This window comes from Sphaerisporangium sp. TRM90804 (genome assembly GCF_029846175.1).
Taxonomy (GTDB): Bacteria; Actinomycetota; Actinomycetes; order Streptosporangiales; family Streptosporangiaceae; genus Sphaerisporangium.
On the sequence record NZ_JARWAC010000014.1, the window covers coordinates 57,672 to 115,342 of the forward strand.

Sequence of the window (57,671 nt, forward strand, 5' to 3'; positions counted from 1 at the left end):
CCGGCCGCACCCAGCCGGTGGTGTGCGCCGCCGACTGGGCCACCTACAAGCCGGTCCTGGAGGTCCGCGGCCCCAAGCCGGTGCTGGCCCTGATCGAGGTGGAGCGGCCGGACGGCGAGGCGACCGGCGAGGGCGCCTCCCCGCTGCTGGGCGAGGTGCTGCGGAGCGTGCCCGAGCGGCGGCTGCCGCTGGTGTCGGGGTACCTGCGCGACCAGCTCGCGCAGATCCTGCGCCTGGACCGCAGCCGGCTGGACGACGGGCTCCACCTGCTCGAACTCGGCATCGACTCGCTGATGGTGATGGAGCTCATCAGCCGCGTCCGCAGGGACCTGGGCGTCGCGTGCCCCACCGCCGAGTTCTTCGCCACCGACGCCGCCGAGTGGGACGGGCTCGTGCTCCGCCAGGTGCTCCAGAGCCACGAACACGGCACAACCGATGATCTCGAAGGGAGCGTCAGCACGTGACCAGGGGAAAGCGCGGGCCGGGAACGGCCGATCGGTACGACGTGGCGATACTCGGAAGCGGCATGGCGGGCTCGATGCTCGCCGCCGTGCTCGCCCGGAACGGGGTCAGCGTCCTGCTGGTGGACCAGGGGACGCACCCCCGGTTCGCCGTCGGGGAGTCGACCATCCCCTACACCTCCGCGATGACGAGGATCATCGCCGACCGGTACCGGGTGCCGGAGATCGCGGCCCTGTCCAGCTTCAAGGGGATCCAGCGGCACGTCTCCCGCAACTCCGGCATCAAGCAGAACTTCGGCTTCGTCTACCACCGCGAGGGCAGGATCCAGAATCCGGAGGAGATCAACCAGCTCAAGATCCCCACCGCGCTGCGCACCGAGTCGCACCTGTACCGGCAGGACACCGACGCCTACCTGTTCGCCGTGGCGGTCAAGCACGGCGCCCACCCGCGGTCCGGCACCCGGGTCGAGGAGATCGACGTCGACCCCGACGCCGGGGTCGAGCTCCGGGTGGCGGGAGGCGAGCGGTTCCGCGCGAGCTACGTGGTCGACGCCGGGGGGTTCCGCTCGCCGCTGGCCGACCGGTTCGACCTCAGGGAGCAGCCGACCCGGGCGCGCCACCACTCGCGAAGCCTGTTCACCCACATGATCGGGGTGCGCCCGTTCGACCAGGCCCCCGCGGCGGCGCTGCACCGCCAGCCCAGCCCGTGGCACAACGGCACGCTGCACCACGTCTTCGACGGCGGCTGGCTGTGGGTCATCCCGTTCGACAACCATCCCGGCTCCACCAACCCGCTGTGCAGCGTGGGGCTCACCCTCGACCCCCGGCGCCACCCCAAGCGGGAGCCGGACGCCCAGCGCGAGTTCGACTCCTTCCTGGAGCGCTTCCCCGAGATCGCCTGGCAGTTCGAGACCGCGGTCGCCACCCGGCCGTGGGTCTCGACCGACCGGCTGCAGTACTCGGCCAAGAGCCTCGTGGGGGACCGCTTCTGCCTGACCTCGCACGCGGCGGGCTTCATCGACGCCCTCTACTCGCGAGGCCTGACCAACACCCTGGACGTCGTCAACGCGCTCGCCTGGCGGCTCATCGAGGCCTCACGCGACGGCGACTGGTCCACGAGCCGGTTCGAGTACGTGGAGACCCTGCAGCAGGGCCTGTTCGACGTGCACGACGACCTGGTGTACAGCTCCTTCGTCGGGTTCCGGGACTACGAGCTGTGGAACGCGGTGTACCGCACCTGGAAGATCGGCACGGTGCTGGGCACGCTGGTGCTGGAGGACGCCTACTTCAAGTACCTGCGCACCCGCGACGACGGCCTGTTCCGCGCCCTGGAGCAGAGCGAGCACCCCGGCTCGCCGTTCCCGGTCAGCGACCAGTTCAACCGGTTCGGCCCGATGACCCGCGACCTGTGCATCGCCGTGGAGAACGGCTCGCTGAGCGCGTCCGCGGCCGCCGCCAAGGTGTTCCACCACATCCAGGACGCCGACTACATCCCGCCGGTGTTCAACCTCGCCGACCCGGCCAACCGCTTCTTCCACGCCACGCCCCCCAAGATGCTGGGCGCCGCCCGGTGGGGCAAGAAGACGGCCCCCCCGCACGTCGGCGCGGTGATCCGCGGCGCCATCGGAGGGGTGGTCCGCAGCCGGCTCGACGTCCGCCACTGACCGTCCACTCAACGAGAAGAGGCAGCAGCAGATGCGAAACAGCAGCATGGAGAAGACCGTCTACGACGTCGTGATCCTGGGATCGGGCATCGCGGGGTCGCTCCTGGGGGCGATCCTCGCCCGGCACGGCGCGAAGGTCCTCCTGGTGGACGCGGCGTCCCACCCGCGGTTCGCGATCGGCGAGTCGACGATCCCGTACACCCTGCTCTACCTGCGGGTACTGGCCGAGCGCTACGACGTGCCGGAGATCAAGAACCTGGCGACCTTCACCCAGACCAGGAAGACGATGGGCGAGCGGTTCGGGGTCAAACGGCACTTCGGCTTCCTGCTGCACCACGAGGGGCAGCCGCAGAACCCGCGCGAGACCAACGAGTTCAACACGCCGAAGAACCTGCTCAACGAGGCCGCCCACTACTTCCGCCAGGACACCGACGCCTACCTGTTCCACGTCGCGATCAAGTACGGCTGCAAGGCGCGGCAGAACTTCCGCGTGGAGGACGTCAGCTTCGACGACTCCGGCGTCACCGTCAGCGGCGCGGACGCCCAGTACCGCGCGCGGTACGTCGTGGACGCGAGCGGGTTCCGCTCGCCGCTGGCCGAGAAGTTCGGCCTGCGCGAGGACCCCTGCCGGCTCAAGCACCACTCGCGCTCGGTGTGGAACCACATGCTCGACGTCACGCCCACCGACGACCTGTTCCGGCACGGCAAGGAGAACCGGCCGCCGTTCCCGTGGTACGAGGGCACGGTCCACCACATGTTCGAACGCGGCTGGGCGTGGGTGATCGCGTTCGACAACAACAAGTGGTCGACCAACCCGCTGTGCAGCGTCGGGATGACGGTGGACCCGAGGACCTACCCCAAGCCCGCCCACCTGACCCCCGAGGAGGACTTCTACGCGCTCGCCGCGCCCTACCCCGACATCGCGCGGCAGTTCGAGGGGGCCAAACCGGTGCGGGAGTGGGTCTCGACGGGGCGGCTGCAGTACTCGTCGAGCCGCTGCGCCGGAGACCGCTGGTTCCTGCTCTCGCACGCGGCGGGCTTCATCGACCCGCTGTTCTCCCGCGGCCTGTCGAACACGGCGGAGTCGGTGCACTCGCTGGCCTCGCGCCTGCTCGCCGCGGTGAAGGACGACGACTTCTCCGCCGAGCGCTTCGAGTTCGTCGAGCGGTTGCAGCAGAAGCTCTTCGACTACAACGACTCGCTGGTGAACGCCGCGTTCATCTCCTGGCGCGACTACCCCCTGTGGACCGCGGTGTTCCGGTTCTGGGCGTGGGGCGCGAACGCCGGGTGCTACCAGATCCAGCGCGCGCTCAGCCGGTTCGCCGAGGACGGGAACGACCGGCACTTCCGTGATCTGGAACAGGCTCCGCACCTGGGCCACTACTGGGGGTTCAACGACGGCTTCGCCAAGGCGTACGACAGCATGGTCGAGCAGGTCGACGCGGTCGAGGCGGGCCGGCTGGCGGCCGGCGACGCGGCGGACGACCTGTACGACCAGATGCGCCTGGCCGACTTCTGGCCCAAGCACTTCGGGTTCGCCGAGCGGGACGTGCGCTTCATCAGCCCCGGGCCCAAGACCCTGGCCAAGATGGCCCGCTGGGCGAGGACCGAGGCCGACCCCGAACTCGGCACGCTGATGATCGAGACGGGGAAGGCGGCCCTGAAGTCCCGCTTCCTCAAGGGACGCAAACTCTTCTGACCGACCGCGCTGGAAGGGACAAGGCCATGACCACAGCAGATCCCGGCGCCCGGTTCGACGTCGCCGTGCTCGGCACCCACCTGGCGGGCAGCCTCCTCGCCGCGGTGCTGGCCAGGCACGGCGTGCGGGTGCTCCTCGTGGACGCCCCGCCCGACCCCGGCGAGTTCGCCGGGGAGACGACCGTCCCCTACACGGCCGAGGTGTTCTTCACCCTGGCCCGCCGCTTCGACATGCCCGAGCTCGCGGCCTTCGGGCTGACCAGCGCCCTGCCCTCCCAGGTGCGGCGTTCCAGCGGCGTCAAACGCAGCCTGGGGTTCGTGTACCACCGCCCCGGCCGTGAGCAGGCGCCCGAGCAGGCCGTCCAGTTCAACGTGCCGGGCGAGCACGCCGAGTGGCACCCGTACCGCCCGCACGTCGACCAGCACGCGTTCACCATCGCCCTGGCGTACGGCGCCAGGGCGGTGCCCCACCGCTCCCCGCTCGCCGACGTCCGGGTCGGGGAGCGGGGGGTGGACGTCCTGGTGGGCGACGGGTCCCTCTACCACGCCGGCTTCGTCGTCGACGGCAGCGGAGCCGGCTCCCCGCTCGTGCGCAGGCTCGAAGCCGAGGACGCCGAGCCGCGGCTGCGCTCCCGCTCGCGGGTCCTGGCCACGCACATGCACGGGGTGACCCCGTTCGAGGACTGCGTACGCCTGGAGGACTACGGGCGGGCCACTCCCTGGTCCAAGGGCACGCTCAGCCACCTGTTCCCCGGCGGATGGCTTCAGGTGGCGCACTTCGACAACGGCGAGGACCCGGTCAACCCACTGGCCAGCGTGGTGCTCAGCGTGGATCCCGCGCGGTTCGCCGACCTGCCCGCCGGCCCCGAGGACGCGTTCCGCGAGGTGATCGGGCGGTTCCCCAGCCTGGCCCGGTCGTTCACCCGCGCCGGCGCGGCGCGGCCGTGGACCTCGGCCCGGTTGTGGCAGCGCACGGCCGGCCAGACGGCGGGCGATCGCTGGTTCCTGTACGACCGTACGGTCAGCCGCAACGACCTGTTCCTGTCACGGGACGTCACCATGGGCGCCGAGATGGTGCACGCCCTGGCCCCGGTGCTGATCGAGGCGGCCAGAGGGGACGACTGGCCGGCGCGGCGGCTGCGGCGGGTGGCCCTGTTCCAGGACCGGCTGGTGGACTTCAACGACCGGCTGCTCCAGGCCGCCCGCACCGCCACCGCGGACTTCCGCCTGTGGAACGCCTACTCCCGCGTGTGGCTGCTGTGGTCGATGCTCTCGGCCCTGTCGCTCAAGAGCGCACGCAACCACTGCCTGGCGACGTCCCGCTGGGACGACGTGGAACGCGACCGTGACGACGCGTTCTGGTTCACGCCGCCCGCCGGGCTGCCCGAGCTGCTGGAGCGGGTGTTCGGCCTGTTCGCCGAGGTGGACGGCGGCACGCGTTCCGCGGGCTCCGCGGCCACGGAGATCTTCGCCCTGCTGCGCCGGGCGCCGTTCGTGCCGCCGGTCTACCGGTTCGCCGACCCCGGGGCCCGCTACTACCACTTCTCCACGGCCCGGCGGCTGCGGATGCTGGTGTGGTCCAAGACCACGGCGCCCGCGGAGTTCCGCACCATGATGACCAAGGAGAACATCACCAACGTCCGCCCTCCCGCCGTGCACTGAGCGCGGGTGCCGGCGGGCCGCGGCCCGCCGGCACCCCCCGGGGGTGGCACCCTCAGCGCAGCACCTCGGCGTAGCCGCCCCGCCAGTACGCCAGCGGGAGGCGGTCGGGGCCGCAGCCGCCGCCGATGAGCCGGCCCATCAGGAGCGTGTGGTCGCCGGCCGGCACCGTCCTCTCCAGTTCGCACTCGGCGTGCGCCACGACGTCGGCCAGCACCGGCATGCCGCTCACCCGTCCGCGTCCCCAGCGCACCCGGTCGAACTTGTCCGGCAACGGGGAGGCGAAGACCTGCGAGACCTGCCTGGCGTTGTGGTCGAGCATGTTCACGGCGAACCGGCCCCGCACCAGCACCGCGGCCAGCGTGCCGCTGCGGTTGCTGACGCCCGCCAGCAGCAGCGGCGGCTCCGCGGACACGCTGCACACCGCCGAGCAGGTGAAGCCGCGGGGGACTCCCGCGCCGTCGGTGGTCGTGACGACGCACACGCCGCTGGCGAAGGACCCCATGACCGTGCGGAAGGTGTGGGAGTCCACCGAGGGCGGCGGCCGGTCGGGACGGTGGTCCACCTCGGTCATGGGGAACATGTCGGGCGCGGTGCACTCGGCGTCCATGGACGTCGCCGGAAACGCCTCCCGCGCGCTCATCGAGCGCCCCCCTGCTCCGCCACCGCCAGCAGGCGTTCGCGGTCGGTCTTGCCGTTGGGCGTCCGCGGCAGCGCGTCGAGCAGCCGCAGGTGGTCCACGATCATGTAGGGCGGCAGCCGCTCCGCGCACCGGCGTTTGAGCTCCAGCAGGGACGGGCGCCGGTTCGGCGCCGCCACCACGAACGCGTACAGGCGCGACCTGACCTCCTCGCCGATCGCCAGGACGGCGATGTCGGCGACGGAGTCCAGCGAGCCCAGGGCCGTCTCGATCTCTCCGAGCTCGACGCGATGGCCGCGCACCTTGGTCAGATGGTCGCGCCGGCCGACGAAGTGCAGCTCACCGCCGGGGCCGAAGCGGCCGAAGTCGCCCGTACGGTAGGGCCCGGTCTGCGGCTCGCGCCCCCAGTAGCCTTTCATCACCGTCGGCCCGCTCACGACGATCTCGCCGACGCCCTCCTCGTCGGGCGACAGCACGTCCACCGTGTCGCCGCTGCACGCGTACCCGATCGGCAACGGCCGATCGCGCGCCAGGTCGTCGTCGGACACCTCGTGGGACGTGCACACGTTGGTCTCCGTGGGCCCGTACCAGTTGAGCAGCCGCACCTCGGGCCAGTGTTCCGCCAGCGCCCGCAGGTGCGGCAGGGCGAACGGCTCTCCGGCGAACACACACGCGCGCAGCCCGGGCGGCGGCTCCCGGTCGAGCAGGCCGCCTTCGCAGATCATGAGGCTCAGCGCCGAGGGGACCGAGTACCACACGGTGATGTCCCGCTCGTACAGGAACGAGGTGAGCTGTTGCGGCAGGTAGGCGGTCTCCTGCGGGATGAGATGCACCGACGCGCCCGTGGAGAAGGCGGCGTAGAGGTCGAACACCGACAGGTCGAAGGTGAACGGCGCGTGGTTGGACAGCCGGTCCTCCGGCCGCACGCCGACCTCCCGCACCGCCCAGTCGACGAACGCCAGCGCGTTGCGGTGGCTCAGGCAGACGCCTTTGGGGGTCCCGGTGGATCCCGAGGTGTAGAGGATGTACGCGGGATCGTCGCCGCCGGCGGGATCGCCGCTGTCCGGGTCGCCGTCCCGCGCCGGGCCGCCCGCCGCGCCGCTCCCGTCCGCGGCCGGTCCCGGCAGGTCCGCGAGCCGGACGACCGGCGTGGCGTGGCCGGCCTCGGCCGCGAGCCGCCGGGCGCCGTCCTGGTCGGCGACGACGAGGGCGGGCGCGGCGTCCCGGACGATCTGGGCCACCCGGGTCACCGGGTTGGTGTCGCTCACCGGCACGTAGACGGCGCCGAGGCGCAGCGCCGCCTGCATCACCGCGATCGCGCCGGCGTGTTTGCCGGTCCAGACGACCACACGGTCGCCCCGGCGTACCCCGCGCTCCCGCAGCGCCCTCATGTGGCGGCCGGACAGCTCGTCCAGCGCCCGGTAGGTCGTCGGGCCGTCGCCGTCGTGCACGGCGACGGCGTCCGGGTGGCGCAGCGCGCTGTCGACGAGCAGTCGGTGCAGTTTCACAGTCCCAGCTCCCTCGCGATGAGTTGTCGTTGGATGTCCGAGGTTCCGGAGAAGATCACCGAGGGCACCGCGTCACGGAGCGCCGCCTCGATGCCGTCCCCGCGCAGGTAGCCGCGGGCGCCGAACAGCCGGACGGCGTCCAGGGCGCTGTGCAGCACCCCCTCGGAGACGGCCAGCTTGGACAGGGCGGTCGCGAGAACGGCCCGCTCGCCCTGGTCGATCAGCCAGCAGGCGCGGTACAGCAGCAGGCGGGCGCTCTCGGTGCGGAGCGCCATGTCGGCGACGCGGTGGGAGACGGCCTGGAACCGGGAGATCGGCTCGCCGGACTGCCGCCTGGCGCGGACGTGCTCGGTGACCTGTTCGAGCACGCGGTCGGCGAGCCCCAGGTACCCGGCGAACAGGCAGGCGCGCTCCCAGCCCATGGAGTGCTGGAAGATCGGCCCGCCCTGCCCCGGGTCGCCCAGCACCCGCCCGTCGGGCACGAAGCAGTCCTCGAACCGGACCGCGGCGGCCAGGCAGTCGTCCAGGCCGAGCTTCGCCAGCGGCGTGCCGACGTGGACGCCGGGCGCGGTGCGGTCGACCACGAAGGCGGTCTGCCCGAAGTAGCCGGCCTCGGGGCGGGTGGTGACGTAGGTGAGGAACACGTCGGCGACGGGGCCGTTGCTGACGAAGCTCTTCTCCCCGGTGAGCACCCAGCCGCCTGCCACCCGCCGTGCCCGTGCGGCCAGCACGGAGACGTCCGACCCGGCCTCCGGCTCGGTCATCGCGTTTCCCGCGACCGCCTCGCCGGCGCACAGCTTCGGCAGCAGCTCCGCGCGCAGGTCCGGACTGCCGAACTCGGCGATCGGCATGGCGCACGCGAACAGATGGGCGGCGGCGCCGAACACCAGCCCGGTGTGCGGGCATCCCCGGCCCAGCGCCTCGAACGACCGGGCCGTGTCGAGCGCGCCGAGCCCCTGCCCGCCGTAGCCGACCGGCACGCAGGAGCCGAGCACCCCCAGCTCGGCGAGGCTCCGCCAGTGCCGCCGCCGCCCGCCCGCCGGCTCCTCGCCGTGCGTCCGCGCGCAGACGTCCCGCACCTCGTCGAGCAGGCGCTCGTACCTGCCGGACTGCTCCTTGCTCCAACTGAAGTCCACCGGATCCTCCTCTGGTCAGCGTGTGGGCAGGACCGACACCGAGGCGACGGCGTCCAGGGGCGGGCCGGCCCCGTCCCGCAGGGAGGGCGCGCGCCGCAGCGTCAGGGACAGCAACGGGGAGGCCATGGCCGTGGTGACCACGGCCATCACGACCATGGCGCTGAAAAGCTGCGTGTTGAGCAGCCCGAGCCCGAGCCCGACGTTGAGGATCACCAGTTCGGTCAGGCCTCTGGTGTTCATCAGCAGCCCCAGCACCAGCGAGCCGTTCGTGCTCATCCCGCTGAGCCTGGCCGGCACCGCCACCCCGCCCAGCTTGCCGAGGCACGCCACCACGATGATCCCCAGCGTGACCAGCAGGGTGACGCCGGTGAGCGTGGTCAGGTCGACCGACAGTCCCGTGACGACGAAGAACACCGGCATCAGAAGCGCGCCGACCCGCTCAAGCGGCCCCTGCACCGCCGAGCGCAACGCCGGCGAGGGCGACCTCGGCATCACCAGGCCGAACATGAAGGCCCCGAAGATGGCGTGGATGCCGATGACCGAGGTGGTGTAGGCCGACAGCAGGACGCCGGCGGTGGTCAGCATGGCCAGCCAGGGGTGCGCCGCCGGGCCCACCCGCCGGAAGGCGGACGCGAGCAGCGGCCGCACCAGCGTGAGCATCACGACGACGTAGACCACCGACCAGACGATCACCATGACGAACCCGCCCGTGCCCGTGGCCGCCACCAGGGCGACGACCACGGCCAGCACCGACCAGGCGAGCACGTCGTCGGCCGCCGCCAGGGCGAGCGCGAGCGTGCCCACGCGGCTGTCCTGCAGCCGGTGCTCGGCGATGATCCTCGCCAGCACCGGGAACGCCGTGACGGACATGGCCACGCTCAGGTAGAGCACGAAGTTCGCCGGCTCGACCTGGCGGCCGTCCACCGTGCCGTAGGCCGGGTACAGCACCCACGCCAGCGCCGCGCCCAGCGCCATGGGGGTGGCCATCGACGACAGCCAGATCAGGCCCGCGCTGCGCCGGTGCTCGCGCATCGCGGCCGGGGCGAACTCCCAGCCGACGATGAACAGGAAGAGCAGCACCCCGACCTGGGCCACCACCGACAGATGCGGCCGGAGTTCGGGGGGGAACAGCAGGTTGGTCAAGTCGCCGGGAAACAGTCCGAGAACGCTGGGGCCCATGACGATGCCCGCCCCGATCTCGCCGATCACCGCCGGCTGGCGCAGCAGCCGGGCGATGAGGACGGCCGCGGTCGCGACCAGCAGGATCAGCCCGATCCCGGCCACCGTCGTCGTGATCTGCCATTCCACATGATGCTCGTGCACCGCTGCTCCTCCCGAAGTCGTCGGCGCGTCGGCGCCTCGGCGCGACTCTCGGCGCTCGCGCTTGAACTCTGGTCAAGCGCGGACGCCGTCACGCGTTCAAGCCAAGTTCCACCGGCGGCGCCTACACGTGGACTCAAGGCGGTCCGCCGCGACGCCGGCCGGCGGACGCGAGAGGGGATGTGAGCCGCATGAGACGGATCCTGGTCGCCACCACTCCGGGTGAGGGCCACGTGAACGGGATGGTGGAGGTGGCCCGCGCCCTGGTTCGCGGCGGGCACGACGTGCGCTGGTACACCGGGCGGGCGTTCCGCCCGAAGGTGGAGGCCACCGGCGCCGTGTTCGCGCCGATGCGCGCGGGGCACGACTGGGGCGGCAAGACGCGTGAGGAGGCGTTCCCGCACCATGCCGGGCTCACCGGCATCGACAGCATGGCCGCGGCCTTCCGGGACATCTTCTTCCGCCCGGCCTACGGGCAGATGCGCGACATCGAGGCGATCCTGGATGAGTTCCCGGCCGACGTCGTCGTCACGGGCGAGACGATCTTCGGCGCCAACTTCGCCGCGGAGCGCCGCCGCATCCCCATCGCCTGGGTGGCCACCTCCGTCTACATCTTCGGCAGCCGCGACACCGCCCCGCTCGGCCTCGGGATGCGCCCCGACGCCAGCCCGGCGGGCCACCTGCGCAACCGGGCGCTCAAGCGGCTCTCGCGCACGCTGGTCAAGCCCATTCGCGAGCTGCGCGCGGAGGCGGACGTGACGCGGTCGCGCGCGGGCTTGACGCCGATCGACGCGGGCCCGTTCGAGAACATCGTGCACCCGCCCGACCTGTACCTGATGGGCACGGTGCCGTCCTTCGAGTACCCCCGCGGCGACATCCTGCCGCAGACGCACTTCGTCGGCCCCTTCGTCGGCCCGCCGCCGCAGGGCTTCGAGCCGCCCGCCTGGTGGGGGGAGCTGAAGGGCGGGCGCCCGGTGGTGCACGTCACCCAGGGCACGGTGGCCAACGACGCCGACAGGCTGCTGGCCCCCGCGCTCGCGGCCCTGGCCGACCTGGACGTGCTCGTGGTGGCGACCACCGGCGTTCCGCCCGAGTCGCTCGACCTGGGCCCGCTGCCGGCCAACGTCCGGCTGGAGCGCTTCCTGCCGCACTACGAGCTGCTGCCCCACGTGGACGTCATGGTGACCAACGGCGGATACGGCGGGGTCAACACCGCCCTGTCGCACGGCGTCCCGCTCGTGGTCGCGCCGGCCACCGAGGAGAAGCACGAGGTGGCGGCGCGGGTCGGCTGGTCGGGGGTCGGCATCGGCCTCAGACGCCGCGCGATGACGGCCGACAGGATCCGCCGGGCCGTGAGCACGGTGCTCGCCGAGCCCTCCTACCGGCGCAAGGCGCGCGCGCTGAGCGAGGAGTACCGCCGGCACGACGGGCCGCGACGCGCGGTCGAACTCATCGAGCGGCTCGCCGGCTCGCGCCGCTCGGCTCCCGTCGGCGAGTGAGTCCCTGGCACGTGGAGGAGAGACAGTGAAGAAGACGACGGCGAGGCTCGCCGACGGACGCGAGCTGATCTACTACGACTCGCGCGACGACGCGGCGCGCGACACCGTGGACCGGCGCCCCGCCGCACCGGCCACGACGGCCGCGGAGATCCGCTACGACCCGCTGCGGGACGAATGGATCCTCATCGCCTCGCACCGTCAGGGGCGCACCCACAATCCGCCCACCGCCGAATGCCCGCTGTGCCCGTCCCGGGAGGGGCACAGCGAGATCACCGCGGACGACTACGAGGTCGTGGTCTTCGAGAACCGCTTCCCCTCGATGGCCGGGCGCGACGGCGACGACGAGGCCCCGGCGCTCATCGCGGACCTGCGTACGCCGGGGGGCTCGTGGCGGAGCGCGCCCAGCGCCGGTCGCTGCGAGGTCGTGTGCTTCAGCCCCGACCACGAAGCGTCGTTCGCCGACCTGTCACCCGAGCAGGTCGCGCTCATCCTGGAGGCGTGGACCGACCGCACCGCGGAGCTGTCCCGCCGGCCGGACGTCGAGCAGGTGTTCCTGTTCGAGGACCGCGGCAAGGAGATGGGGATGAGCCTGGTCCACCCGCACGGCCAGATCTACGCCTACCCGTTCGTCACCCCGCGGACCGAGCGGGTGCTCGCGGCGGTGGGCGCGTACCGCGAGCGCACGGGCGGCAACCTCTTCGACGACATCCTCGCCGCGGAGTCCGCGGACGGCGGACGCCTGGTGGTCGAGGCGGAACACTGGACCGCCTTCGTCCCGCACGCCGCGCACTGGCCCTACGAGGTGCACCTCTACCCCCGCAGGCGCGTGCCCGACCTCACGGCGCTGGACGACGACGCCCGCGCGGAGTTCCCCGCCGTCTACCTGGACGTGCTGCGCCGCTTCGACCGGCTGTTCGGCGAGGACACCGGCCCGGTGCCGTACATCTCCTCGTGGTCGCAGGCGCCGCTCTCGGCGCCCGGCGAGTTCGCCCTGCACCTTGAGCTGTTCACCGTGCGCCGCACGCCGGCCAAGCTCAAGCACCTCGCCGGCTCGGAACTGCTCATGGACGTCTTCGTCAACGAGATCTCCCCGGAGTCGGCCGCGGCCCGGCTTCGCGAGCTGGGCTGAGCCCGGCGGCCGGGGCCCGGCCGCCGCGGCGGGCGTCACCGCCGCGGCGACCGGGCTCGCGCGTGCCGGCCCGGGAAAACGAAGGGACCGTCCCCGGTCGTGGGGACGGTCCCTCGGCGCGCTTCGCGACTCACCCCGTGCCGTCTCCCGGCGTCTCCCGGCCGCTGCCCGCGAGCACCACGTAACCGAACTGGGGGAGGGCGGCGTAGCGCTCGGTCAGGTCGACCATCTGGTCGAGGCGGTCCCCGCCGACGATGGGCCCGAGGCGGTCACGAGCGGCGCGGACGGCCTGGGCGTGCTGCGCCATGGACGGCTGGACGTTGGCGCTGACGTCGCCGATCTCGATCACGTCCAGGCCCGCCTCGGCGAACTCGCGGGCGTAGTCGTCGATCGTGGTCAGCGTCACCAGGTTGCAGGCGACGGCGAACCGGTCCACCAGCTCGCGGTGCCGTTCGGGGACCGGGCCGCGCAGGGCGAAGTCGGCGACGACCACCGACCCTCCGGGACGGACGACCCTGGCGATCTCCCGCAGCGCCTTGGGACGGTCGGGCATGTGGTGCAGCGCCTCCAGGCACAGCACGGCGTCGAACGAGGAGTCGGGGAACGGGAGGTCCATGGCGTCGGCCGTCTGGAATTCGACGTCGGCGGGCAGGGGCACCGCGCGGGCCGAGGCCTTGGCGACGCCGATCTGCTGCTCGCTGATCGAGACGCCCGTGACGTTCACGCCGCGTTCGCGCGCCAGCCGGAGCGCCGGCTTGCCGATGCCGCACCCGACGTCCAGGACACGGTCGCCTGGGGCGACCCGCAGCCTGCCGATCACCTCCCCGGTCAGGCGTTCGGTCGCCTCGACGATCGAGGGATTCGCGGTCGCCGACTCCCAGTAGCCCATATGCAGATTGCCGTCCCAGGCTTCGACATAGGGGTCGGTCACGTTGTCGTAGAACTTTTCGATCTCGTCCACGGTCTGCCGGCTCATCACACCTCGTTTTCGTGGGGGCGAGAAATCTCTGACCCGGTCGCGAGGCGAGCCTAGGAGTGAAAGCTTGAGCGGCGGTGGAGTGGTCTTTCAGTAATCGTCCTGGCATTTCACCTCGCGCATCGGCTCCCATATCGGTATGTCGACCTCACTGACCCGGCCGTCCCCGGCGAAGTGCACATAGCGGGTGAAGTCGGCGGCGAGCCAGCGGTCGTGGGTGGTCGCCACGACGGTTCCGGGAAATCGCCGGAGGCCGCGCTGCAGGGCGTCGGCGCTGGGAGTGTCCAGGCCGCCGGTGGGGTCGTCGAGCAGGAGCAGATCGACGTCCGCCATCTCCAGGAGCACGATTCTCAGCCGGGCCCGCTCGCCGCGGGAAAGCGCGCCGTACTTCCGGTTCCAGGTGCCGGCGATGTCATAGCGGGCGAGCGCGGCGGCTGCCGCCTCCCGGTCGGGGGGCAGGTCGCGCCGCACGATCTCCGAGACCCGCCTGCGGTCGAGATCGGGACGGTCGTCGTCAGCGGTGAGATGCCCCGGCCTGATCCCGGGGCCGAGGTCGACGGTGCCGCCGAACGGCGCCGCGGAGCCCTCCGGGAGGGCGGCGCCGGCCAGCGTTCGCAGGAAGGAGGACTTCCCGGCGTCGTCCGGCCCCAGGAGCGCGACCCGCTCGCCCGGCCGCACCGTCAGGTCGAAGGGCACCGTGAGGCCGGTGAGCCGCAGACGCCGGCAGGTGATCGCCGTGGCGCGCGAGGACGGCGGCCCGGCCTCGGGCCGCCCGTACCCGCCCGGCGGCCGCGAGCCGCGGTCGCGGCGGGCGTCGGCGAAGGTGGTGTACCCGCCCTCGTGCACCCGGACGTCGCGGCCCTCCACCGAGATGATGCGGTTCGCGGCGTTGGCCAGCAACTGGCGGTCGCGGGACACTATCAGGACCGTCTTGGCGCTGGCCCTCAACTGGTCTTCGAGCCACTCCTTGCCGGGCATGTCCAGGTGGTCGTCCGGCTCGTCGAGCAGGAGGACCTGATCCGGTCCGCGCAGGAGCGCCTCCAGGGCGAACCGCCTGCGCCGGCCGCCGGCGAGCGGCGGATGGGGTGATCGGGGCATGAACCCGATGCCGCCACTGCTGACGATCTCCCCCTTGGCCGGCGTGAGACGGCCCGCGATCAGGCGCAGCAGCGTCGACTTGCCCGCCCCGTCCGGCCCCACCACGCCCGCGGTGACGCCTTCGCCGACGCGGAAGGACACCTCGTCCAGCAGTACGCGCCCGCCGGGCAGCACGTAGGTGAGACCGGCCACGTGGACGTGCGCCACTAGGAGACCCCTTCTTCCTGGACGTCCGGCACGGGCACGGGCGCGGCGGGCGGGCGGCGCGTCTTCAGCATGAGCCAGACGACGAGCGCCGTCGCGAGGATGACGGCGAACGCGACCGTGAGCGCGACGGTGAAGCCGTGCACGGCGGCGCGGGTGTACGCGTCCGCGCCGCCCGCGCCGCCGGCCGCGAGGTAGGCGCCGGCGGCCGTGGTGGCGACGGTGTTGAGCAGGGCGGTGCCCACAGAGCCGCCGACCTGCTGCACCACGTTGACCGTCGCCGAGGCGACTCCGGCGTCGCCGGGCCGCACGCCGCCGGTGGCCATGCTGATCGCCGGGGCCACCACGCATCCCAGCCCCAGGCCGATGAGCAGCTCGGCCGGGAGCAGGCGGGTCAGGTACACCCCGGGCCCGCCCGTGTCCAGGCCGATCATGATCAGCATGCCGGCCGCCATCGACAGCAGCGCCGGGACGATGAGCGTGCGGGGGGCCACCCTGGGCGCGAGCGTGGCGGTGATCACGGTGGAGCCGACGCCGATGGCCAGCGACAGGGGAAGGAACGCCAGCCCGGTCTGGAGCGGGCTGTAGTCCAGCACCAGTTGGAAGTAGTAGGTGAGGAAGAGGAAGAAGCCGAACATGGAGACCTGGGGCAGGCCGATCGCCAGGAAGGCCGCGGCCCTGACGCGGTCGCGCACCACGCGCAGCGGCAGCAGCGGGTGGCGGGTCCTGCCCTCCCAGAAGGCGAAGCCGGCCAGCAGCAGGAGGCCGGCGGCGAGCAGCGCCAGGACGACGGGGTCGGCCCAGCCGTGTGTGGCCATCTCCGAGAACGAGAAGACGACCGCCAGCATCCCGAGCAGGCTGAGCGCCATCCCGGGCAGGTCGAGCGGCTCGGCCCGCCCCCGGGCGGCGGCGGGTATGACGGTGACCGCCCGCGCCAGGGTGAGCGCGGCGATCGGGACGTTGATCAGCAGACACCAGTTCCAGGCCAGGTACTCGGTGAGGAGGCCGCCGACCAGGAGCCCCACGGCGGCGCCCACGCCGGTGAGCGCGCCGAACACGCCGAACGCGATGCCTCGTTCGCGGGAGGCGGTGAACGTGGTGGAGATGATCGACAGCGCCGCGGGGGCCAGCACGGCGGCGAAGGCCCCCTGCGCGGCGCGCCCGGCGAACAGCAGCTCGGCGCTGGGCGCCAGGCCGGCCAGCCCGGAGGCGACGGCGAAGCCGAGCAGGCCGATGACGAAGGCGCGTTTCTGGCCGAACCGGTCCGACAGCCGTCCGCCGATCAGCAGCAGGCCGCCGAACGCCAGGGCGTAGGCGGTCACGACCCAGCCGCGCGCCGCGTCGGACATTCCGAGATCGGCCTGCACGGACGGCAGGGCGATGTTGACGACGGTCGAGTCCAGCACCACCATCAGCTGCGCCACGCCGGCCAGGGCGAGGATCCACCACCGCCCCGGCCGCTCGCCGGTCGCCGCCCCGGCCCCTTGATCGAATGCCATCTGCGCCCCTAGAACGTTGGACCACTAATAGAACGTTGGTCTATGCGCAGATCAACGTACTAGGATGGATCGCATGGATGCAAACAGCTCTCCGCCCCGTGCCGGCGGGCGCGGCGGGAGGACGAGCGGCACCGCGGGCGCGGTGTGGCTACGCGGCCCCCGCACCTATCGCGACTCGACGCTCACCTCTGATCGCATCATCGCCGAGGCCATCGTGCTGCTGGACGGCGAGGGAGCCGGCCGGCTCACCATGCGCAGGCTCGCCGAGCATCTCGGCGTCGGCCCCACCACGCTGTACTGGCACGTCAAGACCAAGGACGACGTCATCGACCTGGCGGTGGACGCCATCTTCGACGAGGTCTCCCTGCCCGAGCCGTCCAGCCGGTGGGACGACGACGTGCGCGCGCTCGTGCTGCAGTGGCGGGCGACCATGCTGAGACATCCATGGGCGGCGGGGCTGCTCGGGCGGCCCCTGCTGGGCCCCAACGTGCTGGAGCGCACCGAGTTCCTCCAGGCCACCCTGCGCCGGGCGGGGTTCGAGGGGCCGGTGCTCGCCGCGGCCACGCACGGGCTGGCCAACTACGTCATCGGCTCGGCGGCCACCCAGTCCACCTGGCAGCACCTGGCCACTCCGGAGCTGCAGCAGTCGGCCGACGCGCACGTGCGCGCGCACGCCGACCTGTATCCCACCCTGGCCGTGACCCACCACCTGGGCGAGCACGACTGGGACGACCTGTTCCGCCGCGGCCTGGAGTTCATGCTCGCCGGGCTGGGCTCCCCGGCTTAGGGACGGCCGGTTCTGCCGGTGACAGACGGAGGGATGTGGCGGTACGAACCTCCGGTACATCTCCTTGAAATAGTGCCGCCCGTCAGCCGGGTGCCCGAGGGCGCGACAGGAATGCTTACTCTATGACACGAAACCAATACTAGAGTCAGATGAGGTTGACATACGCGCCGTCGTTTATCTATTGTCGCGTGTGGATCATCGTACCGGCCGGGGAGTGTCTTTCGCGCACGTCGCGTCCCTCTGGTGAGTCTTGATCTGGGGAAGACCAGGTCGAAGATCATGCGAGTCCAGCCTGTCGCGGTGACGGAAAAACCGGTACTTCGGCATTCGATTTCGCCGCCGGCCCGCACGGTAACGCGAGGAGATCACATCATCGGAGGTAATGATAGAAGGCGTTTCCTCTTGAATTCCCGTGTGAGGTTCATAGCTGATCCGATGCTGGGGGAGTTATGTTCAGCGTGATGTTGGCGATGGAACTGCGCATGGTGCGCGGCGCTTTCGCCGTCATGTTAGAAATGGACTCCGACCTCACCGTTGTGGGCGAGGCGGACAAGGCGCAGTCCGTGCTCCGCACCGCACAGCGCTGTCGTCCCGACGTCGTCGTCCTCGACGCCGACATGATCGACGGTTCCGCGATCACCGTCGCCGCCGACCTGCACGCGCACATGCCCACGTGCCGGACCCTCCTGATCGCCGCGCGCAAGTCTCCGGAGCTGCTGCGGCGCGCGATGAAGGCGAACGCCTCCGGCCTGCTGCTCAAGGACTCCCCGGCCGGGGAACTGGTGCGGGGAATCAAGGCGGTCGCCGCGGGTGAGCAGATCGTGGACCAGGAGCTCGCCATCGCCGCGCTCAACGCCCGGCCGAACCCGTTGTCCAAGCGTGAGGTGGACATCCTGGTGCTGGTGGCCGCCGGGGCCGAACCCGCCGAGATCGCCAAGAAGCTCGACCTGAGCATCGGCACCGTGCGCAACTACCTGGCCAGCATCGTCACCAAGCTGGACGCGCGCAACCGCGTGGACGCCATCCGCATCGCCGACGAGTTCGGCTGGCTGCTTCCAGCGGTCGAGCCGGTGCTGCCCGACGCCTCGTGATCGGCGGGGGCGGGGAACGGGCCGCGCGGAGGTGACGCGGACCTCCCGGCGCCCGGGAGGCGGTGCCGCCTGACCGCGAGGGTCAGGGGCCGGGCGGGCGCGTGCGGCGGGTGCGGTCGAGCAGGGTGAGCGCGGCGAGGGACAGGCCGTCGACGAAGCGCCCCTCGGTGATCATCAGGTTGAGATCGTCCTCGCTCACCCAGCGCTGTCGCATGTCGGCCTCGGTCGCCTCCCGCTCCGGCTGCCACTGGGTCAGCCCTTCGGCCAGGAACACGTGACAGCCCTGGTTGGAGTACCCGTGCGCGACGTGGACCCGTCCGAGGTAGGTGAGCGAGTCGGCGACGAGGCCGGTCTCCTCACGCAGTTCGGTGGCCGCGAGCCGTTCCGGGCCGCGCGGGCCGGGCCCGTCCGCCGGCGGCGCGACCTCGGCGGAGGCCGGCCAGGAGCCCTGCGGGAACTCCCAGAAGCGATCGGCGACGGGGTAGCGGAACTGCTCGACGAGGTGGAATCCGCCGTTCTCGCTCGGCAGGACCAGGGCGAGGTCCTGCTTGTCGACGACGCCGTACAGGCCGACCGAACCGTCTGGCAGCTCGACGTCATCCTCTCGCACCGACATCCAGGCGTTGCTGTACACCAGACGTGAGCGGAGCGTGTGCACGCCTACCTCCCTGGTCACCCACCGCGGTTCGCGTCGCGCACAGCCTACTGACCCCCGTGTCGCGCCGGGCGCCGCCCGCCCGGGACGGTGCCGGCGCCGCGCGGTGTCCCGCCTCCGCCTCCGGCTCGGGCGGGAGGCGCCCGCGCCCACCCGGGCGGCCCCGGCCTCGCGGCCGGGTCAGGCCGCCACGTCCTCCCTGCGGTGCCCCATGCTCCGCAGCTCGGCCAGCGCGCCGGCCAGCTCCTCCTCGGTGAGGTCGTCGACGAAACGCGCCTCGCCGAACCCGACGGGAAGCGGAAGCCGCTGGCGGCCGTCGCGATGGCGGACGGTCTCCTGCAGCGCCGTGGTGATCAGGTCGGGGGTGCACACGGGGTGCCAGGAGGGCAGGCGGAGCTCGCGCATCAGCCGGATGACCCGGTCCTGCTGCTCTCGGGTGAGCCACCCGCGGCGGCGCGCGAGCACCGTGCAGAACGCCATGTCCACGCAGACCGCCTCTCCGTGCAGCAGCTCCGGCAGCGCGTGCATCTCTACGGCCGGCGAGAAGGAGTGCCCGTAGTCGACCAGCCGGGTGAGACGGTGCTCCCACAGGTTCGGCTGCAGCTCGGACAGCATTCCCTGGATGGCGCGCCGGATCACCTCCGTGGCGCACGCGCCGCCGTCCAGGCTGCCCGCGCCCTGCATGCGCTCGGCGATCAGCCGCTCCCCGTGCCCCTCCAGCAGATCCAGCAGCGCGGCGTCCTTGACCAGGGCCATCTTCAGGATCTCGGCCAGGCCGTTGGCCATGTGGCGCTCGCTCAGCGTGCGCAGGAAGCTCCTGTCGATGAGGGTGGTGAGCGCCGGGTGGTAGGCCCCGAGCCGGTTCTTGTGATGGCCGAGGTTGACCCCGGTCTTCGCGCCGACGCCCGCGTCGATCATGCCCATCAGCGTGGTGGGCACGCGCACGTGCGGCGTGGACCGCCGGTACAGGCTGGCGGCCAGCCCGACGACGTCGGTCAGCACGCCGCCGCCGAAGGCGATGACCGGCTCGGCCCTGCGCACGATCCCGAACCGGTCCATGGCGGCGACCACGGTCATGACCAGGTCCATCGTCTTCACCTGTTCGTGCGCGCTGATGACCACGGTCTCGTGCTCCACCTTCTGCGCGGTGAAGTAGGCGGAGATCTCGTAGCCGTAGAGCTCGTGCACCGTGCTCTCGACGACGAGAAGCCGTCGCCGCGTGGCCGGACCGCCGAGCGTCCCGGCGTCCGCCAGGGCCGGATCGGCCGGATCGAGCAGATCGGAGTGCAGCCGCACCTCGTAGCTCACCGGCTGCCTGGTGGTGAGCCGCCACGACGGCTCCGCGGCCCCGCCGGAGCTGAACAATCCCTGTTCGGACACCTGGTCGACCTGTGCTGATCCCGGCATGACACTCCCTTGCCAGCCCTCCGCTGGGCTGTCTGCTCGCACGGCTTCCCGGCCTGCCCGGCGTGGGCCCGCAGGCGGATGTCAGATGCGAGCCTCGATCCCCCTCCTCAAATCCAGCTCAACTCCGCCGGGCACGCCCGGTCCACCGCGACTCCAGCGGCCGCTCCTAGCGTCGGGCGAATCCGTCACCTGGGAGGGGAGTCCGACATGTCGCGGCCGATTTCGGTGCTGGACGTTGGAGGCACCCACCTGCGCTGGGCGACGTGGAGCCGCGGCGACGGGCTCGGGCCGGTCGGCCGAGCGCCGACGCCGAGCCTGGCCAACGGACTGCTCTCGCCGGTGGACGAGCTGCGGGCGCGGCTGGTCGCGATGATGGCGCGGGCCGTGCCGGAAGGCGGTGTGGCCGGGGTCTCCTTCGGCGCCGCCCTGGACCATCGCTCGGGGACCGTCTACGCGTCGGCCCCGCTGTGGGGATCCTGCACCCGCCCGTTCGACCTGCTCGGCGCACTGTCGGCCGCCCGGCCGGACGTCCGCTGGCACGTCGTCAACGACGTGACCGCGGCCCTGCTGCACCTGGCGGCCGGCCTGGCCGGCGAGCGGTGCCGCAAGGTGCTGCTCGTCACCGTCAGCACGGGGATCGCCTGCCGGGTGCTCGACCGCCGCAGCGGCGAGATCCCCGTGGACGGCTGCGGCCTGCAGGGGGAGATCGGGCACCTGCCCGGCGGGGTGTCGATGGCCGGACGCCCGGTCGACCTGCGCTGCGAGTGCGGCGAGATGAACCACGTCTCGTCGTTCTCCTCCGGGCCCGGCATCCGGCGGCTCGCCCGGGTCCGGCGCGAGCGAGACCCGGACGGCTGGCGGGGTTGCGGGCTCGACGTCCAGGGGCCGTTCGAGGAGTCCCTGGCGAGCGCGCTCGACGCCGGTGATCCCGTGGCCGAGGACGTCCTCCGGATGGGCACGCGGCCGGTAGCCGACGTCGTGCGCACCGCGATGTGCCTGGACCCCGAGCTGGATCTCGTGGCCTTCACCGGAGGCGTGGTGCACGCGCTGGGCGCCCACTACCGCAGGGAACTGCTCCGCCACCTCAGCGCTCGCGGACTGTACCTGACCAGCACGCTGGCCCCTGACTGGGTGCGGGACCGCGTGCTCGTCTGCGGGCGAGGGCAGGCGGACTGCCTGGTCGGGGCGGGGCTCGCGGCCGAGCTGGCGGCCGGGTCGTGACGGCCGCCCACCGCGCGATCGTCCGGACCGCAGGCACGGTCGCGCTCGGCACCCGGCCCACGGCCGAGCCGGGCCCCGGCGAGCTGAGCCTCGAGGTGGTGGTGGCGGGGCTGTGCGGCACCGACATCCAGATGCTGCGCGGGCTGCGGGACGACGGGGCCGCCGTGATCGGCCACGAAGGGCTGGCGCGGGTCGTGGCCGCGGGCCCCGGCGCGCCGTTCACGCCGGGCACCCCCGTGCTGGTCAACCCGACCCACCCGGCCGACCCCTCGTTCCTGCTCGGCCACAACGTGGACGGGCTGCTCCAGGAACGGGTGATCGTGCCCGCCACCGCCGTCGAGGGCGGCATGGTGCTTCCCCTGGGTGCGCCGGAGACCCCCGAGGACGCGCTCACCGCGCTGCTGGAGCCGCTGGCCGTCGTGCACTACGCGCTGGAGATCCACCGCCGGTTCGCCCCGGCCACGCTGCTGGTCGTCGGGGACGGGACCGTGGGGCACCTCGCCGTCCGCGCCGCGCGTCACCTGCTGGGCCCGGTGCGCGTCGTGCACGCGCACCACACCCCGGCGGGCCTGGCGTGGAGCCGGGGCGGCACGCCCGCGGCGGATCTGACGCTGCTTGCCGAGGACCTCGGCTCACTGCCCCCGGCGGGGGGAACGGTCTGCGTGCTGCTCGCGACGCCCCGTGACGCCACGCTGCCGCTGCTGGAGCGGGTGCTCGGGCTGGGGGAGGACACGCTGGTGGTGGACATGGTGGGCGGCCTGCCGCCCGGCGCGAGGACGCCGCTGCTGCCGGGCGTCGACCTGGCCGCGGTCCGCGCGGCGAACTGCGGCGGGATCCCGGCCGTGCCCGTCGTGGCCGAGGCGACCACCCCCGCGGGGAGCCGCGTCGTGCTCTACGGGCACCGCGGAGTGGCGAACCGGCATCTGAGGGCCGCGGCCAGGGAGTTGACGGCCTTCCCGGGGCGCTACCGCGCGCTGCTGACCCACGAGACCGACCTCGCCGGCGCGGTGGGCGTCCTGCGTGCCCTGGCCGGTTCGTCCGGCCGGGTGATCGAGGGCAGGCGGCTCGTCAAGCTGGCCGTCCGTATCGGCGCGTCTGAGACCTGGAGGAATCGGTGATGGGGGACAACCCGGGAGGGGCGCTGAGTGGGCGCCGGGCTCTGGTCGTGGGAGGGTCGGCCGGGATCGGCCGGGCGGTCGCGCAGGCGTGGGCCGCGGCGGGCGCCGAGGTGGTGGTGTGCAGCCGCACGGAACCGGGCGGGCCGGGAGCGGGCGCCCTGGGCTGGCGGCCGGTCGACCTGACCGACGCCCGGCAGGCCCGCGCCCGCCTGACGGAGCTCGGCTCGCAGCCGCTGAGCATGGTGTGCTTCTCCGCGGTTCACTACGGAGAGCGGCGCACCCGGTTCGCCGGAATCGGCGAGGCGGAGTGGCGCCGTCAGTTCGAGGTCAACGTGGCCGGGCTCTGGCTCACCCTGGCGGCCACCCTGCCGTCGTTGCGCGACGCCGCGCCGGGCCTGCTCCTGGCGGTGTCCTCCGAGGTCGCCTTCAACGCGGGGCCGGGCCGCGCCGGGTACGCCGCCTCGAAGGCGGCGGCCAAGGCGCTGCTGGACTCGGTGGCGCGGGAGGAGGACCCGGCTCGCGTGCGCATCGTGCAGATCCTGCCCGAGGGCATGGTCGACACCCCCGGCATCAGAAGGCGCAGGAGCGACGGCTTCGACTACAGCGCGTACATGCGTCCGGAGGCGTTCGCCCGTGTCGCGGTCCACCTGGCGGGGGCGGCCGGGCATGGCCACCACGGGGACAGCCTGGTGGTGGCCGGCGACGGGAGCTGGTGGCCGGTCGAAGACCGCCTTCCCGGCTCGCAGAGCAGGCCCCTGCCGGCATGAGCGCACGCGGCTGCGTGATCGGGCTGGCCGAGTGGCGGCTGCCGCGATCGGGTGCGGACGCCGTCCGGTACGGGGCCCGGGTCGGCGCCGAAGGGCTGCAGCTCGACTTCGGCGGCCCCGGCCGGGGCGAGTGGGCCGACGCCCCCGGCCGGGCCCGCGCGCTGCGCGAGGCGTCGGCGGCGACGGGGGTGGCGCTGCTGGCGCTGGCGGGCAACGTCCTCAACGACGTCGGCCTGGCGCCGGCGCCGGGCGGCCCGGCCGAGGCCCGGGTGCGGCGGCTGCTGGCCCGCCTGCTCGACACCGCCCGTGAGCTGGCGGTGCCGCTGGCCTTCGTGCCCAGCTTCCGGCGCGGCGCCATCAAGGGACCGGCGGCCTTCGCGCGCACGGCGCGGACGCTGGCGTGGGCGGCGGCCGAGGCCGAGGCCCGCGGCCTCCTGCTGGCCAGTGAGAACGTGCTGCGGGTGGCCGGCGCGCGTGCGCTGGTCGAGGCCGTCGGCTCGCCGGCGTTCCGGCTCGTGCTGGACACCTTCAACCCCGTGCACGCGGGGCTCGACTGCGCGCGGCTGGTCGCCGGGACCGCTCCCTGGCTCGCCGACCAGGTGCACCTCAAGGACGGCCCGCCCCCGGTCGGGGAGACGCCGCCGCTCGGCCGGGGGAGCGGGCGCCTGGAGGCCACGCTGGCCGCGCTGGGCCGGCGCCGCGCCCGCGTCGCCGCGCTCGTCCTGGAGAACGACTACCGCGGCGGCGGGGCGGACCGGATCGCGGCCGACCTCGCCTGGGCCCGCGCCGCGGTGCTGCGGCACGGGCTGGGCCCCGGGAAGGACGCCCGCGCCCGCTGAACGCCCGGCGGTGAAAGCGCGACGGCGCACCGGCGCAATACGCCACAAGACGTACCGGCGGGACTTCGGTCGGTCATCGTTCTTTCGACGCCGTGAAATATTAATATCGGGACCGGTGATCTATCCCGGCGGCCCGGTGACTCCTTCACTGGCTGATTCGGTATGGCTCTGTCAGAATGGGTGTCAAGTGGATAACGGGAGTGCGGCCTTTCCGTGTGGCGAGCAGCGAGGGGCGGCGGCTCCAGTTTCGAAGGCGACGATATCGATGAGAGGAGCTCTTCGAATTGGAGGTCAAAGTTCTTGGACCGCTCACAGCCCGGCAGAATAAAATGGATATTCTCCCCAGCGCCCACAAGCCGCGGCAGATTTTCGCGCTTCTGGCGCTGAACGGGAACAACATCGTGCCCGTTCACATCCTCATCGAGGAGATCTGGGGAGAACGCCCGCCGCGCAGTGCGGGGACCACGCTGCAGACCTACATCCTGCAACTGCGCAAGAAACTCGCGGACGCGCTGGGCGAGGGCGCCTGGCGCGGGCCCAAGGACGTGCTCGTCACACGCAACGGCGGATATCTGCTCAACGTGCCTCCGGGCGCCTGCGACACCGACGACTTCGACAGGTTGTGCCGGCGGGCGAGAAGCGCCTCGGACGCCTTCGACGCCTACCGGTTGTTCAACCAGGCGCTCGCGCTCTGGCGCGGGCCCGCGCTCGTGGACGTGCCGGTCGGGCGGACGCTGGAGCGTGAGGTGGTGCGCCTGGAGGAGACCAAGATGAAGGCGCTGCACGAGCGCAACGAGGTCGGACTGCGCCTGGGCCTGCACATCGAGCTGCTCAGCGAGCTGGCCTCGCTGAGCAGGCACAACCCGATGAACGAGAACCTGCACGCCCAGTGCATCGTGGCGTTCTACCGGGCGGGGCGCACCTTCGACGCCCTGGAGACCTACCAGCGGCTGCGCCGCACCATGGTCGAGGAGCTGGGCCTGGAGCCGTCGGTGCGGCTGCGCAGGCTCCAGCAGGCCGTGCTCACCGCCTCGCCGGAACTGGAGCCCCCCGAGACCAGGATGCCGCCGGCGCGGCACATCAGGCGCGGCGCGTCCCCGAGGTCGAGGTACTCCTAGCCCCCGGCCGCCGGCCCGTCCCGCCGCGGTGGGGCCGGGCCGGCCGGTCAGCGTTCCCGTGCGGCTCTGGCCCGCTGCTGATGGCGGCGGGCCTTCATCCTGTTGCCGCAGGCGGTCATGGAGCACCAGCGGGCGCTGTTGGCCTTGCTGCGGTCGACCAGGAACAACCGGCACTCGTCGTTGGCGCACGGCCTCAGGCGGCCGGGCGCGGTCTCGGCCAGGGCCGACCAGGCGAGGATCGCCCGTACGGAGAGTGCGCGGCCGGCGGGGACCTCCAGCGTCCAGCGGACGCCGTCGCGGGTGACGGCCGGGACGCGCGTGACGTCCCGCAGGGCCGGTTCCAGGGCCTCGGCCGGCTCGTCCCCGCGCACGACGGCCTGAAGGGTCCGCCGGACCGCGAGCAGGGCCTTGAGCTCCTCGTCGGTCCCGTCGCCGCCCACGCCGGCCAGCCAGGCGCGGGCCTGGGCGGGGTCGGCGAACCGGTCGGCGGCGGCGCCGTCGACCACGGGGGTGCTGTTGAGGATCTCCAGCAGGAAGTCCTCGTCGGGTATGTCCGCGGCCATCTTCACTCCTAACCCCTTCAATGCCCTTGACAGGTTACATCAGGCGCTGCTTGGCTGATGCTAACCAGATAAATCAAGCATGGGGGTTAGTGACGTGACCGTCCACCACCGTTACGCCGACGTGCGGGGTCACCGGCTGTTCTACCGGGAGGCCGGAGACCCGGGCGCACCGGCCGTCGTGCTGCTGCACGGCTTCCCGACCAGCTCGTTCATGTTCCGTCATCTCATCCCGGCGCTCGCCGACCGCTACCACGTGATCGCGCCCGACCATCTCGGCTTCGGCCTGTCGGACGCCCCGCCGGTCGGCGAGTTCGACTACGGCTTCGACGCGCTGGCCGACCTCACCGCGGCGCTGCTGGCCCGGCTCGGGGTCGGCGAGTACGCCGTCTACGTCCAGGACTACGGCGCGCCGGTGGGCTGGCGGCTCGCCCTGAACGACCCGGACGCGATCACGGCGATCGTGACCCAGAACGGCAACGGGTACGAGGCCGGGTTCGTCGAGGACTTCTGGGAGCCGGTCTGGGCCTACGGGAAGGACCAGAACCCGCGGACCGAGGCGGCGGTCCGCGCGGCGTTGGGCGTCGAGGCCATCAGGTGGCAGTACCTGCACGGAGTGCCGGACCCGAGCCTGGTCAGCCCCGACACCTGGCACCACGACCACGCGCTCGTCTCCCGGCCCGGCAACGACCTGGTACAGCTCAAGCTGTTCGCCGACTACCCCTCCAACCTCCCGCTCTACCCCCGGCTCCACGAGTACCTGCGCGCGCGCCGGGTGCCGCTGCTGGCCGTCTGGGGTCGCAACGACGAGATCTTCGGCCCGGCCGGAGCCCGCGCGTTCGCCGTCGACCAGCCGGACGCCGAGATCCGGCTGGTCGACGGCGGCCACTTCCTGCTCGAAAGCGCCCTGGACGAGGTCGTGGGCCATACGCGCGCCTTCCTCGGCAGGGTCCTGGCATGACCGCGACCCGGCCGGCGTCACCCGCGGCGCGCGGGCCGACTCGGCAAGCGCCCCCTCAGACGACCGGAGGGGACGTCCGCCGGCGCCGGGTCACCAGCGAGATGACGCCCGCGCCCGCCAGCGCGCCCACGGCGAGCGGGAGCGCGATGGTCAGGGCCGGGGACGGGCCGGCCGCGGCCGCCGGCGTGGCGGCCGGGGAGGGACGGGCGGCGGGCGGCGTGGCCGGTGGCCGCTCGGGCAGCCCGAGCGCGACCAGCGTCGCCTTCAGCAGCGCCGGGGCCGCGTACCAGCCGGAGCGCTCCACGCCCTCCTGCGCGGCCGTGTGGACGGCCAGGCGCGGCGTCGCGTACGGGTAGACGTCCTGGACGACCTCCAGGCCGTCGCCCGTCCAGGGCACGTGCCACGCGATGCGGTACCGGGGGCCCAGGTCGCCCTCGGGGCGCTCCTTCGCGAGCGTGCCGGGGTACTCCTCGAAGAGCGCGAGGTGGATTCCCGAGGCTTCGCGCAGCGGGTCCAGGAACGGCGACCGGCCCTCGCGGTCCGGTCGCACGTCGACGGCTCCCGCCAGCCCGGGCCCGGAGACCGTCGCGCGGTCCGGGCCCTTCGCCCAGGCGGGCCCGCCCATCAGGATCGCGGCGAGCAGGACGGCCAGTACCGTGATCGTTCGGCGCATGCCCCCATTACCGGAGAAGCGCGCAGAAGGTTTCGCGGAACGCGCGGCCCGGACGACGACGCCGGCCGCCGGTGAGACCGAGGTGCTCGGAGGACGGCCGGCTTGGGAGCCGGTCCCCTCGCGACCGCAGGCGGGACGCCTTGACGCGGACGTGGAGGGCCGCCCGGGCGGCTCCGGGCGGGGCGGGCCCGCCCGGAGCGTGGGTGTCAGCCGGTGACGAGGTCGAACTGCTCCCACTGGCCGATCGCCGCGCGGTTCGCGATCAGCGGCTGCGCCCCCGCGCCGTCCGCGCAGACGTACCGCCCGTTCGCCTGGGCGCGCAGGCTGACCGTGCCGTTGGGGTTGGTGACGAGCTGGAACGTCTCCCACGGGCCGACGGAGGCGCGGTCGGCGATGAGCGGCTGCGCCCCGGCGCCCTCCGCGCACACGTACATGTTGTTGACCCGCGCCCGCAGGGCCACGTTGCCGTTGCCCAGGTCGGTGGTCTCGAACCGCTGGGCGGTGCCGGCGGAGGCCCCGTCGGCGACGAGCGGCGCGCCGGAGACGGCGGTGACGAAGCGGCCGTTGGCCCGCGAGCGCAGGGCGATCGCCGCCGAGCTCGGCACCACCGGCGGGGTGGGCCGCACGGGCGTCAGCGCGATCTCCCGCTTGAGCATCCGGCCGCCGTCGCCGGTGAGCCGCAGGTAGTAGTCGGACGAGCAGCGGGTGCCGTCCTCGTCCAGGGCGAGCATCCCGGAGTCGGCGGGGACCGACGCGATGGTCTCGGCCGTCTTGGCGATCTGGTTGCCCTCGTTGAACTCGTCGAACATCGAGATGTAGATGCCCTGGGCGCCCAGCCGGGTCATGTTGTAGAACTGCCGCCACATGAAGTCGCCGTGGGCGCGCTGGCGGCCGGTCACGTCGCCGGGCAGCACGCACGGCTGGTAGTCGATGCCGTGGGCGTCGCAGTCGGCCTGGTCGGGCGTGTTGACGTTGGCGTAGAACCGGTCGGTGTCGGCGATGTTCCCGATGCGCCCGACCATCCACGGCGAGATCATGTCGAAGGCGTGGTACACGTCGAGGAACCCGGGCCGGGAGTCCTCGTTGCCCGACCGCCAGTGGGTCGGCACGCCGCCCATCACGTAGCAGCCCTGGGCCTTGAACCAGTTGACCACGTCGAGGCACGGGCCGGGCGGCCAGGGGCGCTTGGGGTCGTTGAAGCCGAAGCCCCAGATGCCGACGACGGGCTTGCCGTTCTGCATGGCGTACATCGGCGAGGACGTCATGGCCCGCATCTTGGCGGTCCAGTCGGTCTTGATCTCCGACTGCATGTCGGTCCAGTCGGTGACGTCGTACATGATGTAGAACTTGCGCCCGTTCGCCTCGGCCGCGGCGCGCACCTTGGCGGTCATCGCGTCGCGGGTGGGGCCCTCGCCGCCCATCGGGTTGAACCGCTGCAGGGCGGCGGTGTCGATGTCGTTCTCCCGCATCCACCGGAAGTGGGTGTCGACCGTCTGCTGGTCGTAGGAGGAGAACAGGGTGGCCGGCTGCCCGTTGTTGAGGTTGGCGTACGCGGTCGGGTAGGTGTTGGTGAACTCCCGCATGTCGGGCCAGGCCACGATGGTGTTGTTGCTCCGGGACGGCGGCCGGCCCATGTCGGCGCTCCAGTGCCACCAGCCGTTGATCGGCGCGTTGTCGCCCCGGCAGGCGAACCAGCCCTGGTACCCCACCGTGATCTTTCCGACCACGTCGCCGACGGGGCTCCCGGCACTGGCCGCGCTGGTGAGCGCGGACGCCAACTGCGTTCCCGAGACGGCGGCGAAGGCCGACCCCGCCGCCACGGACGTCATGAACCTGCGGCGTGAGACTTCCACGTGCACTCCTTAGGATCGTTGCCTCACCGCGCCACCGGCGCGCCCGGCCGGCGTCGAGAAACGGGGTCTCTTCAACGGGGGACGTCACCGGAGGCATCTCAGCGGGGATGTCATCGCCGCCTGACATCGGACCGCTGCCGCCATCCTGACAGGGTTTGACATCCCAGTGCAACAAGTGGACGGTCTGTCTGAAATATCGACTGACATCGATAAATCACAGCGCAGCCGGATGGCAGGACGATGGAACGGTACACGCTGGGGAGACCCGCGCCGGTCAGCCCGGCGGGTCGATACATCGGATCTATGACCTGCCCGCAGATCCGGAGGTGAGCCGGTCCGACGCCGTCCGGCACGCGCCGGGGAGGCCAGGGTGCGACGCGATCGTGATCTAGGTCGGCCTTGACTGATCGTCATGAGCGCGTTAACACTCACGGAAAGCAGATGTTAGGTCATGGCGATGTTGCCGCTAACAGCGGTTCAGCCACGCCTGCGCCGGCCGCTGAGGGCCGGGAGCCGGTGCGGCGCGGCCGTGCCGTGCGAGGAGGCCCCGTGCTGTCCGCATCCCTCACCCTGGACCCCGCGTCGACCGTGGCCCCCGTGCGGCGGCGGACCTTCGGGACGTTCGTCGAGCACCTCGGCCGCTGTGTGTACACCGGCATCTACGAGCCCGGCCACCCCGCAGCCGACGAGGACGGGTTCCGGCGCGACGTGCTGGCGCTCGCCCGCGAGCTGGGCGTCACCACCGTCCGCTACCCGGGCGGGAACTTCGTCTCCGGATACCGCTGGGAGGACGGCGTCGGCCCGCGTGAGCGGCGCCCCCGGCGGCTCGACCTGGCCTGGCACAGCACCGAGACCAACGAGTTCGGGCTGGACGAGTTCGTCGCCTGGGCCCGCAAGGCCGGGGTGGAGCCCATGATGGCCGTCAACCTCGGCACGCGCGGCATCGCCGAGGCGCTGGACCTGCTGGAGTACTGCAACGTCGAGTCCGGCACCCACCTGTCGGACCTGCGCGCCGCCAACGGGTCCAAGGAGCCGCACGGCATCCGCATGTGGTGCCTGGGCAACGAGATGGACGGCCCGTGGCAGATCGGCCACAAGACCGCCCGCGAGTACGGGCGCCTGGCCGCCGAGACCGGCAGGGCCATGCGCATGGTCGACCCCGGCCTGGAGCTCGTCGCCTGCGGCAGCTCCGGCTCCGGCATGCCCACCTTCGGCGCCTGGGAGGCGACGGTGCTGGAGGAGGCCTACGACGTCGTCGACTTCGTCTCCTGCCACGCCTACTACGAGGAGCACGACGGCGACCTGGCCAGCTTCCTGGCGTCCGCCGCCGACATGGACCACTTCGTCGACGCGGTGACGGCCACCGCCGACGGCGTGGGGGCGCGGCTGAAGAGCAAGAAGCGCATCGACGTCTCCTTCGACGAGTGGAACGTCTGGTACCTGTCGCGCTTCCAGAACGCCGAGCCGCCGCGCGACTGGCCGGTCGCCCCGCGGCTGCTGGAGGACCACTACAACCTGGCCGACGCCGTGACGCTCGGCGGCCTGCTGATCTCCCTGCTGCGCCACAGCGACCGCGTCACCTCCGCGTGCCTGGCCCAGCTCGTGAACGTCATCGCCCCGATCGTGGCCGAGCCGGGCGGGGGAGCCTGGCGGCAGACCACCTTCCACCCCTTCGCCCAGGCCTCCCGGCACGCCGCCGGCGACGTGCTGCGGGTCCAGCTCGACTCGCCGTCGCACGAGACGGCCAGGTACGGGACGGTCACCGCCCTGGACGCCGTCGCCACCCACGACGCGGAGCAGGGCGCCACCACGCTGTTCGCCGTCAACCGCTCGGTCGACCGGCCGCTGCGGCTCACCGCCGGCCTGCGCGCCCTCGGCCCGGTGCGCCTGGCCGAGGCCACGACGCTGTCCGGCCCCGACCCCTACGCCCGCAACACCGCGGACGCCCAGGACACCGTGGCGCCGCGCCCGAACGCCGACGCCCGGCTCGACGGCGCGGCCCTGGAGGTCACGCTGCCGCCGGTGTCGTGGAACGTGATCCGGCTGGCCCGCCCGTAGTACCGTCCGGCCCGTGTCGTGGGGGCGCGGGCCCCGCTCCCCATGGAGGCAGCAGTGGACGACACCCCGCCCACCCCGCTCCCGCTGACCCGAAGAAAGCTGCTGGGCGGCGCGGTCGCCCTCGGCCTGCTGAGCTCGGGATGCGCCATCCCCGAGGGCCTCGGCTCCTCCCAGACCCGCGTCAAGTACTGGCACTTCCTCGGCGCCAGCGACGGGATCATCATGAACCGGATGGTCGGCGCCTTCGCCGGCCGCAACCCCGACCTGTACGTCGAGGAGAACGTGCTCGCCTGGGGCGAGCGGTTCTACACCAAGATCGCGATGGCCGGCGCCGGGGGCCGTTCTCCCGACGTCGCCACCTTCCACCTGGCCCGGCTGCCCGGCATCGGGCCCGGGCAGATCCTCGACCCGGTGAACCTGGACCTGCTGGCCGAGAACGGCCTGCGCGCCGAGGACTTCAGCCCGCCCATCTGGGAGCGGGCGCACGTGGACGGCGTGCTGTACGCGGTGCCGTTCGACGCCCATCCGATGGTGCAGTACTACAACACCGACGTCTGCGACGAAGCCGGGCTGCTGGACGCCGACGGCCGGCTGCGGCCGACCAGCGGCCCGGAGGAGCTGCTGGAGGCGCTGCGCAAGGCCAAGGACGTGCTGGGCGGCAAGCCGCCGCTGGTCTTCGACGCGCTGGGCCTCGGCACGGTGGGGCCGTGGCGCGTGTGGTGGACGCTGTACCGGCAGAGCGGCGGCACGCTGCTGTCGGAGGACGGCACGAGGATCACCATCGACGACGCCAAGGCCCTGAAGACGCTGGCGTTCATGCGCACCCTGGGCACCGAGGGCCTGTGCGACCCGTCGACCGACTACTCCGCCTCGGTCGCCTCCTTCCAGAACGGCATCTCGGCCATCCTGTGGAACGGCGACTGGGAGATCACGACGTTCACCAACGCCAAGATGCCGTTCAGCATGGCGCGCTTCCCGTCGATCTTCGGAAGCGGCGTGGCCCAGGCCGACTGCCACGTCTTCGTCCTGCCCCACCAGCGAGACCGCGACCCCGCGGTGGAGCGGGCCACCTACCGGTTCATCGCCGACCTGGTGCGCAACAGCGCCGACTGGGCCGTGGCCGGGCACGTGCCGGCCTACCTGCCCACGCTGGAGCAGCCTCGCTACCTGGCGCTGCGCCCGCAGTCGGAGTACCGCTCGGTGATCACCGAGGTAGCCCTGGACCCGCAGGTGTGGTTCGCCGGGTCGGCCTCGCGGCTGTGGATCGAGTTCGGCGGCGCCTTCTCCTCGGTGATCGCCGGAACGCGGACCCCCGAGCAGGGCCTGGAGCTGGCCAAGGCCGCCCTGCGCCGGCTCATGGCCGTCCCCGACCCCTTCGCCAAGGAGCGCACATGACGACCACCGTCGCCGCCCCCGCCGCGACCGCCCCGGTCGCGGCGGCCCGGGCCGAACGCCGCTGGACGCAGCACGGCCTGCTGTTCGTCGCGCCCTTCATGGTGATCTACGCGGCCTTCCTGGTCTGGCCGCTGCTGCTCGGCTTCCAGATGAGCCTGTCCAGCGTCAACATCGCCGGGACCAACACGGGCCTGGTCGGCTTCGCCAACTACGCCGAGGCCTTCTCCGACCCGCAGATGTGGTCCTCGCTGTGGAACACGGTCGTGTTCACCGGGATGAGCACGGTGCCGCTGGTCCTGATCGGGCTGGGCCTGGCGCTGCTGGTGCACAACCTGCGGTTCGCGCGCTGGCTGTGGCGGCTGTCGTTCTTCGCCCCGTTCCTGCTCCCCTCGGCCGTGGTGTCCCTGCTGTGGCTGAACATGATCTACCAGCCGAACTTCGGCCTGCTCAACGGCACGCTGGGCACCGACATCCTGTGGCTGGGCGACAAGGGCACGGCGATGCTCTCGGTGGTGATCACCACGGTCTGGTGGACGGTCGGCTTCAACTTCCTGCTCTACCTGGCGGCGCTGCAGAGCATCCCCGAGCACCTCTACGAGGCCGCGGCCATCGACGGGGCGTCGGCCTGGGACAAGCTGCGCTCCATCACGCTGCCGTTGCTCAACCGCACCACCGGCCTGATCGTGGTGCTGCAGCTGCTCGCCTCGCTGAAGGTGTTCGACCAGATCTACCTGATGACCGGCGGGGGCCCGGAGGGCGCCACCCGCCCGATCATCGAGTACGCCTACGAGGCGGGCTTCACCGGCTACCGCATCGGCTACGCCTCGGCCGTGTCGTACATCCTGTTCGTCCTGATCGTCATCGTCTCGCTGGCTCAGCTCCGGCTGCTCCGCAGGCGTGAGGAGGCCCGCTCATGAAAAGACGATTCGGCCCCGGCCAGGTGGTGCTGCTGGTCGTCACCGCGGCGCTGGCCGTCGTGTGGCTCCTGCCCATGGCGTGGGCGGTCGCCACCTCGCTCAAGCCCGAGGCGGACACCGTCGACATCCCGGCGAGCTGGGTCGGCGAGGAGGTCACGCTGGAGGCCTACCGCCTGGTGCTGGGCACCGGCGACATCCTGACGTGGGCGGTCAACTCGACGGTCGTCGCGGTCATCGTCACCGCGATGGTCGTGCTGTTCTCGGCGATGGCGGCGTACGGCTTCGCCCGCACCCAGTTCCGCGGCCAGCGCGCGCTGCTGGCGGTGGTGCTGGCGGGCATCTTCGTGCCCCCGCAGGTGCTCATCGCGCCGCTGTTCGTCCAGATGGTGGCCCTCGGGCTGGTCGACACGTGGTGGGGCGTCATCCTGCCGCAGGTGGCCGCCCCGGTGATGGTGTACATCCTGTACAAGTTCTTCCAGGGGGTGCCGCCCGAGCTGGAGCAGGCCGCGTTCGTGGACGGGGCGGGCCGGTGGCGGGTGTTCTTCCAGATCGTGCTGCCCCTGTCGCGCCCGGTGCTCGCCGCGGTCGCGATCTTCACCTTCATCACCACCTGGAACAACTTCCTGTGGCCGTTCCTGGTCTCCACCGACCCGAACACGATGACGCTGCCGGTGGGCCTGGCCAACGTGGTGCAGGGCACCTTCGGCGTGCGGTACGCGCAGATCATGGCGTCGGTCGTGCTGGCGGGACTGCCGCTGCTGGTCGTCTTCGTGCTGTTCCAGCGCCAGATCGTGCGCGGCGTCGCGCATACTGGGCTGGCCGGGCAGTGACCGAGGGTGAAACCGTACCGAACTACCTGTCTTCCCTACAAAGCAGACATTTCACCGTAACCGTACCGTAATCTGTAGAATGCTTGACGGTATGCGTTGTTAGCGTTCACAGTCGTGCTCAGACCCACGAGAGGAGCAGCGCGGTGGCATCCACCCCGGCACGTCACCCTCCGGTGATGGCCGACGTGGCCAGGGCGGCGGGCGTGTCGCACCAGACGGTCTCGCGGGTGCTCAACGATCATCCGAACGTCCGGCCCGAGACGCGCACGCGGGTCCTGACGGCGATCGACCAGCTCGGCTACCGACGCAACCTGCTCGCCCGCGCCCTGGTGACCAAGCACTCGCGCACACTGGGCGTGGTCAGCTTCGACACGGTCCTGTACGGCCCCGCCAGCACGGTCTACGGCATCGAGCGGGCGGCCCGTGAGGCGGGCTACTTCGTCAGCATCGTCAGCCTGCGGACGATCGACCGCGCCGGCGTGCGCGACGCGGTCGACTACCTCGCCGGTCAGAGCGTGGACGGCGTGGTGGTCGTCGCGCCGCAGCGCTCGGCCGCCCGGGCGCTGGCCGACCTGCCGCCCGACCTGCCCGCGGTGGCCGTCGAGGGCGGGCACAGCGGCGACGTCTCGGTGGTCAGCGTCGACCAGGCCGAGGGGGGGAGGCTCGCCACGCAGCACCTGCTCGACCTCGGCCACGCGACGGTCTGGCACGTCAGCGGCCCCGCCGACTGGATGGAGGCCGAGGGCCGTGCCGAGGGCTGGCGCGCGACGCTGCGCGCCGCCGGCCGCCCCGTCCCCGAGCCGCTCGCCGGCGACTGGAGCCCGCGCTCGGGCTACGAGGCCGGCCGCGTGCTCGCCGGGACGGACGGCGTCACCGCCGTGTTCGTGTCCAACGACCAGATGGCGCTCGGGGTGCTGCGGGCGTTCGCCGAGCGGGGGGTGCGTGTGCCCGAACAGGTCAGCGTCGTAGGCTTCGACGACATCCCTGAGTCGGCGTTCTTCTCCCCGCCTCTGACCACCGTCGGCCAGGACTTCGGGGCCGTCGGAAGGCGCAGTATCGAGGTGCTCGTGCGGCAGATCGAGAGCTCCAGGGCGGGCCCCCGTGAGCGTTTCGTCGTGCCGCCCCGGTTCGTCGCCCGGGCGAGCACCGCGCCGCTGCGCTGATCCATGGGCCTGGCACTTCTATTTGGAGCCTTGTGTGAACGCTAACAGAGAGTCGTACGTCATCGGCGTCGACTTCGGGACGCTGTCCGGACGCGCCGTCGTCGTCCGGGTGAGCGACGGCGCCGAGCTGGGCAGCGCGGTCCACGAGTACACCCACGGGGTGATCGAGGGCGCGCTTCCCGAATCCGGCGTCCGGCTCGGGCCCGATTGGGCTCTGCAGTCGCCGGAGGACTGGCGCGACGTGCTGCGCGACGCGGTGCCCAAGGCGCTGGCCGTCGCGGGCGTCCCGGCCGCCCAGGTCGTCGGGATCGGCACCGACTTCACCGCCTGCACCGTGCTGCCGGCCACCGCCGACGGCATCCCGCTGTGCGAGCCGTACCCCGACCGCCCGCACGCGTGGCCCAAGCTGTGGAAGCACCACGCCGCCCAGCCGCACGCCGACCGCGTCAACGCCCTGGCCGCCGAGCGGGGCGAGCCCTGGCTATCCCGCTACGGCGGCAAGCTCTCCTCCGAGTGGCAGTTCGCCAAGGCGCTGCAGGTCCTCCAGGAGGACCCCGAGGTCTACGGCCGCGCCGACCGCTGGATCGAGGCCGCCGACTGGATCGTCTGGCAGCTCACCGGCGTGGAGACCCGCAACGTCTGCACCGCCGGCTACAAGGGCGTCTTCCAGGACGGGCACTATCCCTCCGAGGAGTTCCTGGCCGCGCTGGACCCCGCGTTCGCCGGATTCGCCGGCAAGCTCGGCGGCGAACCGGCGCCGCTGGGCGGCCTGGCCGGACGGCTGAGCGCCGCGGCCGCGGAGTGGACCCGCCTGCCCGAGGGCATCGCGGTGGCCGTCGGCAACGTCGACGCCCACGTCACCGCCGCCGCGGCCGACGCCGTCCGCCCCGGTCAGATGGTCGCCATCATGGGCACCTCCACCTGCCACGTCATGCCGTCCGACCAGCTCGCCGAGGTCCCCGGCATGTGCGGCGTGGTGCGCGACGGCATCGTCCCGGGGCTGTGGGGCTACGAGGCCGGCCAGTCGGGCGTCGGCGACATCTTCGCCTGGTTCGTGGACACCTCCGTGCCCGCCTCCTACACCGAGGAGGCCCGCCGCCGCGGGCTGACCGTCCACCAGTACCTGACCTCGCTCGCCGAGGGGCAGAGGGTCGGGCAGCACGGGCTGGTCGCGCTCGACTGGCACAACGGCAACCGCTCGGTGCTGGTCGACCACAACCTGTCGGCCGTGGTGGCCGGCCAGACGCTCGCCACCCGGCCCGAGGACGTCTACCGGGCGCTCATCGAGGCCACCGCCTTCGGCGCCCGCGTGATCGTGGAGGCGTTCGAGTCCTCCGGCGTGCCGGTCGAGGAGTTCGTCGTCGCGGGCGGCCTGCTGAAGAACGCCTTCCTCATGCAGGTCTACGCCGACGTGCTCCGACGCCCGCTCTCGGTGATCGGGTCCGAGCAGGGCCCCGCCCTCGGCTCGGCCATCCACGCCGCGGTGGCGGCGGGCGCCTACCCCGACATCCGGAGCGCCGCCTCGGTGATGGGCAAGCGCACCGCGGACGTCTACCTGCCCGACGCCGGCCGCGCCGACACCTACGACCGGCTGTACGCCGAGTACCGCCGGCTGCACGACCACTTCGCGGACGGCGGGCTGCTGCACCGCCTCCGCGCGATCAGGAACGAGGCCGGAGCGTGATCGAGGAGACACGGAAGACCGTCTGCCGGCTCCACGCCGAGCTGGTGCGTTACAACCTGGTCGCCTGGACGGCGGGGAACGTCTCCGAACGGGTGCCCGGCGAGGACCTGTTCGTCATCAAGCCGAGCGGCGTCTCCTACGACGAGCTGACCCCGGCATCCATGGTCGTGTGCGACCTGGACGGCGTGCTCGTCGAGGGCGAGCACGCCCCCTCCAGCGACACGGCGGCGCACGCCTACGTCTACCGGCACATGCCGCACGTCAACGGCGTCGTGCACACCCACTCCACCTACGCCTCGGCGTGGGCCGCGCGCGGGGAGCCGATCCCGTGCGTGCTGACCGCGATGGCCGACGAGTTCGGCGGCGACATCCCGGTGGGGCCGTTCGCGCTGATCGGCGGCGACGACATCGGCAAGGGGCTGGTCGAGACGCTCGCCGGCCACCGCTCGCCCGCCGTCCTGATGCAGAACCACGGCGTGTTCACCATCGGCGACTCGGCCAAGGCCGCAGTGAAGGCGGCGGTCATGTGCGAGGACGTCGCGCGCACCGTGCACGTGGCCCGCCAGCTCGGGCAGCCCCTGCCCATCGAGCAGCACCACATCGACCACCTTTACGAGCGCTATCAGAACGTCTACGGACAGAGGAGTCACCTGTGAAGCTTTGGTTCCTGACCGGCAGCCAGGGCCTGTACGGCGAGGAGACGCTGCGGCAGGTGGCCGAGCAGTCGCAGGGGATCGCCGCGGTCCTGGACCGCGAGCTGCCGTTCGAGGTGGAGTGGCGCCCGGTGCTCACCAGCGCGGACGCCATCCGCCGAATCTGCCTCTCGGCGAACGCCGACGACGAGTGCGCCGGCCTGGTCGCGTGGATGCACACCTTCTCCCCGGCCAAGATGTGGATCGGCGGCCTGGACGCGCTGCGCAAGCCGCTGCTCCACCTGCACACCCAGGCGGGCATGGAGCTGCCGTGGGACTCCATCGACATGGACTTCATGAACCTCAACCAGGCCGCGCACGGCGACCGGGAGTTCGGCCACGTCCAGTCGAGGCTGGGCGTGCCGCGCAAGACCGTGGCCGGGCACGTCCAGGACCCCTCGGTCGTGTCCCGGATCGCGGCCTGGGCGCGGGCGGCGGCGGGCCGGGCCGAGGTGGGCTCGCTGAAGCTGGCCCGGTTCGGCGACAACATGCGCGACGTGGCCGTCACCGAGGGCGACAAGGTCGAGGCCCAGCTCCGCTTCGGGGTCTCGGTCAACACCTACGGCGTCAACGACCTGGTCGAGGTGGTGGAAGCCGCCGCCGACAGCGACGTGACCGCGCTGGTGAAGGAGTACGAGGGGCTCTACAAGGTGGCCCCCGAGCTGCGCTCGGGCGGCGACCGGCACGACTCGCTGCGCTACGCGGCGCGGGTCGAGGTCGGGCTGCGGCGGTTCCTGGAGGACGGCGGGTTCCGCGCCTTCACCACCAACTTCGAGGACCTCGGCGGCCTGCGGCAGCTTCCCGGGCTGGCCGTGCAGCGCCTGATGGCCGACGGCTACGGCTTCGGCGGCGAGGGCGACTGGAAGACCTCGGTGCTGCTGCGCACGCTGAAGGTGATGGCGCAGGGCCTGCCCGGCGGCACCTCCTTCATGGAGGACTACACCTACAACCTCACGCCCGGGCAGGAGCTGATCCTGGGCGCGCACATGCTGGAGGTCTGCCCGTCCATCGCGGCCGGGACGCCGTCGTGCGAGATCCACCCGCTCAGCATCGGCGGCCGGGAGGACCCGGTGCGGCTGGTGTTCGACGCCGAGCCCGGCCCGGCGGTCGTGGTCGGCCTGGCCGACATGGGCGACCGGTTCCGGCTGGTGGCCAACGAGATCGACGTCGTCCCGCCGCTCGCCCCGCTGCCCCGGCTGCCGGTGGCCCGCGCGGTCTGGCGGCCGAGGCCCGACCTGCGCACCTCGGCCGAGTCGTGGCTGACCGCGGGCGCCCCGCACCACACCGTGCTGTCGGCGGCCGTCGGGGCCGAGGAGCTGGAGGACTTCGCCGACATGCTCGGCGTGGAGCTGCTCGTCATCGACGCCGACACCACCACCCGCCGCTTCGTCAAGGAGCTGCGCTGGAACCAGGCCTACTACCGCCTGGCCCGGGGCCTGTGACCGGAGGCTGAGAACACGAAGGCCGGCCGCCCCCCAGGGGCGGCCGGCCTTTCCATGTCGGTCGGTGTCGGTCGGTGTCGGTCGGTGTGGCGCGGTGCGGCGTGCGGCGTCAGCGCGAGGCCGCGCCGGCGCGGCGCTTGGTCCAGACGTCGAAGGCCACCGCCGCCAGCAGGACGATGCCCTTGACCAGCATCACCTGCTCGCTCGGCGAGCCGATGAGCGACATCCCGTTGTTGATGACGCCCATGATGAGCCCGCCGGTGATGGCGCCGACGACCTTGCCGACGCCGCCCTGGACGGCCGCGCCGCCGATGAACGCGGCCGCGATGGCGTCCAGCTCGAAGGAGCCGCCCGCCGTGGGCCCCGCCTGGTTGAGCCGGCCGGCGAAGATGATGCCGGCCATGCCCGCCAGCACGCCCATGTTCACGAAGATCCAGAACACGACGGACTTCACCTTGACGCCCGACAGCACCGCCGCCTGCAGGTTGCCGCCGACGGCGTAGATGCGCCTGCCGAACACCGAGCGGTTGGCCAGCAGGGAGTACCCCAGCACGATGACGGCCAGCAGCACCAGCACCCACGGCAGGTTCTTGAACCGGGCGAGCTGCACGACGACGGCCACGATCAGCACGGCGGCGGCGGCCACCTTCAGCGCGAACACCGGCAGCGGGTCGACCGTCTGGCCGTACCGGGCGCGCGCCGCGCGGGTGCGCCACTGCGCCGCAGCCATGCCGGCGACGGCCAGCACGCCGACCAGGAGGCTGAACACGTCGGCGCCGCCCAGCGGGCCGAGGCCCACGTTGCCGAGGTAGCCGTCGGTGAAGCCGTTCGACAGCGTGCGGACCGCGTCGGGGAACGGGCCGATGCCCTGGTTGCCCAGCACGGTGAGGGTGAGCGCGCGGAACAGCAGCATGCCCGCCAGCGTGACGATGAAGGACGGGATGCCGAAGTAGGCGATCCAGAAGCCCTGCCAGGCCCCGATCAGCCCGCCCGCGACCAGCGTGACCAGCAGCGCGGCCGGCCAGGGGACGCCGTAGTTCACCATCAGCACGGCGGCGATGGCTCCGGTGGCGGCGACCACCGAGCCCACCGACAGGTCGATGTGCCCGGCGATGATGATCAGGATCATCCCGACCGCGAGGATCAGGATGTAGGAGTTCTGCACGACGATGTTGGAGATGTTCTGCGGCTGGAGCAGCGCGCCGTCGGTGAGCACCGTGAACAGCACGACGATCAGCGCGAAGGCGATGTAGATGCCGCTCTGCCGGATGTTGACCGAGAGGCCGCCCAGGGACAGCCGCCCCGGCGGTTCGGCCGGGCCGTCGTCCTGTGGTGGAACGGCGACGCTGGTCGGCGAGACGCTGCTCATCGGAACTACTCCTGTCCCATTGTCATGTAGTGCATGAGGCGTTCCTGTGTCGCCTCGCTGCGCAGAACCTCGCCGGTGACGCGGCCCTGCGAGAGCGTATAGATGCGGTCGCAGAGTCCGAGCAGCTCAGGAAGCTCGGAGGAGATCACCAGCACAGCCTTGCCCTCGTCGGCGAGCCGGTTGATGATCGTGTAGATCTCGTACTTGGCGCCCACGTCGATGCCGCGGGTGGGCTCGTCGAGGATCAGCACGTCGGGGTCGGTGTAGATCCACTTGGACAGCACGACCTTCTGCTGGTTGCCGCCGCTGAGCTTGCCCACGACGCTCAGCACGCTGGGCGCCTTGATGTTCATGCTCTTGCGGAAGCCCTCGGCGACCTTGTACTCCTCGTTCTCGTCCACCCAGCCGCGCCGCCCCATGCGGCGCAGGCCGGCCGAGGAGATGTTGCGCCGGATGTCCTCGATGAGGTTGAGCCCGTAGCGCTTGCGGTCCTCGGTGGCGTAGGCGATGCCGTGCCGGATGGCGTCCTGCACCGAGCGCAGCTCGATCGGGGTGCCGTTCTTGAACAGCCGCCCGGAGATGTTCACGCCGTAGGCGCGGCCGAAGACGCTCATGGCCAGCTCGGTGCGCCCGGCGCCCATCAGTCCCGCCAGGCCGACGATCTCGCCCCTGCGCAGCGTCAGGCTGGCGCCGGAGACGACCTTCCTGCCGGGCTGGGCCGGGCTGTGCACCGTCCAGTCCTCGATGCGCAGGACCTCCTCGCCGATGCTCGACTCGTGCGGCGGGAAGCGGTGCTCCAGCGGCCGGCCGACCATGCCCGAGATGATGCGGTCCTCGGTGACCTTGTCCGCGGCCATGTCGAGGGTCTCGATGGTCTGGCCGTCCCGGAGCACGGTGATCGAGTCGGCGATGGCGATGATCTCGTTCAGCTTGTGCGAGATGATCACGCAGGTGATGCCCTCGTCACGCAGCCCGCGCAGCAGGTCGAGCAGGTGCGCCGAGTCCTCGTCGTTGAGCGCGGCGGTCGGCTCGTCGAGGATGAGCAGCCGCACCCGCTTGGACAGCGCCTTGGCGATCTCCACCAGCTGCTGCTTGCCCACGCCGATGTCGGCCACCTGGGTGACCGGGCTCTCGCGCAGGCCCACCCGCGCCATCAGCTCGGCGGCCTCGTGGTTGGTGCGGTTCCAGTCGATCAGCCCGCGGCCGGAGCGCTCGTTGCCCAGGAAGATGTTCTCGGCGACCGAGAGCTGCGGGCACAGCGCCAGCTCCTGGTGGATGATGACGATCCCGGCGTCTTCGCTGTCCTTGATGCCGGAGAACCGGCCGGGCTCGCCGTCGAAGGAGATCTCGCCCTCGTAGGTGCCGTGCGGGTACACCCCGGACAGCACCTTCATCAGGGTCGACTTGCCGGCGCCGTTCTCGCCGCAGATCGCGTGGATCTCGCCCCGCCGCACGGACAGGTTGACGTCCTGGAGGGCCTTCACGCCGGGGAAGGTCTTGGTGATCCCGCTCATGCGCAGGATGTGGTCGGTCATGTCGCAGGTCCCCTCACGGGTGTGACGGGGGGCGGGCGGCGAGGCCCGCCCCCCGGGCCACGGAAGCTCAGCCGAGCTGGTCGGCGGAGTAGTAGCCGCTGTCGACCACGACCTCGCGGTAGTTGTCCTTGTCGACGATCACCGGCTCCAGCAGGTACGAGGGGACGACCTTGGCGCCGTTCTCGTAGTCCTTGGTGTTGTTCACCTCGGGCTTGCCGCCCTTGAGCACGGTGTCGGCCATCTTCACCGTCACCTCGGCGAGCTTGCGGGTGTCCTTGAAGATCGTCGAGTACTGCTCGCCCGCGACGATCGACTTGACCGAGGCCAGCTCGGCGTCCTGGCCGGTCACGACCGGGTACGGCTGGTCGGAGGTGCCGTAGCCGTTGCTCTTCAGGGCCGACAGGATGCCGATCGACAGGCCGTCGTACGGCGACAGCACGCCGTCCACCTTCTGGGAGCCGGTGTAGGTCTTGGTGAGGATGTCCTCCATGCGCTTCTGGGCCGTGGCGGGGTCCCAGCGCAGGATGGCGACCTGCTTGAACTCGGTCTGGTCGCTCTTGACGGTCAGCACGCCCTTGTCGATGTAGGGCTTCAGGACCGACATGGCGCCGTTGAAGAAGAAGGTCGCGTTGTTGTCGTCGGGCGAGCCGGCGAACAGCTCGACGTTGAGCGGGCCCTTGGCCTCGCCCTCGGAGCCGTCGGCGTTCTGCACCTTCAGACCCACCAGCAGCGACGTCGCCTGCTGCACACCGACCTTGAAGTTGTCGAAGGTGGTGTAGTAGTCGACGTTCGGGCTGTTGCGGATCAACCGGTCGTAGGCGATGACCGGGATCTTGTTGTCCGCCGCCTGCTGGAGCTGCGTCGTGATCGCGGTGCCGTCGATCGAGGCCACGATGAGCAGCTTGGCGCCCTTGGTGATCTGGTTCTCGATCTGGTTGACCTGGGTGGGGATGTCGTTCTCGGCGTACTGCAGGTCGACCTTGTAGCCGAGCGCCTCCAGCGACTTCTTGACGTTGTCGCCGTCGTGGATCCAGCGTTCCGACGACTTGGTCGGCATGGTCACACCCACCAGGGCGCCGGTTTTGTCGCCGGACCCCGCCTGTACGTCGACCGTCTTCTCGCTGGACCCGCACGACGCGACCGTCGTGGCGAGGGCGATGGCCGAGACGACCGTCGCGATCCGACCGAACCTCATGGTTTGTCTCCTTGCAGGGTGGAGTACGCGGGGTGCGGAACACGTGCTCCGGGGGCCGTGAGGTCGTGGCCCCGACGGGCGCCGAACCTGGCCGTACACCGTTCCCGAGGCATCTTGCGGCACCTCCGCGCTGAAGTGCATCGAGCGAGCACCTCGCCTGGAGCACGATTGTTATCGTTAACATTTGGCATGTCAACGGTAGGTAATAACATCTCGGAAACAGTAGCTTAACGTGGCTCTGACCTTCACATGACCCCCCCTGACCTGTGGGTCGGCAGCCCTGTGGCGGCGCTCTTGAGCGCTCTCAACGGGGCGCCGGCCCGGGCTCCCTCGCGGGGCGGCCGCCGAAGCCGGGGGGTCGCGGTCAGCGGCCGGAGGCCAGGCGCAGGGAGGCGCCGACCGCGGCGCGCAGGGAGTCCAGGCGATGCGCGGGCAGCTCCAGGAGAGTGACGCCCTCGGCCCAGGGGGCGGCGCGGGTGACGGCCTCGCGGGCCTGGTTCCTGGTGAGCTCGCCGTGCACCTCGATCAGCGACTCGCGCCAGGTGTTGGCGATCTTCCCGTGGGCGCGGTCGAGGAGGCGCCGCAGCACCCGGCCCTCGTCGTCCGCGGCCGGCGGGCGGCGGACGGCGTCCAGGACGTTCCCCTTCACCGTGACGTCGTAGACGACCCGCACGGGCTCGGGCAGGGCGGCGTCGGCGGGCTGCCCGGCCAGCAGGGCGCGCACGTGGCCGGCGCGTGCGGCCAGCAGGAGCCGGGGGAGCGAGGCTTCGAGGCCCGCGGGCACGGCGATGGCCACCCGGCCGGGCGAGGTGGCGTACGGCTTGGCCAGCCAGGTGGCGAGCCGGACGCGCGGCGCCTTGGGAAGCAGGGCGGCCGGCCAGTCGCCCACCAGCAGGCCGGGCGCGAACGCGGCCGTCTCGGCCTGGAGCGCCGCGTCGTCCACGCCGCCCCCGGGGCGGGACTCGACCGCCTGCGGCCCCTGGGTGTAGATCGCGGCGCCGAAGCGCTCCACCCGGGCCGCGACGGCGGGCCGGGTCTTGGACGTCGGGCGCAGGACGTACAGGTCGGCGGCCGAGCCGATGGCCTCGGCGCCGAGGTAGCGGTTGAAGTCGGGATACATGGCCTCGTAGGCGAGGTTCAGGTCGTGCAGGGAGTTCTGCACCTTCAGCGCCAGCATCGGGGTGCGCTCGCTCGCCCCGTACGCCAGCAGCACCCGGCCCTGCTCGGGGTCGCGCAGCCCCTCGACCGCGCGGGCGACGAACAGCCCGACGCCCTCGGGGGTGTAGGGCGGGTCGGTCACCGCGAGGTCGGCGTACTCGCGCAGCGAAGCCGGCAGGCCGAGCCGCAGGTCGGCCCACCGGGTGCGCACGTTCAGCCCCAGCTCGCCGGACCGGGCGTCGATGTAGGCGAGGATGCGCTCGTCGACGTCGGCCACCGCCACCTCGGCGCCCGGGTGGATCAGCGCGACGGCGAGCGAGGTGAGGTCGTGGTCGCCCACGCAGAGCACCCGCGAACCGGGAGTCCAGAAGCGGGCGCCGAGCAGCAGGGCCCGCCGCACCACCGTCTCGGGGGTGGCCGCGACGTGGTCGAGGGCGTGCCGCCCGCGCGGGGCTTCGGCGATCAGCCGGGTCAGCCGCTGGACCACCTCGGCGTGCGCGGGCAGCAGGTGCTCGACGGGGTCGGCGGGCGTGAACGGCCGGTGGCCCGCCCCCAGCGGGCCGCGGAACTCGCCGGCCCGGCCGGGGGGCAGGCGGAACCGCTCGCCGGAGCGCTCGGGCGCGACCTCACGCAGCAGGCCCTCCACGGCCCGCCGCGGCGCCGCGGTCGCGCGGACCAGGTCGGCGAGGGTCCACCACTCGCCGTCGCACAGAAGCGTCAGCGCGGCGTGGACGCGCCTGGCGTCCATGCCGCCCGCCGCCGACAGCCTCTTCACGAAGTCCTGGTCCACGGGAAGACCCTAGCGGCGCCGGGCCGCGTGCCGGTCGCCGCGCGCGGCGGTCAGTAGGAGGCGTCGGGCAGGAAGTTGCCGTGGAACCCCAGGGGGATGCGCGCGGGAAGGTGCACGGTGGCGACCGGCGGCCCGGCGAAGTCCTGGGCCGAGAGGATCACCAGGTCGGCGGCGCCGCGCTCGGGGTTGTTCACGTAGGTCATGATGTACCCGTCGTCCTCGTCGGTACCGCCGTGCCGGGGCACGAAGACCGGCTCGCCGGCGTAGGCGCCTGGGGAGAAGGTGTGCGCCTGGCGGGTGCCCGCGCTCAGGTCGTGCTTGAGCAGCGCGTTGGCGAACGCCCCGTCCTTCAGGGACGAGAGGTCCCGCGCGCCGCGCGGCAGGAAGACGTCGAAGGCCTCGGTGACCGTGGTGTAGCCGTAGCGGTGCGGCCGGGAGGCCCTGCGCTCGTCCATGCGGGGGAACTCCTGCGCCCGGTCGTCCAGCCGCACGCGCTCGACGGGGGTGCCCGCGGGGTCCACGGTCCACCGCTCCAGGGCGGGAGGCGTGCCGCCGTCGAGCCGGGAGCCGACGAACAGGCGGTCGTAGGCCACCAGGTCGACCACCACCCGGTCTCCGGCGTCGTAGGCGTTGAGCGTGTGGAACACGAAGCACGGCTCCACCTCCGACCACCGCACGTCCTCGGCCCCGCCCAGGCGCGGCATCAGCCCGACACGCGCCGGGCGGTCGTCGTTCCAGGAGTACGGGATGCGCACGCCGGCCTCGGCGGCGGTCACGTCGAAGGTGACCGGCAGGTCGAGCAGCACCACGTACTTCTCGGTGAGCGCGAAGTCGTGCACCATGGGGCCGTCCTCCACCGGGACGTCCACGGTGCGCACCACCTTGCCGTCCGGGCTCACCACCAGGTGCTGCACGTGCTCCCAGCCCCAGTAGTAGGCCACCGCGTGCAGCTCGCCGGTGAGCGGATCGATCTTGGAGTGGGCGGCGAAGCCGCCGGGCAGCGTGCCGTCGAAGTCGCACCTTCCGACGGTGTCCAGCTCGTGGGTCAGCTCGTACATCGGCATGCCGGCCTCGACCAGGGCCAGGGTGCGCCCGGCGTGCCCGATCACGTGCGTGTTGGCGGCGAAGTCCTGGTCGTCGAAGCGCGGCCCGGGGCGCGGCGCCTCGCCCAGCGCCTCGGCGACCTGGTCGGAGCGCACCCAGCGGTTGCGGTACCACTCGGCGCGGCCGTCACGCAGCCGCACCCCGTGCACCATGCCCTCGCCGATGAACAGGTGCGGGTCGGGGGAGTCCAGGTCGAGCGGGTTGGGCCCGTTGCGCAGGTAGCGCCCGGTCAGCTCGGGCGGGATCGTGCCGGTGACGGGCAGGTCGAACGCGGTGATCTCCTCGGTCGCCGGGGCGGCCGGGCCGTAGAACACCGGGTGCCGCTCATTCTCGGTGGTCGTCATGGACGGTCCTCTCGTCGCTGGGGGACTGTGCCGTGCCATAGGAGCGGAGCAGTGCGCCGATCAGCATGCTCAGACGGGCCTCGGCCTCCTCGCCGGTGAAGAACCCGGCGAGTTCGAGGCTGACCACGCCGTGGACGCTCATCCACAGCGTGTCGGCGATCTCGACCGGGTCGCCCTCGGCGAACACGCCGGCCCTCATGCACTCGGAGACGGCCTCGACGGGGAACGCGAACGTGCCGCGCGCGACCTCGGTCGCGGAGTCGCTCGCCTTGAAGCCGGTGATCCCCTCGAACATGACGCGGTAGTAGTGGGGCTCGGCCACCGCGTACGCGCGGTAGGCGCGGCCGAGTGTGGTCAGGTAGACCAGCGGGTCGTCCCCGCGCGGGACCCTGCCGAGTGCCTCGCCGAAGCGGGCGAAGCCCTCCAGCCAGAGCGCCTCGACGAGGCCCTCCTTGCCGCCGAACATCGTGTAGATCACTTTCGTGGAGCACCCCACCTCGCCGGCGATGCGCCGTACGGTGAGCGCCGCCGGGCCCTCCGACACCAGCAGCCGGGTGGCCGCGTCGAGTATCGCCGTCCGGACCGCGCTCTGCCCTGCCTGCTGAGCCATCTCGTATGCGGTGAGCACTGTTGGGTTACACCGTTGTTCGTCGGTAACGTTGTTACCGCCTTTCTAGTCCGCCAAACCGGCCAGGTCAAGTCCGGCCCCGCTTCGGAGCGCCCGGCGGGCCGACGCGGCCCCCCTCGGACGCGGCCGTGCGGCCGAAACGCGGATGGGGCGGGGAAGCTGTGCTGGAATTGACGTCTGACGAGCGCCGCCGCCGCGCGCTCGACGCCATATCGGAGAGTGATCATGAGTTTCATCCGGCCCCCGGACGACCTTGAGGAAGATCACGCTCTCGACCAGAACTGGACCGGCCCGACCGTGCTGCGCATGCTGGTGGGCGCGCAGCTCCGGCGCCTGCGCGAGGCGGCCGAGATCAGCAGGTCCGCCGCCGGCTACGCGATCCGCGGGTCCGACAGCAAGATCAGCCGGCTGGAGCTGGGCCGCACGGGCTTCAAGGCGCGTGACGTGGCCGACCTGCTGACCCTGTACGGGGTGGGCGACGCCGCCGAGCGCGAGACGCTGCTCTCCCTGGTCGAGCAGGCGAACCGGCCGGCCTGGTGGCAGCCCTACGCGGACGCGGTGCCGTCGTGGTTCGAGCCCTACCTGGGCCTGGAGCAGGACGCCAGCGTCATCAGGAGCTGGGAGCCGCGGTTCGTCCCCGGCCTGCTGCAGACCGAGGACTACGCCCGCGCGCTGATCGCGCCGCACCATGGGGTGCCGGGTGCCGAGGTCGAGCGTGGGGTGCGGCTTCGCCTGCTGCGCCAGCGCGTCGTGACCGGGCCGGAGCCGGCGAGGCTGTGGGCGGTGGTCGACGAGGCGGTGCTGCGGCGGCCGATCGGCGGGCCCGCGGTCATGCGGGCCCAGCTGCGGCATCTGATCGAGATGGCCGCGCTTCCGCACGTCACGGTGCAGGTCATGCCGTTCGGCCACGGCGGGCACGCCGCCCTGGGCGGGCCGGTCGCCATCCTGCGCTTCCCCGCGTGCGATCTTCCCGACGTCGTCTACCTGGAGCATCTCCACGGCGCGACCTATCCCGACAAGCCGGCCGAGGTCAATCAGTACTGGGATGTCATGAATCGGCTGAGCATCGAGGCCGAGGGCCCGCGGGCGAGCGTCGCGACCCTGCGACGCGTTCTCGACGAGACCTGAGCCGGGGGGAGGGGGGGACGGCTAGCGGCTGACGGAACGGAGCGCCTCGCGGTGGCTGCGGTACTCCTCGTCGCCGATCTCGCCGCTGGCGAACCGGTGGAAGAGCTCCTCCTCGGCCGTGCGCGAGCGCGCCGGCCGGGTGAACGTCCTGACCGCGGCGCAGCACGCGCCGAGCGCGGCCGCGGACATCACCGAGGCGCAGAGGATGACGGGGCCGAAGGCGAAGAACAGCAGGTCCCAGGTGGTGAACGCTTGGTGGTACATGAGGGGTCTCCTTTGCTGGCGTCCCGGGCTTCCCGAGGAAAGGGATCCGGGACGGGCATGGATCCGGTTCACGAGGTGTCGCGGATCCTTCGTCGACGGGGGGTGACATGACCCCATCCTCATCGCCGGCGACCCCTCTCACCAGGGCGCATGTCACATGGGAGGGAACAGCCTGGGTGTAAGAGGACCACCCAGCTTTACCCAAATTCCGTATAACGTGACGAAATGGACACCGACAAGCTTCTCGGCGACTTCCTTCGCGCCAGGCGCGAGGCGACCAGCCCTGACTCGTCCGGGCTGATCCACGTTGGACGCCGGCGGACCCCCGGATTACGACGCGAAGAGGTCGCGATGCTGGCCGGCGTCAGCACCGACTACTACGTCCGCCTGGAGCAGGGACGCGAACGGCGTCCGTCCGAGCCCGTGCTGGACTCCCTGGCGCGGGTGCTGCGCCTGAACGCCGACGCCAAGGACTACCTGTACGAGATCGCCTACCCGCGCCTGCGCCGGCCTCGGCCGGCCGCGCGGGCGGAGCGGGTGAGCCCGAGCCTGATGCGGCTGCTGGGCGACTGGCGGCACACCCCGGCGTTCGTGCTGGGGCGCTGGATGGACATGCTGGCCGTCAACCCGGTCGCCGACGTCCTCTACGAGGGGCTCGAACACCGGGACAACCTGCTGCGGCTGGTCTTCCTCAACCCGCGGGCGCGCCAGTTCTACCCCGACTGGGAGAAGACGGCCCACGTCAAGGCGGCCCACCTGCGGGCCGTGGCCGGGGCCGACCCCGACGACCCCTTCCTGCCCGAACTGGTGCGGGAGCTGTCCTCGGGCAGCGAGGACTTCCGGCGCATGTGGGCCCGCCACGACGTCCGGGCCAAGACGCATGAGATCAAGCGGATCCACCACCACCACGTCGGCGAACTGCTGCTGACCTACGAGTCCTTCAGCGTGAACAACGCCCCGGGCCAGCAGCTCATCGTGTTCCAGGCCGAGCCGGGCAGCACGTCGGAGTACGCGCTCGGCATCCTCGGGCGTCTGGCCGCCGAACGGACGGCACGGGCGCAGGGTGCCGGCCGCGACGAGGGCTCGCCGCGTTCCCTGCCGCTGCATCCGGCCGGCCAGGAGACGCCGTCCCCCTTCATGTGGAACACCAGATTGTGAGGTCGGCCGGGCGCACACGGGACGGCCGACGAGGGAGGGCGGGGGTGAGCAGGCTGCCCCGCCCGGCCTCCATCCGGGCCCGGTACACGATGATGGCGATGACGCTCGCGCTGGTGGCCGTGGTGTCGGCAGGGGCCAGCCTGGACGCGGTCGCCCGCTACAAGACCGAAGTCGACACCTTCTCCGAGAACGAGCGCGTGGCCAGCCAGTGGAGCGCGGCCGTGCGCGCCGGCCACCTGCCCCGGGTGATCCCGGCGTCGGGCGGCGTCGACCTGGTGCAGCTCGTGGACGCGAACGGGGCCGTCATCAGGGCCAGCCGGCACGCCCCCGTCAACCGGCCGCTGACCACCGTTCGTCCCCCCGCCGACGACCGCTTCAGGAACGTCACCGAGTGCCCGGGCCCCGGCGAGCCCTGCGTAATGATCATGGCCATCCGGGTCAGCCCGGCCGCCGACTCCTCCGTCGTCTACGCGGGCACGCGCCAGCCTGACCTGCTCGCCACCCACCACCTGGAGATCATCATCGTGGGCGGCGGCCTGCTCGCCATCGTGCTCACGGCCTGGATCACCTGGGCCATGGTGGGCCGGACGCTGCGCCCGGTCCAGGCGATCCGCACGCGCATGTCGGAGATCTCGGTGACCGACCTGAGCCTGCGGGTGCCCATACCGCCCGGCAAGGACGAGATCGCCATGCTCGCCCGCTCGGCCAACCAGACGCTGGAGCGCCTGGACGCGGCCGTGCGCCAGCAGCGGCAGTTCGCCTCCGACACCTCGCACGAGCTGCGGACGCCGATCGCCGGCCTGCGGGTCCGGCTGGAGGAGGCGCTGCTCAGCCCGGACGACGTCGACCCCCTCGACGCCATCAGGGGCGCGCTGACCACCGTCGACCGGATGGAGGCGATCGTCGGCGACCTGCTGGTGCTCGCCCGCCTGCGCGCGGACGGCCAGCAGCCGCCCGTCGTCGTCGACCTCGGCGCGCTGGCGAAGGAGGTGGCCTCCAGCCGGATCGACGGGGTGCCGGTGCGGCTGCACGCGACCGAGGACGTCCCCGTCCTGTGCTCGCGCATCCAGATCATCCGGGTGCTGGAGAACCTCCTGAACAACGCCCAGCGGCACGCCGAGAGCGCCGTGGACGTCACCGTCGAGGCGGCCGGGGACGAGGCCGTCGTGACGGTGAGCGACGACGGGGCCGGCATCGCGCCGCAGGACCGCGAGCGGGTATTCGACCGTTTCGTCCGCCTGAGCGACGGGCGGCGCCGCGACCCCGGCGGCAGCGGGCTCGGCCTGTCCATCTGCAGGGAGATCGCGCACGCCCACGGCGGCACGCTCACCGTGGAGGACTCCCCGCGCGGCGCCCGCTTCGTGCTGCGGCTGCCGTTCTCGCGCGTTGCTGGGGAAGCGCTTTCCGAGTACCGGGAGGATTCACGGCCCCGGACCCAGGTTGATTCGTGAGGTAAGCCTTAGCTAAGTTGCTGGCGATGACACTCCGGCACTGGAGGCAGACGATGACCGCCGGCACCGAGCCGATCGCCGAACTCGGCCCCGAGCCGATCACCGAACTCCGAACCGAGGAGATCCCCTCCTACCGCGCCTTCCACGTGACCGTCGTGCGGCGGGCATCGCTCGGATCCGGCTTCGCGCGCGTCACCTTCACCGGCGCCGACCTCGACCTGTTCGCCGACAACGGCTTCGACCAGCGCGTCAAGCTGGTCTTCCCGCTCGCCTCCGGCGGATTCGACCACTTCCCCGGCGGCCCCGACTGGTACCGCCTCTGGCGAGGCCTGCCCGCCGGGCGGCGCAACCCCGTCCGCACCTACACCGTGCGCGCGGTGCGGCGGGCCCTGTGCGAGGTGGACGTCGACTTCGTGCTGCACGGCGACGGCGGCCCCGCCTCACGCTGGGCGCTGGCGGCCGGGCCCGGCGACCACCTGATCATGATCGGCCCGGACGCCCGCCACCCGGGGCCCGTCGTGGGCCGGGAGTGGGCCCCGCCGCCGTCGGCGACCCGCCTGCTGATCGCGGGCGACGAGACGGCCGTCCCCGCCGTCTCCTCCATCGCCGAGAGCCTGCCGGCCGACGCCGAGGCCAAGGTGCTGCTGGAGGTCCCCGACGCGGGGGACGCCCTGCTGCTCGACGTCCCGGCCGGGGTCAAGGTCGTGTGGCTGCCGCGCCGCGGCTACGGCAGGCCCACGGCCGGGCACGGCGACCTGCTCGTCGCCGCGGTCCGCGAGGCGCTGGGGGACCGAGGCGCGCCCGGGCGCGCCCCGGCGGGCGGCGCGCGGGAGGCCGACGCCGACGCCGAGGTCGTGTGGGACGTGCCGGGCGACATGGCCGCCGCCCACGACGGCCTCTACGCGTGGCTCGCGGGCGAGGCCGGCGCGGTCAAGCGCCTGCGCCGCCTCCTGGTGGGGGAGTTCGGCGTCGACCGCGCCGCCGTCGCGTTCATGGGCTACTGGCGCCTGGGGCGCGCGGAGTCCGACTGACCCCGGCGGGGGGGGGGGGGGGGGGGGGGGCGGCCCCCCCCCCCGGCGGGCGGCGGGGGGGGCGGCGGGGGGCGCGCCCCCCCCCCGCGGGGGGGGGGGGGCGGGCCGCCGCCCCCCCCCCCCGCCGCGGTTCAGGACAGGATCCTGAACGCGTCGATCATGCCGACCGACGTGGTCTTGTTGACGATCCTGATGGTGTGCGTCCCGCTCGCCATGCCGGTCCTGCGCCAGACGACCTGCTGGGCCTGGCGGGCGCCCGAGACGTAGAGGTTGACGTTGGCCTGGAAGACGTCGTCGATGTACACGTCGACGTTGCCCATGTCGCCGTTGCGCTCTGACAGGTACTCGATGCCGGTGCCGGTGAAGGTGTAACGCGCGACGGCGCCGACCGTGGTGGAGTGGTGGGTGTCGTCGTTGTAGTCGCCGTACCCCCGCGAGGTGGTGTGGTGCCAGTTGGCGTCGTAGGTGACGTTGGTGTTGTTGACCATCGGGTCGGCGGTGCGCGAGGTGCCGAGCGTGGAGTCGGTGCCGCTCAGCCGCTTGGCGTCCTGGTTGACCGACCCCGTGATCGAGGTGGTGGCGTAGGAGCTCAGCGGCTTGGCCGTCCGCTCCACCACGTACACCGTGCCGGCGGCCGTGGGGAAGGTGAACTCGCCGCCGGTGGTGGTGGTCAGGACGGCGTTGTCGGAGGTCCGCCGCACGCGCACCTCCTGGCCGCCCCACGGGTTGACCACCCGCGCGGTGGCGCCCCACAGGCTCTTCAGGCCGACGTACTTGATCTCGCCGGCCTCCTTCTCGGAGCTCACCTGGAAGCCGTTCTTGGCCAGCAGGGTGAACCTGCCGCGGAAGGTGGAGTCGCCGGGCGTCGCCGGGAACACCCTGATCTTGTCGTTGTAGCTCTGCATCAGGGCCTCGTTCATCGCCGACAGATGCACGCCCAGGTACTCGAACACGCCGTTGGTGTTGTTGGTCATGCCGTTCGGGTAGTTCTGGTACTTCTGCAGCATCGTGCGCATGCCCTGGTACGCCTGGTCGCCGAGCCCCAGCCGGGCCGCCTGCACCGCGTCGTTGGCCCACACGTTGCCGTAGGGGAACGGCCGCGCGTTCCAGGTGTTCAGCGCGGTCTGGTGGTCGGGGTAGCCGATGCCGGTGGTGTTGTAGGGCCAGATCACCTCCGAGGCCACGTTCTCGCCGTTGCGGGCCTGGGCGATCGGCGGGTTGTGCGGCAGGTACCTGCCGCTCTCGGCGGGGTAGGGGGCGACGTTGCTCAGCACGTTCTGCCACTGGCTCCGCAGCCCGCTGTCGAGCCCGAGCGACGTGGACGCCTCGATGACCGCCGGGAACAGGCTGCGCACCGCGGCCAGGTCGGTGATCGGGTTGGGGACGTTCCAGTAGGTCTCGTGCGCGTTGGCGTTGGCCATGTAGTACTTGCCGTTGGCGTCACGCGACAGCTTGCCGAGGTAGAACTTGGCCACCTCGCGCATGAACGGGTAGGCCGTGTCGCGCAGGTAGCCTCCGTCGTTGGTGTACTTGTACTGCAGCCACATGTTGAACGCGGCCTGCGGGCCGGTGGTGAAGATGTTCTTGGTGTAGTCGCTGTTCACCGTGCCGCGCGCGTGGCCGTCCCAGCCCATGGTCTCCGGCACCCAGATGCCGTCGATGCCGTACCTCGACTGGGTCAGCGCCTTCAGCGAGTTGTAGTTGCGGCTGTACAGCCGGTTGAAGCCGTTCATCAGGTCGGCGTGGTTGGAGGCGAGGAAGGAGTTGTAGACGTCGCGCTGGTTCCAGTACCAGTAGGCGTTGCTCCACTTGGTGGCGTCGCCGGTCGCCCGGAACACCCCGTTGATGAAGTGGAACGGGTAGTTGCCGTACCCGCCCGCGGCGATCATGTACGTGCTGAGGTAGTAGACGTTCTCCATGTAGTCGGCGTCGCCGGAGCCGTTGCCGTACTGGACGAACGACTTGCCCCAGAACCCGTGCCACCAGTTGCGGAAGTTGTTCAGCGTGCTGGTGTACCCGGTGCTCTTGACGCCGTTGAGGATGGACTTCGCCTGGTTCACCGAGTTGCCGCCAGGAGCGTTGATCCGGCTGGCCGAGGCGAACCAGATCGTGTAGCTGGAGGTGGGCGTGATGGTGATCCGCACCCGGGTGTTGTTGATCACCTGGGTGGTGTAGCTCGCGCCCTCCACGGTGGCCGCCAGGGTGTAGCCGAAGCCCTCGGGGTCGCTCTGCCCCCGGCTCAGGCCGATGCCGCTCGCGTCGGCGTAGGGGGTGACGGTGCGCCAGGTGTTCAGGTCGCGCACGTCGCCGCTGTTGCCGACCGAGTTGAGGTCCCACAGGCTCAGTTCGAAGGACACGCTGGAGACCCCGCCGCGGGTGTCGTCCACGTGCACGCCCATCACCTCGGAGTTGGGGGCGCCCATGACGGTGACGGTGCGGTTGGAGTCGTACCTGGTGGTGAGCGTGCCGTCGTACAGCGACAGTCGCTGCTGGTAGCTGGAGTACCCGCTGTCCATCGGCGGGCTGGTCTGCAGGGTGGCCAGGCCGGCGCCGAAGGCGGTCTGCTGTGAGGTGTCCACGCCGGACACCTGCATCGTCAGCCCGTTCTGGTGCCAGGCCATCGCGCCCATGCGGCCGTTGCCGACGGTGAGGCCGTGCAGCGGGTTGGTGTTCGGGCGGTTGTAGACGATGTCGTGCTTGGCCAGGTAACTGCCGTAGTTCACCCGCAGATTGCCGTTGACCGGGTCGAACGCCTGGTCGGTGGGGGCCGCCATCACGGGGACCGCCGTGATGGCGGCCACGAGGCACACGCCCGCGGCCACGCTCAGCAGATAACGGATCAACCTCATCAACGCCGGACTCCCTTCGTCGCCGCGGTGCCGGCCGCGGCAGCCTCTCTCCGAGGGCGCGCGCGTCGACCAGGCGAGAGCCCCGCCGAATCCTGGACATCGCACTGTCGCGACCTTGGTTCTGTCAGGCGCAGTTAACATCGGATGTCTCCGGGCGTCAAGAGAGGTACGGGTCCGGAGTCCGCCTAGGCGTCAGATGACGAAGCGGAAGCAAGTGCGTACGGGGAGGGGTGTGAGGCGGGAGGTGCCGGGGCGTGCTTCTTGCCTGGCCTTGGCGCTGCGCGAAAATCACCCGATGTATGGCGATGCTACTTGGAGGTAACCGGGGCCCTGAACGCTTGACGCCTCCGCCGGAGCGTGTCATGTTTCGTCGAGATCGGCGAAAGTCTTCCACGGCACGGATCTCGGCTTCTCCTTCAAGGGTGCGGCGGCGCGCTCCTTCTCCTGTAACGCCAAGGAGCACGTCATGCGCAACGCGCCCCCCGTCGCACAGCCGCCTCCCCGGCCCGGCCGCCCGCGGCCGGCCCCGCTACGGGCCCTGGCGGCCCTGGCCGTCGCCGTGGTGGCGGCCTTGTCGGTCCTGTCCGTTCCATCCCCGGCATCGGCGGCACCGTTGACCAAGATCCTCGTGTTCTCCAAGACCGCCGGGTTCCGGCACTCGTCCATCCCGGCCGGCGTCGCGGCCATCCAGCGGCTCGGCGCGGCCAACGGCTTCACGGTGACCGCCACCGAGGACGCCGGGGCGTTCACCACCGCCAACCTGGCCCAGTACGAGGCGGTCGTCTGGCTCTCCACCACCGGCGACGTGCTCAACGCCGCCCAGCAGACGGCCTTCCAGTCCTACATCGCCTCGGGCGGCGGCTACGCCGGCGTGCACGCCGCTGCCGACACCGAGTACGACTGGCCGTGGTACGGCGGCCTGGTGGGCGCGTACTTCAGCTCCCACCCGGCCAACCAGCAGGCCGCCATCCGGGTGGAGGACCGGTCCCACGTCTCCACCTCCCACCTGCCGCAGACCTGGAACCGGCTCGACGAGTGGTACAACTACCGCACCAACCCGCGCTCCGCGGTCAAGGTGCTGGCCAGCCTCGATGAGTCCTCCTACTCCGGCGGGACGATGGGGGACCACCCCATCACCTGGTGCCAGAACTACGGCGGCGGCAGGTCCTGGTACACCGGCCTCGGCCACACCGAGGAGTCGTACACCGAGCCCCACTTCACCAGGATGCTGCTGGGCGGCATCCAGTTCGCGGCGGGCGCCAGGGCCGCCGACTGCCGGCCGGAGACCGGTTACACCCCGCTCTTCGACGGCACCCAGACCTCCCTGTCGCGGTGGCGGCAGGCCGGGCCCGGCGGGTTCACCCTGGCCGACGGCACGCTGACCTCCTTCGGCGGCATGGGCCTGCTGTGGTACCCGGTCAGCACCTTCGGCGACTACTCCCTCAAGGTCGACTGGATGATGCCCGGCGACGACAACGGCGGGGTGTTCATCGGCTTCCCCGACCCCCGGGGCGACCCCTGGAAGCCGGTCGACCAGGGACACGAGATCCAGATCGACGCCACCGACGCCGACCCGTCGCGCACCACGGGCGGCGTCTACGGCTTCAAGGCCCCCGACGCCGCCCTGCGCGCCGCCGCGCTCAACCCGCCCGGGTCGTGGAACACCTACGAGATCGGCGTGCACGGGCAGCGCGTCGAGATATGGCTGAACGGCGTCAAGATCAACGACTACACGAGCGCCCGCGCCATCGCCAACGGGTACATCGGCCTGCAGAACGACGGCGACGGGCTCGACATCAACTACCGCAACGTCAGGATCAGGCGGGACGCCGCCGTCACCGACCTGGCGCGGGGCCGCCCGGTCACCGTCTCCAGCGTCGAGCCCGGCAGCCGGCACGCCGGGGCCAACGCCGTCGACGGCGACTCCGCGACCCGGTGGGGCAGC

The 57,671-nt window shown here is 71.9% G+C and carries 47 protein-coding genes (2 of these 47 cut by a window edge); 27 read left to right on the forward strand and 20 right to left on the reverse strand.

The window, feature by feature from the left end; translation table 11 throughout:
* The 4 genes in view from PYR91_RS17890 to PYR91_RS17905 are tightly spaced (at most 31 nt apart) and all read left to right on the forward strand, a layout consistent with a single transcriptional unit that may run on beyond the window.
* On the forward strand, nt 1-464 hold the 3' end of the coding sequence (locus tag PYR91_RS17890) for a type I polyketide synthase (RefSeq protein WP_279781003.1). Its footprint begins 4,738 nt before the window's first position; 464 of the gene's 5,202 nt are visible here — the last part of the coding sequence; the start codon falls outside the window, past its left edge; it ends in the stop codon at nt 462-464.
* Nucleotides 461-2,125 carry a tryptophan 7-halogenase gene (locus PYR91_RS17895; RefSeq protein ID WP_279781004.1) on the forward strand — a complete coding sequence of 555 codons (1,665 nt, stop codon included), beginning with the start codon at nt 461-463 and terminating at the stop codon, nt 2,123-2,125. The genes PYR91_RS17890 and PYR91_RS17895 overlap by 4 nt, the downstream gene beginning before the upstream one ends.
* Nucleotides 2,126-2,156: 31 nt before the next feature.
* Nucleotides 2,157-3,824 (forward strand): tryptophan 7-halogenase, encoded by a 1,668-nt coding sequence (locus PYR91_RS17900; RefSeq protein WP_279781005.1) that lies wholly within the window; start codon nt 2,157-2,159, stop codon nt 3,822-3,824.
* A 26-nt stretch (nt 3,825-3,850) separates the two neighbouring features.
* Nucleotides 3,851-5,485, forward strand: coding sequence for a hypothetical protein (locus tag PYR91_RS17905; RefSeq protein WP_279781006.1), 1,635 nt, complete (start codon nt 3,851-3,853; stop codon nt 5,483-5,485).
* 52 nt (nt 5,486-5,537) lie between these two features.
* On the opposite strand, the gene PYR91_RS17910 is transcribed toward PYR91_RS17905, so the two are convergent.
* From PYR91_RS17910 to PYR91_RS17925, 4 genes are read right to left on the reverse strand one after another with little or no spacing between them, the layout of a single operon-like run.
* Nucleotides 5,538-6,125, reverse strand: a complete 588-nt coding sequence (locus PYR91_RS17910; protein WP_279781007.1) for a flavin reductase family protein — start codon at nt 6,123-6,125, stop codon at nt 5,538-5,540.
* A complete protein-coding gene (locus tag PYR91_RS17915; RefSeq protein WP_279781008.1) occupies nt 6,122-7,630 on the reverse strand; it encodes an AMP-binding protein in 1,509 nt (502 codons plus the stop codon). The genes PYR91_RS17910 and PYR91_RS17915 overlap by 4 nt, the downstream gene beginning before the upstream one ends.
* The gene (locus PYR91_RS17920) at nt 7,627-8,766 is read right to left on the reverse strand and encodes an acyl-CoA dehydrogenase family protein (RefSeq protein WP_279781009.1); all 1,140 of its coding nucleotides are present in this window, start codon (nt 8,764-8,766) and stop codon (nt 7,627-7,629) included. Before PYR91_RS17920 ends, PYR91_RS17915 begins: the two co-directional genes overlap by 4 nt.
* A 15-nt stretch (nt 8,767-8,781) precedes the next feature.
* Complete coding sequence (locus PYR91_RS17925) at nt 8,782-10,089, reverse strand: cation:proton antiporter (protein WP_279781010.1); 1,308 nt, start codon at nt 10,087-10,089, stop codon at nt 8,782-8,784.
* Nucleotides 10,090-10,277: 188 nt separating this feature from the next.
* On the opposite strand from PYR91_RS17925, the gene PYR91_RS17930 reads away from it, so the two are divergent.
* Together PYR91_RS17930 and galT are read left to right on the forward strand one after the other, a co-directional pair.
* Entirely contained in the window at nt 10,278-11,585 is a 1,308-nt protein-coding gene (locus PYR91_RS17930; protein WP_279781011.1) for a nucleotide disphospho-sugar-binding domain-containing protein, read from the forward strand.
* 25 nt (nt 11,586-11,610) lie between these two features.
* Nucleotides 11,611-12,714, forward strand: a complete 1,104-nt coding sequence (gene galT, locus PYR91_RS17935) for a galactose-1-phosphate uridylyltransferase (RefSeq protein WP_279781012.1) — start codon at nt 11,611-11,613, stop codon at nt 12,712-12,714.
* A gap of 130 nt (nt 12,715-12,844) precedes the next feature.
* On the opposite strand, the gene PYR91_RS17940 is transcribed toward galT, so the two are convergent.
* The 3 genes from PYR91_RS17940 to PYR91_RS17950 form a co-directional block, all read right to left on the reverse strand.
* Nucleotides 12,845-13,690 (reverse strand): methyltransferase domain-containing protein, encoded by an 846-nt coding sequence (locus tag PYR91_RS17940; protein ID WP_279781013.1) that lies wholly within the window; start codon nt 13,688-13,690, stop codon nt 12,845-12,847.
* A gap of 90 nt (nt 13,691-13,780) precedes the next feature.
* Nucleotides 13,781-14,995 (reverse strand): ATP-binding cassette domain-containing protein, encoded by a 1,215-nt coding sequence (locus tag PYR91_RS17945; RefSeq protein WP_279781014.1) that lies wholly within the window; start codon nt 14,993-14,995, stop codon nt 13,781-13,783.
* Nucleotides 14,995-16,491 (reverse strand): MFS transporter, encoded by a 1,497-nt coding sequence (locus PYR91_RS17950; protein WP_279781015.1) that lies wholly within the window; start codon nt 16,489-16,491, stop codon nt 14,995-14,997. Before PYR91_RS17950 ends, PYR91_RS17945 begins: the two co-directional genes overlap by 1 nt.
* A 73-nt stretch (nt 16,492-16,564) precedes the next feature.
* On the opposite strand from PYR91_RS17950, the gene PYR91_RS17955 reads away from it, so the two are divergent.
* Nucleotides 16,565-17,278, forward strand: a complete 714-nt coding sequence (locus PYR91_RS17955; protein ID WP_279781016.1) for a TetR/AcrR family transcriptional regulator — start codon at nt 16,565-16,567, stop codon at nt 17,276-17,278.
* Nucleotides 17,279-17,739: 461 nt separating this feature from the next.
* Nucleotides 17,740-18,369: a response regulator transcription factor gene (locus PYR91_RS17960; protein ID WP_279781017.1), complete on the forward strand. Its 630-nt coding sequence runs from the start codon at nt 17,740-17,742 to the stop codon at nt 18,367-18,369.
* 82 nt (nt 18,370-18,451) lie between these two features.
* On the opposite strand, the gene PYR91_RS17965 is transcribed toward PYR91_RS17960, so the two are convergent.
* Together PYR91_RS17965 and PYR91_RS17970 are read right to left on the reverse strand one after the other, a co-directional pair.
* The gene (locus tag PYR91_RS17965; RefSeq protein WP_279781018.1) at nt 18,452-19,027 is read right to left on the reverse strand and encodes an NUDIX hydrolase; all 576 of its coding nucleotides are present in this window, start codon (nt 19,025-19,027) and stop codon (nt 18,452-18,454) included.
* A gap of 177 nt (nt 19,028-19,204) precedes the next feature.
* Nucleotides 19,205-20,431 carry a sedoheptulose 7-phosphate cyclase gene (locus PYR91_RS17970; RefSeq protein WP_279781019.1) on the reverse strand — a complete coding sequence of 409 codons (1,227 nt, stop codon included), beginning with the start codon at nt 20,429-20,431 and terminating at the stop codon, nt 19,205-19,207.
* 207 nt (nt 20,432-20,638) lie between these two features.
* Here PYR91_RS17970 and PYR91_RS17975 point away from each other — a divergent pair, with 207 nt between their 5' ends.
* From PYR91_RS17975 to PYR91_RS17995, 5 genes are all read left to right on the forward strand, one after another.
* Nucleotides 20,639-21,652: an ROK family protein gene (locus PYR91_RS17975; protein ID WP_279781020.1), complete on the forward strand. Its 1,014-nt coding sequence runs from the start codon at nt 20,639-20,641 to the stop codon at nt 21,650-21,652.
* Entirely contained in the window at nt 21,649-22,770 is a 1,122-nt protein-coding gene (locus PYR91_RS17980) for an alcohol dehydrogenase catalytic domain-containing protein (RefSeq protein WP_279781021.1), read from the forward strand. Before PYR91_RS17975 ends, PYR91_RS17980 begins: the two co-directional genes overlap by 4 nt.
* Nucleotides 22,770-23,537, forward strand: coding sequence for an SDR family NAD(P)-dependent oxidoreductase (locus tag PYR91_RS17985; RefSeq protein ID WP_279781022.1), 768 nt, complete (start codon nt 22,770-22,772; stop codon nt 23,535-23,537). The genes PYR91_RS17980 and PYR91_RS17985 overlap by 1 nt, the downstream gene beginning before the upstream one ends.
* Nucleotides 23,534-24,376: a TIM barrel protein gene (locus tag PYR91_RS17990; RefSeq protein ID WP_279781023.1), complete on the forward strand. Its 843-nt coding sequence runs from the start codon at nt 23,534-23,536 to the stop codon at nt 24,374-24,376. The genes PYR91_RS17985 and PYR91_RS17990 overlap by 4 nt, the downstream gene beginning before the upstream one ends.
* A 329-nt stretch (nt 24,377-24,705) precedes the next feature.
* Entirely contained in the window at nt 24,706-25,494 is a 789-nt protein-coding gene (locus PYR91_RS17995; RefSeq protein WP_279781024.1) for an AfsR/SARP family transcriptional regulator, read from the forward strand.
* 47 nt (nt 25,495-25,541) lie between these two features.
* Here PYR91_RS17995 and PYR91_RS18000 read toward each other — a convergent pair whose 3' ends face one another.
* A complete protein-coding gene (locus tag PYR91_RS18000) occupies nt 25,542-26,057 on the reverse strand; it encodes a CGNR zinc finger domain-containing protein (RefSeq protein WP_279781025.1) in 516 nt (171 codons plus the stop codon).
* Nucleotides 26,058-26,136: 79 nt separating this feature from the next.
* On the opposite strand from PYR91_RS18000, the gene PYR91_RS18005 reads away from it, so the two are divergent.
* Entirely contained in the window at nt 26,137-27,015 is an 879-nt protein-coding gene (locus tag PYR91_RS18005) for an alpha/beta hydrolase (protein WP_279781026.1), read from the forward strand.
* 55 nt (nt 27,016-27,070) lie between these two features.
* On the opposite strand, the gene PYR91_RS18010 is transcribed toward PYR91_RS18005, so the two are convergent.
* Nucleotides 27,071-27,688, reverse strand: coding sequence for a hypothetical protein (locus PYR91_RS18010; protein WP_279781027.1), 618 nt, complete (start codon nt 27,686-27,688; stop codon nt 27,071-27,073).
* Between the two features lie 206 nt (nt 27,689-27,894).
* On the reverse strand, nt 27,895-29,541 hold the full coding sequence (locus PYR91_RS18015) for a hypothetical protein (protein WP_279781028.1): 1,647 nt from the start codon (nt 29,539-29,541) through the stop codon (nt 27,895-27,897).
* A 549-nt stretch (nt 29,542-30,090) separates the two neighbouring features.
* On the opposite strand from PYR91_RS18015, the gene PYR91_RS18020 reads away from it, so the two are divergent.
* From PYR91_RS18020 to araA, 8 genes are all read left to right on the forward strand, one after another.
* Nucleotides 30,091-31,599, forward strand: coding sequence for an alpha-N-arabinofuranosidase (locus PYR91_RS18020; RefSeq protein WP_279781029.1), 1,509 nt, complete (start codon nt 30,091-30,093; stop codon nt 31,597-31,599).
* Nucleotides 31,600-31,653: 54 nt separating this feature from the next.
* Nucleotides 31,654-32,994: an extracellular solute-binding protein gene (locus PYR91_RS18025; protein ID WP_279781030.1), complete on the forward strand. Its 1,341-nt coding sequence runs from the start codon at nt 31,654-31,656 to the stop codon at nt 32,992-32,994.
* Nucleotides 32,991-33,911 (forward strand): sugar ABC transporter permease, encoded by a 921-nt coding sequence (locus PYR91_RS18030; protein ID WP_279781031.1) that lies wholly within the window; start codon nt 32,991-32,993, stop codon nt 33,909-33,911. Before PYR91_RS18025 ends, PYR91_RS18030 begins: the two co-directional genes overlap by 4 nt.
* A complete protein-coding gene (locus tag PYR91_RS18035; RefSeq protein WP_279781032.1) occupies nt 33,908-34,741 on the forward strand; it encodes a carbohydrate ABC transporter permease in 834 nt (277 codons plus the stop codon). Before PYR91_RS18030 ends, PYR91_RS18035 begins: the two co-directional genes overlap by 4 nt.
* Nucleotides 34,742-34,917: 176 nt before the next feature.
* The gene (locus PYR91_RS18040; protein WP_279781132.1) at nt 34,918-35,904 is read left to right on the forward strand and encodes a LacI family DNA-binding transcriptional regulator; all 987 of its coding nucleotides are present in this window, start codon (nt 34,918-34,920) and stop codon (nt 35,902-35,904) included.
* A 34-nt stretch (nt 35,905-35,938) separates the two neighbouring features.
* Nucleotides 35,939-37,588: a ribulokinase gene (gene araB, locus PYR91_RS18045; RefSeq protein ID WP_279781033.1), complete on the forward strand. Its 1,650-nt coding sequence runs from the start codon at nt 35,939-35,941 to the stop codon at nt 37,586-37,588.
* Nucleotides 37,588-38,244: an L-ribulose-5-phosphate 4-epimerase gene (locus tag PYR91_RS18050; protein WP_279781133.1), complete on the forward strand. Its 657-nt coding sequence runs from the start codon at nt 37,588-37,590 to the stop codon at nt 38,242-38,244. Before araB ends, PYR91_RS18050 begins: the two co-directional genes overlap by 1 nt.
* Nucleotides 38,241-39,722 (forward strand): L-arabinose isomerase, encoded by a 1,482-nt coding sequence (gene araA / locus PYR91_RS18055; protein ID WP_279781034.1) that lies wholly within the window; start codon nt 38,241-38,243, stop codon nt 39,720-39,722. The genes PYR91_RS18050 and araA overlap by 4 nt, the downstream gene beginning before the upstream one ends.
* A gap of 109 nt (nt 39,723-39,831) precedes the next feature.
* Here the strand turns inward: araA and mmsB are convergent, their stop codons facing one another.
* The 6 genes from mmsB to PYR91_RS18085 all read right to left on the reverse strand — a co-directional run bounded on the left by mmsB (nt 39,832) and on the right by PYR91_RS18085 (nt 47,827).
* Nucleotides 39,832-41,091: a multiple monosaccharide ABC transporter permease gene (gene mmsB, locus PYR91_RS18060; RefSeq protein ID WP_279781035.1), complete on the reverse strand. Its 1,260-nt coding sequence runs from the start codon at nt 41,089-41,091 to the stop codon at nt 39,832-39,834.
* A gap of 5 nt (nt 41,092-41,096) precedes the next feature.
* The gene (gene mmsA / locus PYR91_RS18065) at nt 41,097-42,626 is read right to left on the reverse strand and encodes a multiple monosaccharide ABC transporter ATP-binding protein (protein WP_279781036.1); all 1,530 of its coding nucleotides are present in this window, start codon (nt 42,624-42,626) and stop codon (nt 41,097-41,099) included.
* Nucleotides 42,627-42,693: 67 nt separating this feature from the next.
* The gene (chvE, locus tag PYR91_RS18070; protein ID WP_279781037.1) at nt 42,694-43,821 is read right to left on the reverse strand and encodes a multiple monosaccharide ABC transporter substrate-binding protein; all 1,128 of its coding nucleotides are present in this window, start codon (nt 43,819-43,821) and stop codon (nt 42,694-42,696) included.
* A gap of 364 nt (nt 43,822-44,185) precedes the next feature.
* Entirely contained in the window at nt 44,186-45,769 is a 1,584-nt protein-coding gene (locus PYR91_RS18075) for a bis-aminopropyl spermidine synthase family protein (protein WP_279781038.1), read from the reverse strand.
* Between the two features lie 50 nt (nt 45,770-45,819).
* Nucleotides 45,820-47,217, reverse strand: a complete 1,398-nt coding sequence (locus PYR91_RS18080; RefSeq protein WP_279781039.1) for a carotenoid oxygenase family protein — start codon at nt 47,215-47,217, stop codon at nt 45,820-45,822.
* On the reverse strand, nt 47,198-47,827 hold the full coding sequence (locus PYR91_RS18085; protein ID WP_279781040.1) for a TetR/AcrR family transcriptional regulator: 630 nt from the start codon (nt 47,825-47,827) through the stop codon (nt 47,198-47,200). The genes PYR91_RS18080 and PYR91_RS18085 overlap by 20 nt, the downstream gene beginning before the upstream one ends.
* A gap of 324 nt (nt 47,828-48,151) precedes the next feature.
* Between PYR91_RS18085 and PYR91_RS18090 the strand changes: the two genes are divergently transcribed.
* The gene (locus PYR91_RS18090) at nt 48,152-48,973 is read left to right on the forward strand and encodes a helix-turn-helix transcriptional regulator (protein ID WP_279781134.1); all 822 of its coding nucleotides are present in this window, start codon (nt 48,152-48,154) and stop codon (nt 48,971-48,973) included.
* Nucleotides 48,974-48,994: 21 nt separating this feature from the next.
* Here PYR91_RS18090 and PYR91_RS18095 read toward each other — a convergent pair whose 3' ends face one another.
* Nucleotides 48,995-49,237, reverse strand: a complete 243-nt coding sequence (locus PYR91_RS18095) for a hypothetical protein (protein ID WP_279781041.1) — start codon at nt 49,235-49,237, stop codon at nt 48,995-48,997.
* A gap of 225 nt (nt 49,238-49,462) precedes the next feature.
* On the opposite strand from PYR91_RS18095, the gene PYR91_RS18100 reads away from it, so the two are divergent.
* The 3 genes from PYR91_RS18100 to PYR91_RS18110 are packed head-to-tail and all read left to right on the forward strand — an operon-like array spanning nt 49,463 to nt 52,877.
* A complete protein-coding gene (locus tag PYR91_RS18100) occupies nt 49,463-50,395 on the forward strand; it encodes a helix-turn-helix transcriptional regulator (protein ID WP_279781042.1) in 933 nt (310 codons plus the stop codon).
* Nucleotides 50,396-50,439: 44 nt separating this feature from the next.
* On the forward strand, nt 50,440-51,846 hold the full coding sequence (locus PYR91_RS18105; RefSeq protein ID WP_279781043.1) for a HAMP domain-containing sensor histidine kinase: 1,407 nt from the start codon (nt 50,440-50,442) through the stop codon (nt 51,844-51,846).
* A gap of 26 nt (nt 51,847-51,872) precedes the next feature.
* A complete protein-coding gene (locus tag PYR91_RS18110) occupies nt 51,873-52,877 on the forward strand; it encodes a siderophore-interacting protein (RefSeq protein ID WP_279781044.1) in 1,005 nt (334 codons plus the stop codon).
* Between the two features lie 131 nt (nt 52,878-53,008).
* Here PYR91_RS18110 and PYR91_RS18115 read toward each other — a convergent pair whose 3' ends face one another.
* A complete protein-coding gene (locus tag PYR91_RS18115; RefSeq protein ID WP_279781045.1) occupies nt 53,009-55,726 on the reverse strand; it encodes a hypothetical protein in 2,718 nt (905 codons plus the stop codon).
* 466 nt (nt 55,727-56,192) lie between these two features.
* On the opposite strand from PYR91_RS18115, the gene PYR91_RS18120 reads away from it, so the two are divergent.
* Nucleotides 56,193-57,671: the 5' portion of a ThuA domain-containing protein gene (locus tag PYR91_RS18120; RefSeq protein ID WP_279781046.1), read on the forward strand. It continues 279 nt past the right edge of the window; the window shows 1,479 of its 1,758 coding nt (coding positions 1-1,479); it begins with the start codon at nt 56,193-56,195; the stop codon falls past the right edge of the window.

Bases quoted from the DNA above. Each gene is read 5' to 3' on its own strand.
- PYR91_RS18095 (WP_279781041.1), bottom strand. From the start codon at position 49,237: ATGTACCACCAAGCGTTCACCACCTGGGACCTGCTGTTCTTCGCCTTC.
- PYR91_RS18005 (WP_279781026.1), top strand. From the start codon at position 26,137: ATGGGGGTTAGTGACGTGACCGTCCACCACCGTTACGCCGACGTGCGG.
- PYR91_RS18115 (WP_279781045.1), bottom strand. From the start codon at position 55,726: ATGAGGTTGATCCGTTATCTGCTGAGCGTGGCCGCGGGCGTGTGCCTC.
- PYR91_RS17940 (WP_279781013.1), bottom strand. From the start codon at position 13,690: ATGAGCCGGCAGACCGTGGACGAGATCGAAAAGTTCTACGACAACGTG.
- PYR91_RS18080 (WP_279781039.1), bottom strand. From the start codon at position 47,217: ATGACGACCACCGAGAATGAGCGGCACCCGGTGTTCTACGGCCCGGCC.
- PYR91_RS18035 (WP_279781032.1), top strand. From the start codon at position 33,908: ATGAAAAGACGATTCGGCCCCGGCCAGGTGGTGCTGCTGGTCGTCACC.
- mmsA (WP_279781036.1), bottom strand. From the start codon at position 42,626: ATGACCGACCACATCCTGCGCATGAGCGGGATCACCAAGACCTTCCCC.
- PYR91_RS17955 (WP_279781016.1), top strand. From the start codon at position 16,565: ATGGATGCAAACAGCTCTCCGCCCCGTGCCGGCGGGCGCGGCGGGAGG.
- PYR91_RS17960 (WP_279781017.1), top strand. From the start codon at position 17,740: ATGTTGGCGATGGAACTGCGCATGGTGCGCGGCGCTTTCGCCGTCATG.
- PYR91_RS17985 (WP_279781022.1), top strand. From the start codon at position 22,770: ATGGGGGACAACCCGGGAGGGGCGCTGAGTGGGCGCCGGGCTCTGGTC.
- PYR91_RS17990 (WP_279781023.1), top strand. From the start codon at position 23,534: ATGAGCGCACGCGGCTGCGTGATCGGGCTGGCCGAGTGGCGGCTGCCG.
- mmsB (WP_279781035.1), bottom strand. From the start codon at position 41,091: ATGAGCAGCGTCTCGCCGACCAGCGTCGCCGTTCCACCACAGGACGAC.
- PYR91_RS17905 (WP_279781006.1), top strand. From the start codon at position 3,851: ATGACCACAGCAGATCCCGGCGCCCGGTTCGACGTCGCCGTGCTCGGC.
- PYR91_RS18030 (WP_279781031.1), top strand. From the start codon at position 32,991: ATGACGACCACCGTCGCCGCCCCCGCCGCGACCGCCCCGGTCGCGGCG.
- PYR91_RS18040 (WP_279781132.1), top strand. From the start codon at position 34,918: ATGGCCGACGTGGCCAGGGCGGCGGGCGTGTCGCACCAGACGGTCTCG.
- PYR91_RS17910 (WP_279781007.1), bottom strand. From the start codon at position 6,125: ATGAGCGCGCGGGAGGCGTTTCCGGCGACGTCCATGGACGCCGAGTGC.
- PYR91_RS18090 (WP_279781134.1), top strand. From the start codon at position 48,152: ATGCTGGTGGGCGCGCAGCTCCGGCGCCTGCGCGAGGCGGCCGAGATC.
- PYR91_RS17930 (WP_279781011.1), top strand. From the start codon at position 10,278: ATGAGACGGATCCTGGTCGCCACCACTCCGGGTGAGGGCCACGTGAAC.
- PYR91_RS18100 (WP_279781042.1), top strand. From the start codon at position 49,463: ATGGACACCGACAAGCTTCTCGGCGACTTCCTTCGCGCCAGGCGCGAG.
- PYR91_RS17950 (WP_279781015.1), bottom strand. From the start codon at position 16,491: ATGGCATTCGATCAAGGGGCCGGGGCGGCGACCGGCGAGCGGCCGGGG.
- PYR91_RS17970 (WP_279781019.1), bottom strand. From the start codon at position 20,431: ATGCCGGGATCAGCACAGGTCGACCAGGTGTCCGAACAGGGATTGTTC.
- PYR91_RS18010 (WP_279781027.1), bottom strand. From the start codon at position 27,688: ATGCGCCGAACGATCACGGTACTGGCCGTCCTGCTCGCCGCGATCCTG.
- PYR91_RS18085 (WP_279781040.1), bottom strand. From the start codon at position 47,827: ATGGCTCAGCAGGCAGGGCAGAGCGCGGTCCGGACGGCGATACTCGAC.
- chvE (WP_279781037.1), bottom strand. From the start codon at position 43,821: ATGAGGTTCGGTCGGATCGCGACGGTCGTCTCGGCCATCGCCCTCGCC.
- PYR91_RS17900 (WP_279781005.1), top strand. From the start codon at position 2,157: ATGCGAAACAGCAGCATGGAGAAGACCGTCTACGACGTCGTGATCCTG.
- PYR91_RS18000 (WP_279781025.1), bottom strand. From the start codon at position 26,057: ATGGCCGCGGACATACCCGACGAGGACTTCCTGCTGGAGATCCTCAAC.
- PYR91_RS18110 (WP_279781044.1), top strand. From the start codon at position 51,873: ATGACACTCCGGCACTGGAGGCAGACGATGACCGCCGGCACCGAGCCG.
- PYR91_RS17975 (WP_279781020.1), top strand. From the start codon at position 20,639: ATGTCGCGGCCGATTTCGGTGCTGGACGTTGGAGGCACCCACCTGCGC.
- PYR91_RS17995 (WP_279781024.1), top strand. From the start codon at position 24,706: ATGGATATTCTCCCCAGCGCCCACAAGCCGCGGCAGATTTTCGCGCTT.